The following is a 56,416-nucleotide window of genomic DNA, read 5'->3' as shown; positions in this document are numbered from 1 at the left end:
CCACATCGCCGATTACTTGCATTTCCGAAATTTCGTTCGCTTTCTTGCGCAGTTTGTAGCAAATAACCATCGGAATTCCAAAATATTTGGCATACGAACTGGCTCTTTTGGTACCGCCCACATCGGGGGTGGCTATCACCAGGTTTTCCCTGTCCAGCGATTTTATATAATTGGTAAAAATGGCCGAGGCATACAAGTGGTCCACCGGCACATCGAAAAATCCCTGAATTTGGTCGGCGTGTAAATCCATGGTGATTACACGGTTTATTCCGGCAGCAGTTAGCATATCGGCTATCAACTTGGCGCCGATGGAGACCCTCGGCTTATCTTTGCGGTCTTGCCTGGCCCAGCCAAAATACGGAATCACAGCCACTATGGAACGAGCCGAAGCCCTTTTGGCAGCATCAATCATCAATAAAAGCTCCAGCAGATTGTCGGAATTGGGGAAAGTGGATTGCACTAAAAAAACCTGGCATCCGCGTATCGACTCCTCATACGATACCGAAAATTCGCCATCGGCGAAACGGTCTATGTTCATATTGCCCAAGGGGCATCCCAAACTATTGCAAATTTTCTCAGCTAAATAACGCGATTTCGTTCCCGAAAAAACTTTAAAGGAGTCTTGTTCCATTTACTTTGTCTTTTTTTAATGATTTCGCCACAAAATTACAAACATTTAATTCAAATAAGCTAACTATACCGACAAAAATTTGAATATTTTTCCTGAATTTGCTTCAATCTTTGCCAAAAAGTTATCTCTCAGCCCAAGTTTCAGGTTTTGCTTCTTTCCCGAAAACAATTCTTTGCACGAATCGAATATTTTACCGTCGATTTTGAAATAGTCGAGCGCCGCTCCGGGTATTGAGACCTCCACATCCACATCCTTGTTATCGAAATTAACGACAATAAGTAGTAATTCTTTTTTGTAGGCTCTTAAATAAGTAAACTGCTTTGTCGGGTCGAACTGCGAGCTGTTGTAATTGGCATACATCAGGTCGTAAAATCCGCCTTTTGTTATCGCTTCTTCCTGATTGGATATGCTCAGCAGCTGAATATAAAACTTGCGTAAGGCTATTTGGCTCTCCGAGAGTTGTTCGTTCCCGAATTTCCCGTTGTTGTACCACTTGCTCAACGAATCCACCGACCAATAATCGAAGATGGATGTCCGTCCGTCTATGCCGCTGAAGCCTTCCTTGTCCATCCCTCTTTCGCCCAGTTCCTGACCGGCATAAACCAATGTCGGATTTGTATTCATAGTAACAGCCGCAATCATACCGGGAATAGCCTTGAAGGGATTTCCCGCAAAAAAATCGGACGCAATTCGTTGTTCATCGTGGTTTTCCAGAAAATTGAGCATCCGCGGTTGCAGGTTCTCGAGTTTCTGCCAGCAAAAAGTGATGTCCGAAGCCGGTCGATGTCCGCAGATAATTGATTTCAGCGCATCGTAAAGCCCCACCTTATCGTACAGGTAATCAAACTTTCCGGTATAGGTATAATTTCCATATTCTTCCGGGTTATATACCTCCGCAATAAACACCAGCTGTTTGTATTTCGATTTCACACGGGTTATTACCCAGTTCCAGAATTCAACAGGCACCATTTCGGCCATATCGCACCTGAATCCGTCAACCCCTTTTGCCGCCCAATAGAGCAGAATATCGCGCATCTTATACCATGTATCGGGTTTGGGTGTAAAATATTTCTTCCGTTCGTCGAGGTAATCAACGCCATAGTTCAGTTTTACGGTTTCGTACCAGTCGCCAATTCGTACTTTATTATCGAACAGGTCATTACCTGTAACCTTAGCCGGAGATTCCTGATAGCTGTCATCCTCCTGCGGCGTGGCAAACTCCAAATCCAAGGGCTTGTTGGGGATATAATAGAAATTGTTGTCGGGGCTGAAAGCAACCGAGGTATCGTCTTTCTCTCCCAGGTTTTGTACTTTCCGGGGTTTTAGATCCGAATGGTATTGGCGCGCCACGTGGTTCGGCACAAAATCAATAATAACCTTCAATCCGGCTTTATGCGTGCGCGAAACCAACTCCTCAAACTCAAGCAAACGGTCTTCGATGTTATCGGCCAAATCGGGAGAAACATCATAATAATCGCGTATGGCATAAGGCGATCCGGCATTTCCTTTCACCACAGCCGGATTATCGCCCGGAATGCCAAAGGCCGGATAAGCAGTTTGGGAGGCATGTTCTATTACTCCGGTAAACCAAATATGAGTAAATCCCATTTTTTTAATTTCGGATAGCGCTTTGCCCGAAACCGAAGAAAACTTCCCTACGCCGTTTTCCTCTATGGTACCATTTTCTTTATTTACGTTCTTTGCATTTCCAAATAAACGAGGGAGAAGCTGATAGATGAATAGTTTTTCTGCCATATTTTTAGTGGATAATAACAATTAAATTATTGCGTTTTTCTGACAACGCCTTCTAATATGTTTATATTCTGATTCAGTTTCCTTTTGGCCGTTTTATAACCTATTTCGTATATTTCTTCCATGTGTTCGATGCTAAACATCGCATACTTGGAGAGTTTGGTCGATTCAATCAAAACATCGCACAAGGTTCTTTCGGCCATGGTATTTGCACCCGTCATATAGTGAAACGACCTTTCGGCGACGAACCACAACGAGTTCCGGTATTTTTGCAAAGTTAAGGGACTGACATTCACGCCCACCACTTTGTCGCATTGCTTTCTGATAGCCGATACCGGAAAATTATTAAAAAGACCGCCGTCAACGTAATGCGTTCCATTTATCTCGGTTGGCGTAAATACAATCGGATAGGAGCAGGAGGCCACAATAACCGGAATAAGAGGTCCCTTATCAAACGTAACCGGAATGCCGTGTTCAATATCCGTGGCAACCACCCTCAAGGGTATTTTCAGTTCTTCAAAAGTTCTGGCTCTCAGATGCTCCTCCAGAAAAGAATGAAAGCGAGCCAACTTAAACAATCCGCCTTTTGGAATCGAAAATTCCGCAAAATTCTTGAAGTTTTTCCGTTGGAAGAACGACAAAATCTCCTGTGGCGAATGGCCATCGGCATACAAAACACCGGCAAACGCTCCGGCGCTTGTTCCCGAAATTATATCCGGTCTTAAGCCCTTCTCCTCCAGCGCCTGCATAACGCCCAGATGAGCAAATCCTTTCGCTCCGCCTCCGCTTAAAGCCAGGCCCAAGGGGTATTTTTGTTTTATCTCCATACGTTGTTTGTTCTATCCGGTTAAACGAGCATCCTAAAATATCGTTTGATTGTTAGGAGATACGGGTCAAGCACGGGATGACAGATTTTTGAGACAGCCCCGTCAATTGTTCAATGCCTTTTCTAAACTGAGGCTTAGCTCATTGAGAAAAAACAAGGTACTTTTCCGTGTATTTTGCCGTATTTCGTTATTTGCATCTGCAACCGACAAGGCCGAATCGCTTATCATATCCTCGGCCTTTACCTTGTCGGGCAAGGTATTTTTATTCACTTTCGGATTGTTCAGGTAGCTAATGTTCGATACTTCCACCACGCAAAGGCCATTCATAAGAAAGGCGTTAAACGTGTATTTCATTATCACCTTCCGGCTTATCCCCTCCGAATTTTCGGGAAGCAGCAGTTCGATACGCGATACGGCATGAGCGCTGTATTTTTTCCTGCTGAAATCTATACTGGAATTGAACGGATCGCCCGAATAGTTTTGTCTGAACCAGCGTTTCAAGTCCAAGTAACTCTTATCCCGTGGAATATCGCCCACCTGAATTTCCTTCAGAAAGGCCACCTTTCCATCAAATGTGTAAACATCGGTGAAAATCTCATCCGTTTTTACGATTTGCGCAAAAGCCATCACTGGAAAGAAAAACAAAAAAACAAAAGCACAGTGTTTCATAAATTTTGATTTTTTCATTCTATAGCTCCTTTTACTTCCTTAATTATTTCTCTCTTTCCATTCAGATAGACATCAACGGAAGTAAATATACTGTTGATTGAATCAATGGTATGCACCCTGTATTTGGCGTTACGGGTAAAACCGTCTCCTTTTTTATTCAGGGCATATTTATCTGTAATCATCTCTTCGGCAGGAACGTATTCATTATTCTTCGAGCCAAAAATTTTATACGTTATATTCTTGACGGTTACATCGCACTTGTTGTCGGCGACCTTAAAGAACAGCTGATACAGCATATTTGTTTCGTCTATAACGGCAAATGTTCTTTTAAAGATGAGCAGTTTATCGCCCAGGCAAACTATATCGTTCGTTACCGAATCGGATAAGGCCACTTTGTTTCTTCGCGTATTATCCTGGCCTGTGTAGTTTTCCTTAGCCCATTTTTCCATTATCCCGAACAACCTTTTTGCCGAAACAGGCTTGTTGGTGGTTATCGTTTTCGAGAACGCCACTCTCCCGTCCACTTCGTGAACAGCTCCTTTTAAATAGCTGGAAAGGTCCTGCGAATAACAGCCGAACGAGAGCGACAGCAACAGTGTAAAAACAAAAAATCGGTACATATATTTTCAATTATGCGTTTATAATTCGCCCTTTAAAGTCAGGTGATTTTTCAAGGTATTTGAATACATAATCAACATGCACTCCCTCAAATAATCAAAATCTTTATCAGGAATCGTTATTTTATCAATCTGTTTGCGCAGATACGCTTCAAAAGCCGCCTTTTCCTCATCCGAATATCTGGCTCTAAAGCGCTCTTCCCTAGATAGCAAATCGTATGCGATATAGTTGCACGGGTACATCTTATAATTCAAGTGTATTTCATCGTCGATGCATTTTGCTGCGGCGCTTATCTGCAATTTTCGTTCAACATCTCTCAACTTTTCCAACTCCCCATTGATTTGCCGGCCAAATCTGAAATGAACATTTCCCTTGAATCCGAGCAAGCCGGTCTCCATATTCACCAGGTCGTCCCGCTGTGTTTTCTTATACTCGGGATTGTCCCGTTTCAACTGAAACTCACGGGCTTTCAGGTAATCGCATGGGTCGTATTCGTAGGATATGGACAGGGGGACAATATCCAATTCTTGCAGTTTATCAATAAAGTTTCCGCTTTCGGGGAATAAAGTCAGCATCTTCAACAAGCTTTCCTGCGTTTTATCGTTCGAGTCTTTCGCCCGTCCTTCGCGCTGCGCCAGCCACACCGATTCTTTTTTCTGCAATATGGCATAATGAATGTATTCCGACAAATGCCTGGAGACTTCGAGCATTTGGCGAACCGAAACACCACGCTGCACAATAAAGCTTTTGTTGAGGCGAACGAGCTTTTTTATCCAGGGGAAAACCAGCAGATTATCGCCGATGGCTATTTCTGTGGTGTTCATTCTTTCCTCGCAAAGGGTAATATTCAGTATGCCTGCATCGAGGACTATATCCCTGTGATTGGAAATGTAAAGGTATTGTTTCGTCCTGTCGATATTTTCCCAGCCGGTAGTATTGACCGAGGTGGAGGTTTTGCGGGCTATTCCCCAGATGAAGGGGGATATAATTCCGACCTGAAAATCGTATTTTGTTTTATATTTGCGCATTTCCCGCGCAAAATCCTCTTGATTAATGTTCGGCAATACATATTTGATTGCATGCATAAAACCCGGTTCGGCCAGAAGTTCTTCTATGGTTTCAGTTACTTCGTAGTCGTACAAAGGAGCAATATCATCAAATTTAGAGTCCATATTTTAAAGCATTTTTACCAATTCGTTGTCAATAATTTCACTAAACACTTCCGTTATATCCAGTCCGGCAGACTTAATCTGCTGCGGGATAAAACTGGTGGGCGTCATCCCCGGCGTTGTGTTAACTTCCAGCAAAAACGGAACATCGTTTTGTATAATATAGTCGGCGCGAATAATTCCTTTGGCGCCAATCAAATCATATATCCTGCTGGTTTGCGCCTGTATCAGAGCCGTTTGCTCATCACCAATCCGTGCCGGAGTTATTTCTTCTACCTGCCCGTTGTATTTGGCATCGTAATCGAAAAAGTCGTTCGATGTAACCACCTCTGTCAAGGGGAGAGCGATTGTTCTTCCGCCAATTTTATAACATCCGCTGGTTACTTCCCTGCCTTGTATAAAGCTTTCCACAATTACTTCCCTCGCTTCCTCAAAAGCCGCATCAATGGCGGGCTGCAACTGTTCCAAGGCTTTTACTTTTGTTGTTGCAAAACTCGAACCGCCAAGATTTGGTTTTACGAACATCGGGAATTTCAACGCCTCAGCTATTTCTTCGGGTGTATATACATCCTCCTTTTTAAGAAGCCGCGATTCAGCCGTTTTTATGCCAAAGTTCCGCAGGTATTTGTTACAGATATATTTGTTCATTGTGAGCGCCGAGGCCATCAATCCACACGACGAATAGGGTATCCCCAGCATATCGAAGTAGCCTTGCAGGCGGCCATCCTCGCCGGGTGAGCCATGAATGGTGATGTATGCCAGATCGAGGTTTATTTTCTCCTTGTCCGCCACAAAACTAAAATCATTTTTATCGACATTGTAGGTTTCGCCGTCCATGTCCACCGTCCACGACTGCTTGTCGATTTTTACTTTATATACATTGTATTTCGTTTTGTCAAGGAACGAAAAAATCCCTTTCATGCTTTTCTCCGACACTACAATTTCGGAAGTGTAACCTCCCCAAACAATTGCAATATTCTTTTTCATAATCAGCTCTCTCTGGTTGATATATATTTTCGCCATTTTTCTATTAACTGCGCCATATCTTCCGGAACAGGCGCTTCAAACATCATTTCTTCTCCTGTTCGGGGATGTACAAATCCCAATGTTCGAGCATGTAAAGCCTGCCGTGGGCAAATAGTAAAACAATTTTGCACAAACTGCTTGTATTTGGCAAAGGTTGTCCCCTTCAGTATTTCGTTGCCTCCGTACCTTTCGTCGTTGAAAAGGATATGGCCGATATGCTTCATGTGCACCCTTATCTGGTGTGTTCGTCCTGTTTCGAGCCGGCATTCCACCAGTGTAACATAGCCCAAACGCTCTATCACTTTATAGTTTGTAACAGCAGGCTTACCAAATTCCCCGTCCTCGAAGACGGTCATGTGCAACCTGTTTTTCAGGCTCCTGCCTATATTGCCTTCAATGCGGCCTTCGTCGGCTTCCACCAGTCCCCAAACGAGCGCCAGATACTGCCGTTTTGTTGTTTTATGAAAAAACTGCGATGCCAGATGCGTTTTAGCATAGGCGTTTTTTGCCACAACAAGCAAGCCCGAGGTATTTTTATCAATCCGGTGAACCAATCCCAGCCGGGGGTCTTTGGCGTCATACTCAGGAGAGTCTTTCAGCCTGAAAGCAATGGCATTGACCATCGTTCCGGTATAATTACCGTGCCCCGGATGAACAACAAGCCCTGCCGGTTTATTGATTACCATCAAATCGTCGTCTTCATAAACTACATCCAGCGGAATATCTTCGGGTATTATTTCAAGTTCCCTCCGGGGGCGATCCATCACTATGGAAATAAGGTCCAGCGGCTTCACTCTGTAATTCGATTTCACCGCCACATCATTAACCAATATACACCCGGCCTCTGCCGCATCTTGTATTCTGTTTCGCGATATGCCTTCGATGCGGGTCGTAAGAAATTTGTCTATTCTCAGGAGCCCTTGTCCTTTGTCGGCAACAAAGCGATAATGTTCGTATTTTTCGGGTTGATCTGCCGGGAGGTCAACAACCTCCGCCAAATCGTCTATATCATCCAATGAATCAATCATTCAAAACAGTTTCATCCGGCAGTTCTACAATTATCGAATCGGATTCCGTAAAGCCATTGCTTCCATCCCCAACTTTCATGCGGAGAACCGACCCCTTGGGTATTTTTTGCCCGGCATACACCGATATGCCCCTATATTCAACCGACTGAACCAATCCTCTATATTCGGAGGGGACTTCTTCTATTTTGACATTGGCAAAACCAAGTGCATTCAACAGCGCTTCGGCTTGTCGTTGCGAATAATCGGTGAGATCGGGAATAGCGACCAATTGCTCGGCTTTTGCCTGAACAATCAAATAAATAGTCCTCCCCTCTTTCACCTTGGAATTTTCTTTCGGCACCTGCTCGAGTATGGAACCCGGAACACCTCTCTTTTCAAAAACCGAATCTACCACCTCGCACGAAAGGCCTGAGCTTTGCAAAATAATTTGCGCCTCTCCAATCTGCAAACCTTTGAGCGGCGGCACATTTATGCTCTGATTATGTCTTGTATAGATATTAAGCCAAAAAAGAATACCGATAATAATTACCACAGCAACAAGCGCCATCAGGAGCAAGTTCTTGACATAAATATTACCGATAATTGTCTTAAAATTAATTTTCATCTCTCTTTGTAAATAGTGTGGCCCACAAAAGTAGCAAAAAAAACAACGTGATTTTTGAAAATAGTACGTTTAACTTAGTAAAGTATCCATTGCCTGTTCGCCCTTTGTTATGGGTATCTGCCTTTTAACGCCCTGGCTCAGCGAAATCATTGTTTCGGTAGCCACAACACCCTGTATTTCCTGAATTTTGTTGTTGAGCAAATCCATCAGGTGTTCATTGTCGCGTGCATACAATTTCACCAGAATGGTATAAGGCCCTGTTGTAAAATGAGATTCTACTATTTCGGGTATTTTATCCAACTCGGGAATCACGGTTTTGTACATTGAGCCTTTTTCGAGCTTAACCCCGATGTAAGTACATGTATTATAGCCTAATACCTTTGGATTGATGATATAGCCCGAACCGATGATTATCTTCATCTCAATCATGCGCTGCACTCGCTGATGAATAGCAGCCCTCGATACGCCGCATTCCAAGGCAACATCTTTGAACGGAATCCGTGCATTCTGGGAAATTATCTCCAGAATTTTCTTATCCAATTTATCTATCTTTTCCATATATCTTACGTTTTTATTTTTTTATCATCAAAAATAAAACTTATTTTTCATTTTTGCCTTGCCTTTTTGAAAAAAAATCACCTTTTACTTACAAAAAGAAAGGAGAGGCTGCGGTTAACCTCTCCTTATCATAAAAATCTTAAACGATTTATTTTTCGATGCTCAACAACTCTACTTCAAAAATCAAGGTAGAGTAAGGCTTGATAGCGCCCTGTGATTGTGAACCGTAACCGAGTTCGGCAGGAACATAAACCAACCATTTCGAGCCTACGGGCATCAATTGCAAAGCTTCTGTCCAGCCCGGGATAACCTGATTTACGCCAAATACGGCAGGTTCGCCTCTTTCAACGCTACTGTCGAAAACAGTTCCGTCTATTAAAGTACCTGTGTAGTGTACTTTCACCTGGCTTCCGGCTGTTGGTTTTTCACCTGTTCCTTCTGTTATCACTTTGTATTGAAGTCCGTCGGGAAGTGTAACCACACCTTCTTTTGCTTTATTTTCTTCCATGAATTTTTTTCCGGCTTCGATGTCAGCGCCATATTGTTCTTTTACTTTTGCTTCTTCTATTGCGTGCATTTTTGATTCAAAAATAGCCGAATAGTTTTCAAACAAAGGTTTTTCATTCTTCAAGATAGTTACAATACCCGAAAGTAAGGCTTTCTTGTTGATTTTTTCCTTCGAGTCTTCGCCAAACACGTGAGTAGAAAGGCCATCTGCCATTTGTTGCAATTGAGTTCCAACCTGAATACCCTTCATGTATGCTGCATCTTTTTCACTTGCCGAAAGCGCTTTGTTCAGCCCTTTTATAAAGTCATCCAGATTTCTGGCATTCGCTTTTTTCAGGGAGTCGATTTTTGCAGGAAGCGCTTTTAGCAAGGTGGCTTTCGTCAAAGAATCGGTTTCTATTTCTATTTTGTATTCATACCCCATACGGAACGAAGCTGTATCGGTAACAACACCCAACTGAACGATGTATTGTCCTAGTCCTTTTTCGGCTACGTCCAAGCCGTATGCGTAAGCCAAAGTATCGGTATCCGTACTTAAAGACGGTTTAGTAGAAACACTACCACCATCGCAAGATACGACCAAAGCTGCTATTGCAGCAACTGCAAGAATCTGTCTTTTTTTCATTTTTTTGATTTTTTATTTTACTTGTTTATATAATTTCCAATAGTTCTACTTCAAATATAAGCGCCGAATTAGGCTCTATTTGCTGGCCTGCGCCCGATGAGCCATAAGCCAGATCGGAGGGAATAAAGAGTTTCCATTTCGATCCTACCGGCATCAGCTGCAAAGCTTCCACCCAGCCTTTTATCACTTGCGTAACGCCAAAGTTTGCAGGAGAGCCACGTTGCACACTGCTGTCGAATACCGTTCCGTCAATCAGCGTACCGGTGTAATGCACTGTTACCTGATCGGTGGCTGCGGGTACTTTTCCTTCGCCTTTCTTTATTATTTGATATTGCAGTCCGCTCGGCAAGCTTACCACACCGGCGTTGTTTTTGTTGGCCGCCAAAAATTCCTGTCCGGCTTTCAGGTTAATGATTAACCGTTCTTCCTGCAATTCGGTGAAATAATCGTTGATAACCGCTTTCGCCTCATCGTAGGTCATCGACAATCCGGCGCCTTTCAGCACATCCTCAACCCCTTTCGAGAAATCTTTCAAATCTACTTTTTTTATACCCGAAGTAATGAAATTGTTTCCAATACTTAAGCCTAAGGCATAACTTATTTTGTCCATCTTTTGCTGTTCTAATTATACTTTACAAAAATCTTGCGCAAAAGTAACATATTTAGCATTAAGATTGCGCTTTTTTTAAAATTAAAATGGATACATTTGTATTACAGTTTGTTAAATCTTACAAAAAACCGGTAAATATGAAAAAGCATATAGTTGTACTAACCGGCGCCGGCATGAGCGCCGAAAGCGGTATTGCCACATTTCGCGATTCGGGCGGACTATGGGACCGATACAAGGTGGAGGATGTGGCCACACCCGAAGGATTCGGGCGAAACCCGCAACTTGTTCTCGAATTTTACAACAAAAGACGAAAAGAAACGCTGAACGTTCGGCCCAACGAAGGCCACAAGGGATTGGCGGAATTGGAAGAGGCGTTCGAGGTCTCCATCATCACCCAAAACATCGACAACCTGCACGAAAGAGCAGGCAGCAGCCAGGTGCTGCATCTTCATGGCGAGCTGATGAAGGTTCAATCCACGGTGGACCCGCAGTTGGTATATACCCTAACGCCCGATAATATAGAAATCAAGCTCGGCGACACCTGCGCAAAAGGCTCACAGTTGCGCCCATTCATCGTGTGGTTTGGCGAAGCGGTACCCATGATGGACAAAGCCGTGAACATCACCCGGAAAGCCGATATTTTTGTAGTTATAGGCACATCGCTCAATGTGTATCCGGCAGCAGGGCTCGTCAATTATGTGCCGGAAGGCGTTCCGGTCTATCTGATTGACCCGAAGGAAGTAAAAACCTACAGGCAAGGGGTGCATTTCATCCAAAAAGGAGCATCGGAGGGCGTAAAAGAGTTACAGGAAATCCTTAAATTGCAGTTGGAATTTTAAATCCTGATAGCGTGCCGTTAGGTACGCCATTTTACATTTCGTACCTGCGGCACGAAAAAAAGATGACAACAACATTTCTACCAACATATTGTGCCTAACGGCACAAAAACCAGCAGTGTAGCGGTTTTCTACCAACATTATGTTCCTAACGGAACAGGAGAAACATGATTTAGGGATTGACGGTCAATTTTCCCTGCCAAGCCACGCAAGGGGCGATATCTATTTTTACGACAATTGTCCGCAGGACATCCATATCAATAGAAAAATAGCATTCCGATTCGCCATTTTCCCCGTAGGGGATACACGGAAACGGTGAATGTCCTACGGACAATATTAGGGAGGATTAGACTGTTTTCTATTGATATGTAAGCCCTACGGACTAGATTTCGAAGGTTAAACACAGGGTTTACTAGTGAGCCATAAAAATTGGGAATTGGCTATTATTTAACAAAAAAGGCACAGATTAAAAAAAAATCCATGCCAATTATATTTTTAGCTATAAAACCCTCAAGACTTCATCTTAGTAGATTTTGCAAATAACCAGGCATCTTGATAAGCGGGGTGTTTAGCGCGAAAACGGGTCAGAAACGTATCGGCTTCGGTTTTGTCTTTAAACATGGCAACATATACCCTGTATCTTTCGGGCGATTCAACGAGGGCGGCATTTTTAAATCCTTTGGCCTTAAAATTTGACAACAGATTTTTCGCCCTGTTTTTGTTCACATCTCCACCAACAATTACATAGTAATATTTTACGTTTGTGAAGACCGGTTTGGGTGATTCTTTCGCCGGTTTCAGTTCTTCGGCTGCAACTACAACCCGAACTTGCTCTTCCACAACCGGCGTGAGTCCGCGTTCCGCAATAGTTCCTGCGTATTCGTCCAGAATGGCATCCCGTTCGGTTGAAACGGGCGACTTGTATTCTATACTTTTCGCCACACGTTCCACATTGTTCATATTCACATAAAAACCCGAATGCTGTATGGCTTGAAACAGATTCTCGTTAATAGATGGAAACATCGCCCATAAAGCAACCGCTGCCGCAGTAGAAGCCACGCCCACAACCACGCGGCGTATTCTTAATGCAGCCCCCGACGAGCCATTAGCCGACGACAGTATATCGCTCAACGGCTTAAGCTCCACAGCAGAATAGCCCCAAACGCCCGGATGATTAAAGTCATTTTGAGACGAGGATTCGTATATAATGTGTCCATCGTCTAGTTTTAAAGCTCCCAGTCGACCAAAAGATACGGCTTGCCGGGTTGTCAGTTCCGATTTTATTTGCTTCACATCCGCATCAATCCGCGCCAAAGCGGTATCGTACGAAATAGCGTGCTTTTGCATATACGATTCGGCCAACAGTCCATCGTTGTACTTCAGTTCGGCATTAAAACCGACACTCAAAACCGGAGGCATAATAAATCCCGATTCATGCACATAAGCATGTTCTCTGTTCAGCACAAAACCACCTATATTGGGAATGATGACGTATTCGTGCTGTAACAGTAAAAATTCGATATGCGATATAAGCTCTTTCATGCAGCAAATATAGACAGAAAATTTACAACTCAAGTATAGTAATGGCAGAATTTTATTAACAAGACCCTGTTGAAAACTTAAAATAAAAATTACCTTTGTGGGATTTTTTTAATCAACACAATATTTCGGTTATAAAACCGTTTAATTTTGCAAATACAGGTACATTTTATTGTACCTACCCATTTTAATAAACAAGGCAAATGAGAAATATTTTACTTCTGACATTCTTTACATACTTATTTTCGGCTTGTGGTTCCTATAAAGAAATCTCCTATTTCCAAGACCTGAACGCGGTGCAAGGGCAACTAACCAACGAAGAGTCCAAGTATTCGCTAACGATTCGTCCCGATGACGAGCTATTGATAATTGTATCGGCCCTCGACCCTGTATCGGCAGCGCCGTTTAATCTGCCTCTCGTATCGTCGCCGACTTTGAGCAACAGGTCGCTTGATGGAGGCCAGTCGGCCACATCGGCCAAACAAGCTACATCTGCAACCACGGCTCAAAGCCTCCAAAGCTATTTGGTAGATTCGGATGGAGAAATCCATTTTCCGGGCATCGGCAAGATAAAAGTATCGGGGATGACGAAAGATGAACTGGTAACCGAACTGGAAAAACGATTAAGCGACTATATCGTCAGTCCGATTGTCAACATACAGATTGTCAATTTTAAGGTTTCTGTTTTAGGCGAAGTTACCGCTCCCGGCTCCTATACTTTCAGCAAACAACGGGTATCCATTCTCGAAGCCCTGGCTTCGGCAAAAGATATGACGCTGCAAGGGCGCCGCGATAATGTGATGATAATCCGCGATATTAACGGAAAGAAAGAATATATCAGGATGGATCTTAGCAAATCCGAAACATTGCAATCGCCCGATTATTACCTGCAACAAAACGACATTGTATATGTAGTTCCGAACAGGGAAAAACAGAATGACGCTTATTTCGGCGCTCAGAAGCAATATAACACCTCCATAATTATATCTGCCATCAGTACTGTTATCAGTATTATCGCAATAATCACCAGATAAGATTTACGTTATTTTTCGATCATGAGTAAAAAAACAACCAAAGAATCAACCGAATTTATAGACATTGCAGGAACGGCCTTATACTACCTGAAATATTGGAAATGGTTTGTAATTTCTGTTATTGTGTGTGCAGCCGTAACATTTATATACCTCAAATCGCAACCATCGGTATATTTAACCAGGTCCAATATACTTATAAAAACCGAAGATTCGCGCACGTCGGCATTGAGTTCAAATGCGGTTAAGAGTTTGGGATTCGGCGGATTAAGCGCCTCCGAAAGTATTGATGATGAAATAGAGATAATTTCGTCTCATACGCTAATCAAACAAATGGTGTATGAATTGGGGCTTTATAAGATGTATGAACTCCAAAAGTTTCCGTTCGACCGACCGCTATACAATAATTCGCCGGTTGTTCTCAATCTACCTAAATCGTACATCGACACACTTTCGGCAAGTTTGACTTTCAACTTGGACGTAAACAAAAATAAAATTGAAATAAAAGCGAAATACGGCAAGGAAAAATTAGGGAATTTTGAATCTACCGGTTTTCCGGCAACAATCAAAACCGATGCCGGAACGTTCACTTTCAAAGAGAATGCTCAGACAATAAGACATAAAGACTCCTACGAAATCGAAATAACAGTCTTTGGTTTAGACTACGCAACAGAGGTATATATGGAAAAAGTTTCGATTGGCGCAGTCAGCAAAAAGGCAAATGTGATTGCCCTCAGCGTAGGCGACTACGAAACGCAACGAGGTAAGGACATATTAAACAGACTCGTAAAGCTATACAACGAAGATGCGTTAGACGACAAAAACAAAATGGCGCTGAACACCGCAAACTTCATCAGAGACAGGGTTGATACCATATCGGTGGAATTAGGCTATATCGAAAGCAACATCGAAAATTATAAAAAGCAAAACAATGTAATAGACATTGCGGGCGAAACAAGCGCTTCTTTAAGCAAAATGGTAAGCCTTAAAGAAAGAGGCCTGGAATTTGAAATCCAGCTTAGTTTGCTGAAAATGATAGAAGAATATATAAACAACCCCGACAACAAATATTCGTTGATACCTTCGTCGGGCATGGCGGGAAATATGGCAAACGTTACATTGGCATACAATAATCTCATTATCGAAAGAGCGCGCTTGTTGAAGAATGCACACGAAACCAATCCTGCAATCGTATCGTTAGATAATCAGTTAGACCTGCTTCGCGGCAATGTCAAAACAAGTATAAACAATGTTCGCAAAGAAATTAGTTTGGCTAAACAAGATTGGGCGGTTGTTGAAGGCGCCCTGCAATCTAAATTGAATGAAGTTCCAAGACAAGAGCGTCAGTTCCTCGACATCAAACGCCAGCAGCAAATCAAATCCGAAATCTATTTATTCTTGTTGCAAAAGTTACAGGAAGCCGAATTAACCCTGGCATCCAATACGCCAAAAGCAAAAGTAGTAGATGCCGCCTACACGTTGACAGACCCGATTGCGCCACGAAGATTAATTACGCTATTTCTCGGCATCCTGCTCGGAGGAATAATTCCGGTTGTTGTAATCTGGTTGAAAGATATGTTTAAATCGAATCTGTCGGATATTGGCGAACTCGAAAAATATACCTCAATACCTGTACTCGGCGAAATTTGCAGCGATAAATCGGGCAACAAAGTGGTGGTTAACGAAACATCCAATACCTCAACTGCCGAATTGTTCCGGTTAATCAGAACCAATCTTCAGTTTGTACTGACGGGTAAGAATGAGAAAGTTATTCTTATCACCTCCAGTATCAGTGGCGAAGGGAAATCGTTCTTCTCGCTCAATTTGGCAGCTTCACTGTCTTTGATAAAGGGTAAAAAAGTAGTCATTGTCGGCTTGGACATCCGAAACCCCCGGCTGACGGAATACTTATCCGTTAAAGCCACTAAGGGTATCACCTCCTATCTGGCGTCGGACAGCTACAATCCCGAGGATATAATTATGAGTATCAACAATATTCAGCCTGATTTATACTTTGTTCCTTCGGGACCAATACCGCCTAATCCGTCTGAATTGTTATTAAATGATCGCCTGAACAGATTCTTCGAGTACCTGAGAAACAAGTTCGATTATATACTTGTCGATACGGCGCCTGTCGGCATGGTTTCGGACACATTCTCCCTGGCGCGAATTTCGGATGCGACCATCTATTTATTTAAAGCCGATTACACGAATAAGTCTTATTTAAAATTGGCCAACAACATAGTCAGCGACAGCAAACTTAAAAAGATGTATCTGGTTATGAATGGCACTAAAACCAAGACCGGATACGGATATGGATATGGAGGAAAATAATGTCAAAAAAAAACTTTTTGCGTTTAATTCATTTACCGGAATACTACAATTTGCCCTGACCGCTGTACTTATAGCCGTTTGTATCCCTGTATTTATCAGCAATTTGGGAGAGGAGTTGTATGGTATATTTTGTGTAGTGTCGGTTGTTGGGAATCTGGCCATATTCGCCAACTTATCTTTGGACGCCTCTTTGATAAAATTTTTGGCCGAACAGGGGAAATGCAAGGAATCGGACTATGATATTGTTACCATGCTCATACTTATGGTACTAATACTTGTTCCGGTCTCCGTTTTGCTATATATCTTGCGAAACGTTATCCTCATATACCTGGAAGTACCGGTACAGTATATGGAAGAATCATCATTACTACTGACGTATCTGATATTGGCAAATAGTTTGCTTCTTACCGGAAAAATCTTTTCATCCATTTTAGATTCCATCCAAAAAATATACCTTACCAACTTTGCCATGTTCATATACAGCGTCATCTATTGGGCAGGGATAATTGGGGTAACACTCAATGGAGGCGGGCTAAAAGAAATAGGCCTCATCATACTTTTTGCCGCTTTTGTGTGGTTTATTCTAGTAACAGTACTCGCATTTAAGAACTGGGGGAAAATAGAGACGACCGGCATTGGTAAACAATTTAAACAATTAGCCAAAAAGCAACTGACATATAGTTCTAAAATATATTCAGGCGCATTGCTGGGTTTTTTATACGAACCATTAACCAAGGTACTGATAACAAAGTTCTTCGGCTTCACGTACGTTGGAATATATGAGAATGCCTTAAAAATTAAAACTCAGTTATTCGGCGTATTTATAAAAATATTACAACCGCTATATCCCACCATTGCGAACCTATCCGACCTGAAACAAATTAAAGAGATAATTACAAAACTGGGTATCTATGTTTCGTATATAGCTATCCCGGTTGCAACGCTGATTTGCTTTTGTTCAAAAGATATAATCACATTATGGTTAAGCGGAAAACTAAGCGCCGATAATATTTCACTTACAGCTACATCCGTCATATTTATAGCAGGAGCCTGTGTTTTATTCAGTATTCCGATTATGCCAATCTATTTCTTTTTGCGAGCAAAAAATCATCCTGATAAAGAAATTTACATTCAACTGGTAAATGTTGTAGTAAACCTGGCTGTTGTATTTGCATTCTACGAAAAGCTGGGATTTTATTCCATTCTATTAGGCAATACCCTCTCCTATTTCTTTTCTTTTCTGTTGTGTCTCTATTATCAAAAAAAATATTTGAATATTATCCCTTTCGGGCAAAAGCAAGAACTGTTAAAATACCTGTTCTCCTTTGTTGTTATTGCGGGGGTAACAACATTGTTCTCACCCATTCTTCAGGATATAAGTTTCTTAAACGTTTTTATGAAAATCGCATTTGTTTGTGCCGTTACATTCCCTGTATTTTTCTTTTTGAAGATATTCAATAAAAAAGACTTTAGATTCAATTAAGATATGCTGTTTTATCCATTACTCATCATAGGAATTTTGTTTTATTTCACCGACAAGCGTGTTCTGTCGGCGTTAATTTTCTTTTTCTTTGTTTGTGATGGATTTCAGTTGGTACCTCTTTCGTTATTCGACACCCGCCACGTAATAAACAAAGCCCCTGACTTTGCCCTGCTGTATATAGTTGGTATATTCATAGTCGGATTATTCAAATACCGGGATTTCATTACAAAGAACAAACTGGCTACTGCCATCTGGATATTTCTGGCTTTTGTCTTTGTAAACATGTGTATCAATAAGTTTATCTATGGCGTTCCATGGAATGAGATATTAAAAACAAGCCGGTACTTCTTTTTTGTTTTGTCCTATTTTGTCTTCAGGCGGTTAACGAAAGAGGAAATTCTACTCATCCTTAAAATACTGGTCCTCATCACAGCAGCGCTCTGCTTTATATATGTTATACAGTCGTTTACAGGTCGGCCACTCCTGACCGGTGCGACCAAAAAAGGCGTATTTGGAAAAATAAACCGCTACTATAACATCCCCTATCTGTATTACTTTTTCTTGTACTTTGCCTTTTTCAGCAACCCCTTAAAAGGAGGATTGAAATACACTTCTATTGGAATATTTATACTTGTAGCCATTGTATCTTTACATCGTGGATTAATGGTCAGTATATTCCTAACCGTATTCTTAGGGATATTTCTTCAGGGAGGATTCAAAGGGGTTAGCAAATACATCCTTATTGCAGGTTTGGTTCTTGTGCCTTTTGCCGAAAACTTAACAGAAAGATTTGCCAATAAAACAGAATCCGACATTGATAACGTAATGGCCGGGGCTTTTCAGGAATATGGAGAAGAAATTTCGGTAGATGGCACATTTTTGTTCCGAATGGCTTTATTTTATGAGAGATACGAATATGTAACCGAAATGCCTATCCGAATGGTCTTTGGCGCAGGGCTTATGACCGAGGGATCATCGGCAGCAAATACATTTGATTTCAAAATCGGATTAAAAAACGAAGTAACTGATGAAACTATACAATTAGACACCGCTGATATTGCATGGGTCAATTTTATGCTCAGGCTGGGATTTGTGGGTACATTTATTTATTTATACCTGTATTTTACGCTGGTATGCTATTTCTACAAAAACCGGAAAAGCACATACCCTTTTATCGGCTTTTTGTATATGTTACTACTTTTACTTATATCCATAACGTCGTCATCATTATATGACACATATATGATTTTACTGCCAATGCTATTATTTATTCTTATCTTTGACAAAGAAAATGACTTATTGAAAATAGAGGACAAAAAAGATGATGATTAAACCTTTTCATTTTATTGGGTGAATAAAGAAAATGACAAACAACGATATAAAAGTTACAATCGTAACCCCTTCATACAACCAAGGCCAATTTATTGAGCGAACGATACAATCGGTACTGAATCAGACTTATACGAACATCGAATATATTGTCGTCGATGGTGGATCCACAGACGAAACGATGGAAATAGTGAATAAATACTCGGACAGGATTGACATCATCATCCACGAAAAAGATACCGGACAAGGTAATGCCATAAACAAAGGTTTTAAGCTGGCAACCGGTGAACTTGCCGGATGGATAAACTCCGACGACATGCTATATCCCACATGTGTTGAAGAAATTGTAAAACTATATGCTTCAAATAAAGACGGATGTGTTTTCTATTCTTCTCTGATAAACATAGTAGATTTAAACGATAAAATCACATCCAATTACACAGTAAATATACCCAACCGAGATTATTTATTGAAGTCGGATTATGATGTATGCCAACCCGGATCATTCTATCCATCAAACATGCTGAAGAAAATAAATTATTTGGATGAAGATTTGCATTATTGCATGGATCTTGATTTATGGTTGCGATTACTCAATCTTGGCAAAATATATTCGCACAAAAAAAATGCTCTCGCCGCATTTCGATATGGCGATTACACAAAAACATACAATGGCAGACGGAAGTTTGCGAAAGAAATAAGAGAAACACTGTTGAAGAATGGCGCGCACTTATATAATTTTTCAATAATACATACATTTTGGGTAGAATTTAAAGATAGAATCAAGAAAATAATAAGAAAAGATTGCTAACTTTAAATCGTAAAACGCATAATAAATGAAAATCCTCCACATTATATTCTCGTTAAATACCGGTGGCAGCGAAACGATGCTTATTGATATACTGAATGAACAGGTAAAAAGCAGCGACACCGTCAAGCTTTTTATAATCAACGCCGAATATAACAAGGAACTGATTGAGAAGATAGACAAACGTGTTACTGTAACCTGTTTTGGCCGCAAAAAAGGAGTTCACGAGCTTCTACCCTTAATCAAGTTAAACTATCAGGTATTCAGGTTTCATCCCCAAGTCATACATTTTCACGAACACTCCGGCATCAGATGCTTCCCGTTCAACATCTGGAAAACGATACTAACGGTTCATGCAATGGATTTAGGCACAAGGGAGCTGAAGAAATACGACTGCATCTGCGCCATTTCCAAAGCTGTACAGAACGACATCCTGACGCGGGCAGATCTGAATTCGGTTTTGGTATATAACGGCATCAACTTTTCCGGCATCAAAGCAAAGAAGGAAAAGCAGAATAAGGGTGTTTTCAGGATTGTACAAATAAGCCGGTTAGACCACAAAAACAAAGGACAGGACATTTTAATCAAAGCATTGCACCTGATTAAATTACAGCATAAAGATCTGAATATTAAGGTGGATTTTATTGGGGAGGGCGCTTCTCTATCCTATTTACACGAACTCGCTTCCCAATTAGAACTGGATGACAGCATCAATTTTATCGGATTAAAAAACCGGGATTATATATACACGCATCTTTGCGAGTATGATTTACTTGTGCAGCCATCCAATTACGAAGGCTTCGGGCTGACGGTAGTAGAGGGCATGGCCGCTAAAGTTCCGGTTTTGGTATCAAATATTGATGGGCCGATAGAAGTCATTAACAACGGAGAATACGGATTCTATTTTAAAAAAGCCCAGCCCAAAGACTGTGCAAAAAAAATACGCGAAATAATTGAATTGGACGAAAAGGAGATTCAAAATCTTACTGAAAAAGCGTACATTTATGCTCTGAAAAACTTTGATATAAAAACAACCGCTCAGGAATACTTAGAGCTTTATAAAAAATGAAAATCCTTATTATATCACCCAGTCTTGACTCCTCAAAAAACATTAGTGGAATCTCATCTGTCGTGGGAACAATTATAGCTCATGGGCACAACGAGTATCTCCATTATACATTCGGAAGCGCCGACAAGGACAAACAGCGGAAAAACACAAAATGGGCTTGGGGATTACTGAAATCTTTTTCCAACTATCGCCGTTTTCTAAAAAAACACAATCCCGACCTGGCGCACATGAATGTGCCTTGCGATGCAAAAGGGATACTCAGAGAGTACATTATTCTAAGTATAAACAACAAACAAAAGAAAAAGAGCCTTGTTCACCTGCACGGTGGCGAGTATTTGATGAGAAAGCCTAAAAATAGGGTTCTCCTATACCTGTTCAAGAAAATTTTGACCGACGGCAAGAAAGTGATTGTACTGAGCAGTATAGAAAAAGATAGTTTGAGCAAACTCTATGGCTACCCCAATGCCGAAATTTTACACAACAGCATAGACACAAACACGCCATACAAAATAGTTGATAAAAAAGACGGAGAGAAGCTACAAATCCTGTTTTTGGGAAGAATAGACAAACACAAAGGCATCTATGATATGGCTAAAGCCTTTGAAAAATTATACCCCGAACACTCTTTCAGGTTTGTTTTATGCGGAACCGGTCCGCTTGAGGATTACTCAATAGAAACCTTCGGTAAAATAATGGGGGATGACTTTTCTTTTGAAGGGGTTGTTTCGGGCAATAATAAGCTAAGGGTTATCTCCGAATCGGATATTTATTTACTACCATCCTTTTACGAAGGCTTACCAATATCGTTATTGGAAACAATGTCTGCCGGCATTATCCCTGTGGCTACCCCTGTTGGGTCCATCTCCGGAATAATAACAGACGGTGAAAACGGCGTCCTTATAGAAAAATGCAATCCGGAGGATATTTACCTTAAATTAAAAGCCTTATTCAACGACCCGGAGAGAATAAAAAAATTGTCGGTTAATGCCCGGGGAACAATGATTGAAAACTTTGATGTTAAGCCAATGATTGTGAAATTGGAGCAGATATATACCGAATGCACATTGCTCAAATAACCATTACAAAAGTCTCATCAAAAGTTCCATAAATAAAATATCCCTGTTTTCAAGCTTTTTTTCGCTCTACATCTCCATTTAGTAGGTTTTAGTATTAACTTTGTAGTATATTATATGGTTAATAACGATCGGTTCTTCTTTTTGTGGTTTTAACCAAATTCTAAATATAATGCCCTACTTATTGAACTTTTATTTATGAACAAATATTTTAGTGTCAAACTCGAATTTGATAAACAAAGGATCGATCGTACTATAGAAAATGCGATAAATAACAAGGATAAGGGTTACATTTGTGCTATCGAAAGCAATAATCTCACCGTAGCGAACAAAAACCGGGCATTCAATAAAGTAGTAAACGATTCTCTGATTAATATTTGCGACGGATCGGTATTGGCCTTACTACTTGGCAAAATCCATAAACAAAAATTTTATTCTTTTACGGGCAATGATTTGTTCATTCAGTATATCAACAAAAGAAAATACCGGCACTATTTTTTGGGTAACACAGCTCAGGTACTATTCGGTTTAAAAGCAAATTTAGAGGAAATTGATCCGGAGATAAAAAATATGACTTTTACCGAACTCCCCTTTAAAAAAATCGAAGATTTTGATTATCAAACAATAGCCGAAAATATAAACCAAGACAATCCCGATATAATATGGGTATCGTTAGGCGCTCCGAAACAGGAATTTTTCATGTCTAATCTTTTGCCATATCTGAACAGAGGAATCATGGTTGGATTGGGGGCGGCTTTCAACTTCAATGCAGGAGTGGGGCATGTGAGAAGGGCTCCGTCGTGGATGCGGGAATTCAAACTGGAATGGTTGTACAGGGCTGTTGAAGAGCCTAAGAAAAATATTCCCCGCTACTGGAATTTCATTAAGATACTACCTTCGCTTATCCTGAAAGAAAAGCAGCATATCAAACACCAAAAAGGCCATCTCCAGTAAGAAATGGCCTTTTTATATGCTCGTAACAAACGGTTTAGCTTATTCTGCTGCTTCGCTTTTGGTTTCTTCTGCTGCGGGAGCTTCCGGTTCAACCGTTGCTGCCTGAACTTCTTCAACAACAGCAGCAGGTTCTGCTTCTTTTTTCTTTGCAGCTGACGAACGGCGTGTTCTTGATTTTGCAGCCGATTTCTTTTCTTTCAACATGTTTTCGTTGTAGTCAACCAGCTCAATAAAGCACATCGAAGCATCATCACCCGAACGTTTTCCGGTTTTGATGATACGGGTATATCCTCCCGGGCGATCGCCAATTTTTTGCGATACATTCTGGAATAATTCCGTAACGGCAAGCTTGCTCTGAAGCGCTTGGAATACAACACGCCTCGAGTGGGTAGTATCTTCTTTCGATTTGGTGAGAATCGGTTCAACTATTTTTTTCAAAGCCTTAGCCTTGGCAACCGTAGTAAAAATACGCTTATGCATAATCAAGGACACAGACATATTCGATAACATAGCATCTCTGTGCGATTTTGTACGGCCTAAGTGATTGATTTTTTTATTATGTCTCATCGCTTATTTTAATCTTTATCTAATTTATATTTAGAAATATCCATGCCGAAAGACAGGTTAAGGCTATCCAGCAATTCGTCCAGCTCGGTAAGAGATTTTTTACCGAAGTTGCGGAACTTAAGAAGATCGTTCTTGTTGAACTGAACCAGTTCGCCCAATGTTTCCACCTCTGCAGATTTCAAACAATTTAAAGCGCGAACGGACAAGTTCATATCCGAAAGTTTTGTCTTCAATAGCTGGCGCATGTGCAGGATTTCTTCATCAAACTCATCGTTGCCTTCCACTTCGTTTTGCTCAAGCAAAATTTTCTCGTCGGAGAACAACATGAAGTGATGAATCAGAATCTTAGCAGCTTCTTTTAACGCGTCCTTAGGGTGTATCGACCCGTCGGTTGATATTTCAATAACTAATTTCTCGTAATCGGTTTTTTGCTCTACACGATAGTTTTCCACCGCGTATTTCACATTACGGATCGGGGTATAAATCGAGTCAATTGCTATAACATTCAGGTCTTCGAACGAAAAAGTTCCTCGATTTTCATCGGCAGAAACATATCCGCGACCTTTGTTAATAGTCAATTCAATCTGAAAACTGGCGCTTGAATCAAGATGGCATATAACTAAATCTGAGTTTAAAACTTCAAATCCAGATAAATGTTTACCAATATCTCCGGCTTTGAACACTTCGGAACCCGAAACAGTTATATTTACTTTTTCATTCTCTATTTCTTCAACAATTTGTTTGAACCTTACTTTTTTAAGATTAAGGATGATGTTAGTTACATCTTCCATTACTCCGGGCACCGAGGCAAATTCATGCTCAACGCCATCTATTTTAATAGAAGTAATTGCAAAACCTTCAAGTGAAGAAATGAGGATACGGCGAAGGGCGTTACCAACGGTAATGCCATAGCCAGGCTCCAACGGACGGAATTCAAACTTTCCGAAGAAGTCGTCCGCTTCTAACATTAATACTTTATCGGGCTTTTGAAATGCTAATATAGCCATGAAATTATTATTTAGAATATAATTCTACGATCAACTGTTCTTTTATGTTCTCAGGAATGTCTGCTCTTTCGGGCAAGTGCAATAATTTACCCGATTTTGAAGCATCTTCCCATTCAATCCAAGGGTATTTGCTGTGGTTAAAACCCGACAATGAGTTATCTACAACTTCAAGGGATTTGGATTTTTCGCGCACACCAATAACTTGCCCCGGTTTAACAGAATAAGATGGTATATTCACAACTTTTCCGTCAACAACAATATGACGGTGCGATACCAACTGACGTGCTGCAGCCCTTGTGGGAGCGATACCTAAACGGTAAACGGTATTATCTAACCTCGACTCCAACAATTGAAGCAATACTTCACCTGTGATACCTCGGGTACGTGCGGCTTTGTCAAACAAATTACGAAATTGTTTTTCCAATACGCCATAAGTGTATTTTGCCTTTTGTTTTTCACGTAATTGGATTCCGTATTCCGATAATTTTTTCTTTCTACCATTTCCGTGTTGTCCCGGAGGATAATTCTTTTTAGAAAGAACTTTATCAGGGCCAAATATTGGCTCACCGAATTTACGGGCAATTTTTGATTTTGGTCCAGTATATCTTGCCATTTTCTTTTAATTAATTACATTAAATTAAATGAATCCGAAATTGTGCAGCCGCGATTACAGAGAGGGATTTTTGCAATCAATCACAATTCAAGTTTCAATCTCGCTTACTTTCGTTAAATATTAAACTCTTCTATGTTTTGGAGGACGGCATCCGTTGTGTGGAAGCGGCGTAACATCAATTATTTCTGTTACTTCTATTCCGGCGCCATGCACGGTGCGAATCGCTGATTCACGTCCGTTACCCGGGCCTTTCACGTATGCTTTTACTTTTCTCAAACCCAGGTCAAAAGCAATTTTTGCACAATCCTGGGCAGCCATTTGTGCTGCATAAGGCGTGTTTTTCTTTGAGCTTCTGAATCCCATTTTCCCAGCTGACGACCAGCTGATTACTTGTCCTTCACTGTTTGTAAGAGAAATAATAATATTGTTGAATGAAGAATGAACATGTAGTTGTCCAATTGCATCAACCTTAACGTTTCTCTTTTTCGCTGCGACTGTCTTTTTTGCCATATCAAACTAATTATTTTGTAGCTTTTTTCTTATTTGCAACAGTTTTCTTTCTACCCTTACGTGTACGGGCATTGTTTTTGGTACTTTGCCCTCTCACCGGCAAACCATTACGATGACGAATACCGCGGTAGCAACCAATATCCATCAAGCGTTTGATGTTCAGCTGTACTTCAGATCGCAAATCTCCTTCTACTTTGTATTTAGTAGAAATAAGCTCACGGATTACACCGGCCTGTGCGTCAGTCCAATCCTTCACTTTTATATCCCTGTCAACTCCGGCTTCCGCCAAAATTTTATTAGATGCGCTACGCCCTATCCCGAAGATATACGTCAGGGCTATTTCGCCTCTTTTATTTTGTGGTAAATCAACACCAACTATTCTTATTGCCATTATAGTACTAAATTAATTTGCAAAATTAATAAATTATCCTTGACGTTGTTTGTACTTAGGATTTTTTTTGTTAATAACATACAAGCGTCCTTTACGTCTCACGATTTTACAATCGGCTGTGCGTTTCTTCAATGATGCTCTGACTTTCATATCTTTAATTTTTTATTTGTATCTGAATGATATACGACCTTTTGACAAGTCGTACGGGGACATTTCAACACGTACTCTATCTCCGGGAAGTATTTTTATGTAATGCATACGCATTTTCCCTGAGATGTGGGCGGTGATTTCGTGCCCGTTTTCTAATTCTACCCGAAACATTGCATTCGACAATGCTTCAACTATAACTCCATCTTGCTCTATTGCTGCTTGTTTAGCCATAAAATAATAAACAATTAAATTGCTTGATCTCCTAAAACGGATTCAATAAACTCAAAGGTGGATAAAATATCGGCCTTGCCTTCCCGTATTGCAATGGTATGCTCGAAATGTGCCGATGGTTTCCGGTCTTTTGTGCTGACTGTCCAGCCATCTCTTTCAAACACTACATTTTTGCTACCCATGTTAATCATCGGTTCGATAGCTATGCACATTCCTTTTTTCAAAAGTGCGCCGGTTCCTCTTTTCCCGTAATTCGGAACTTCAGGCGCTTCGTGCATCCTGCGTCCTATTCCGTGGCCAACAAGTTCCCTGACTACCGAGTAACCTCTTTTCTCACAATAGCTTTGTACAGCTTCTCCAATACTTCCTACCCTACTTCCGTCAACAGCGCTTTCGATACCTTTGTACAGAGATTCTTTGGTTGTTCTCAGCAAAGTTTTCACTTCTGCCGAAACCTCTCCAACACAAAATGTATAAGCCGAATCGCCGCAAAAGCCATTTTTTTCAGTTCCACAATCCACTGATATAATATCGCCTTCCTGAAGAATATACCCTCCCGGTATGCCATGCACAACAACATTGTTGACAGATGCACATATACTCCCTGGAAAATCAACAACTCCCGGGCCGCCTTTGTATCCTAAAAAGGACGGGATAGCCCCATGACTTCTGATAAATTCTTCGGCGATTTTATCCAATTGTAAGGTCGAAACTCCGGGGCGAATGTGTTTTGCCAACTCGCCCAAAGTTTTGCCCACCAATTGATTGCTTTCGCGCATCAATTCAATTTCTTCATCTGTTTTCAGAAATATCATTAATTATGAACTCTTTACCTGTTAATATGCGGCTACCGAACCCGAACGGCCTTTAATCCTTCCCGATTTCAATAAGCCGTCATAGTGTCTCATCAGCAAATGGCTTTCTATTTGTTGAAGCGTATCGAGTACTACCCCGACAAGAATCAACAGTGATGTTCCACCAAAGAACTGGGCAAACTCGCGACTGATGCCGAATATGCTTGCAAAAGCAGGCAAAATGGCGACAATAGCCAAGAACAAAGACCCTGGAAGCGTTATCCGCGACATTATCTCATCTATGTAATCGGCTGTTTTCTTCCCTGGTTTAACCCCCGGTATGAATCCATTATTTCGCTTCAATTCTTCGGCAATTTGCTGTGGATTTACAGTAACCGCCGTATAGAAATAAGTGAAAGCTACTATCAGCAAGGCTTGCAAGGTGCAATACAAAAAGCTGGTATGGTCGGTCAGCGAAGACCAGAAACCACCCGCACTTTGTGTATATTGTGCAATTGTAATGGGTATAAACATAATTGCTTGCGCAAAGATGATAGGCATTACATTTGCCGCATTAACCTTCAAAGGCAGATAATTGCGCGCACCTCCGTATTGTTTGTTTCCAACAACCCGCTTGGCATATTGCAATGGCACCTTGCGTGTTCCTTGAACAAGCATGATAGCGCCGGCTATTACAAACAGCAGGAATACTATTTCGAGCAGGAACATAATCAAACCTCCCAGCGTATCGCTCAGGCGGAAAGTAAATTCCCCTACTAGAGCATGTGGAAGACGAGCTATAATTCCGACAAGAATGATAAACGAAATACCGTTTCCTACTCCCTTATCTGTAATGCGTTCGCCTAACCAAAGTACAAACATACTACCGCCGGCCAGGATGATGGTCGATGGCAATAAGAAATCCCAGAATCCGCCCGGAGCTGCTCCTTGCAAGGCGCCCAACAAATAGGCCGGGCCTTGGAAAAGCAATATAGCCACAGTCAGGTAACGGGTATATTGGTTAAGTTTCGAGCGTCCGCTTTCGCCTTCTCTCTGCAATTTCTGGAAATAAGGCAGCGCAATACCAAGTAGCTGGATAACAATAGACGCAGAGATATATGGCATGATACCCAGGGCAAAAATCGAAGCATTAGCAAACGCTCCCCCCGAGAACATATCCAATAAACCCAACAAGCCGCCACTGGCATTTTGTTGCAAAGCCGCCAAAGCAGCCGGATCAACACCTGGAAGTACAACAAACGAGCCGAAGCGATAAATCACTACGAAAAAGAAAGTAGTGAGGAGTCTCTTTCTGAGTTCCTCAATCTTCCAGATATTTTCTATTGTTTTTACAAATCCCATCTTACTTTAGTTTTGTTACTGTTCCACCTACAGCCTGAATGGCTGCTTCTGCCGATTTAGAAAATGCATGAGCTTCAACTTCCAATTTTGCAGTTAAAGTTCCGCTTCCTAATATTTTAACCAAATGTTTTGATGAAATGAAACCTGCATTAATCAGTATTTGTACATCAATTTTAGTCAAGTTTCCGGCTTCAGCTACCCGTTGCAAAACATCCAGATTAATTGGTTTGTATTCAACACGGCTGATATTCTTAAACCCGAATTTGGGAAGACGACGCTGTATTGGCATCTGACCTCCTTCAAAACCGATTTTCCGTGAATAACCCGATCTCGATTTGGCTCCTTTATGACCTCTGGTAGAGGTGCCACCCATTCCGGAACCTGTTCCACGACCGATTCTTTTTCTGGTTTTAGTTGACCCTTCAGCAGGTTTTAAATTTGATAAATTCATATTGTGTGTATTTTTATCGTCTAAATTACTCGATTATTTCTCTACAGAAACAAGGTGCTTTACCTTGTTAACCATCCCTAAAATCGCCGGATTATCTTCATGTTCAACCACTCTGTTCAACTTTCTGAGACCAAGCGCATCCAAAGTTCTCTTCTGATCTTTAGGACAATTGATTCTGCTTTTTACTTGTTTAATCTTTATTATTGCCATGATTGTTTCTCCTCAAATTATCCTTTAAATACTTTTTCTATAGATATTCCCCTGTTTTGAGCGACAGTGTAAGCATCTCTCAATTCCGACAAAGCTTCTATTGTGGCTTTCACAAGGTTATGAGGATTAGACGAACCTTTTGATTTTGCAAGTACGTCTGTTACACCAACGCTTTCGAGTACGGCGCGCATCGCACCACCTGCCTTCACCCCTGTACCGGGAGCTGCTGGTTTGATGAACACTTCCGAACCGCCAAAGGTTGCCACCTGTTCGTGAGGGATTGTGCCTTTAAGCACGGGCACCTTCACCAGGTTTTTCTTTGCAGCTTCAACTCCTTTTGCTATGGCTGTTGTTACTTCACCGGCTTTACCTAAGCCCCAACCAACGATTCCGTCTTCGTTTCCGACAACTACGATAGCTGCAAAACTGAATGTACGACCTCCCTTTGTAACTTTAGTTACACGGTTAATCGCAACTAACCTGTCTTTCAATTCTATATCGTTGGTCGATTTTACTCTATTGTTAACTCCTGCCATTTGTATTAAAATTTAAGTCCACCTTTACGGGCAGCATCTGCCAATTCTTTAACTCTTCCGTGATACAAATAACCATTACGATCGAAAACCACAGTTGTTATACCTGCTTCCTGAGCGCTTTTAGCTACCAATTCACCTACTTTAGCTGCTATTTCTTTTTTAGGAGCGTTATCTGCTACTTTCAAAGACGATGCCGATGCTAAAGTTTTGCCTGTCAAATCATCTATTACCTGAGCGTAGATTTGTTTGTTGCTTCTGAAAACAGTCAAACGCGGGCGCTCAGTTGTACCACGGATTTTTCCGCGTACACGTAATTTAATTTTATATCTTCTATCTGTTTTTGTTGCCATGATACATTATTTGTTATTTAGTTGCAGACTTACCCGACTTACGACGAATGTATTCACCAACAAAACGTATTCCTTTTCCTTTGTAAGGTTCGGGTTTACGGAATGAGCGGATTTTCGCGCATACTTGTCCGATTAATTGTTTGTCGCAAGATTCCAAGATAATCAGTGGGCTCTTGTTCTTTTCTGCTTTGGTTTCGAGTTTGATTTCGTCAGGCAATTGCATAACTATCGGGTGAGTATATCCCAGCAACAGTTCAAGTATCTGACCATTGTTGGAAGCCCTGTAACCAACGCCTACCAATTCAAGTTCTTTGCGGTAACCCGCCGAAACTCCAACAACCATGTTATTCAATAACGACCGGTAAAGACCGTGTAGCGAGCGATGCTCTTTTCCGTCCGTAGGGCGGGTTACGGTCAATACACCGTCTTCAACAGATAGTTTAATATCTTTGTTAACGCTTTGCGATAATTCGCCTTTGGGACCTTTTACTGTTATTAGGTTTTCTTTGTCAACCGTAACAGTAACACCTGCAGGGATATTTATGGGTAATTTTCCTATTCTTGACATCCTTATACCTCCTTAATTAATAAATGTAACATAAAACTTCGCCACCCACTTTCAAATCGCGGGCTTCTTTGTTTGTCATCACTCCTTTGGAGGTAGATAGAATAGCTATACCCAATCCGTTGAGGACTCTTGGCATTTCCTTATACCCTACATACTTACGAAGACCTGGGGTAGAAATACGAATCAATTTCTTGATGGCATTTACTTTGTTCACAGGATCGTATTTCAAGGCTATTTTAATAGAACCTTGAGGCCCTTCCTCTACAAACTTATAGTTAAGAATGTAGCCTTTTTCCATGAGAATCTTAGTGATCTCTTTTTTCAAATTCGACGCCGGTATTTCTACTACTCTGTGATTTGCATGGATTGCATTTCTCACTCGCGTCAAATAGTCCGCTATTGGATCTGTTGTCATAATTAATGATTTAAATTAACCCCGCTGTTCGGGACAATATTTAAATTAATACTAAAAAATTTACCAGCTTGCTTTTTTTATCCCTGGTATCAGCCCTTTGGAAGCCATTTCCCTGAATTGGATACGGGAAATTCCAAAGAGGCGGATAAAGCCTTTTGGACGTCCTGTAATGCTGCATCTGTTGTGTAAACGTACCGGAGAAGCATTTTTAGGGATAGCTTGCAAAGCGTCGTAATTACCTTCGGCCTTTAGTTGAGTTCTTTTAGCTGCATATTTTGCAACCATTTTCGCTCTCTTCACCTCACGGGCTTTCATTGATTCTTTTGCCATATTATATACTTAAGCTTTTTTTTCGTTTTTAAACGGTAATCCGAACTCTTTCAACAGAGCGTATCCTTCTTCATCTGTTTTTGCAGAGGTTACAAAGGTAATATTCATTCCCAAGATTTTAGCAATATTGTCGATATTAATTTCGGGAAAAATAATTTGCTCTTCAATACCTAATGTATAATTTCCTCTTCCGTCGAGCTTTCCTTCAATACCTTTGAAGTCGCGAATACGGGGAAGCGCTACTCGGACGAGTCTTTCCAAGAATTCATACATTTTGTCGTGGCGCAATGTAACCATCACACCGATAGGCATTTTCTTACGCAGCTTGAAGTTTGAAATATCTTTCTTAGATACTGTTGCAACTGCTTTCTGACCTGTGATTGCGGCGATTTCGTTAAGAGCTGTTTCGATAATTTTTTTATCGGCAACTGCAATTCCCAAACCCTGATTTACCACAATTTTTTTAAGAACCGGTACTTGCATCGAAGATTTGTATCCGAATTCTTTCATTAAAATGGCTACAATACGGTCTTTATATTCTGTTCTGAGATTTGTTGTACTGCTCATTATTTAATCTCCTCCCCTGATTTTTTAGAATAACGCACTAATTTTCCGCCCACTTCTTTACGACCTATACGGGTTGGTTTGCCGGTTTTCGGGTCAACAACGTTCAGGTTCGAGATATGGATGGAAGATTCTATTTTCTCTATTCCTCCTTGAGGACTTTTAGCATTGGGCTTAGTATGTTTTGTTACCATGTTAAGGCCTTCAACGATAGCGCGTTGTTTTTCGACGTAAACTTTCAGGATACGTCCTGTTTTGCCTTTACTTTTTCCGGTATTTACATAAACTATATCGCCTTTTTTGATATGTAATTTGCTCATCACCTACTTGGTTTTATTTGATTATAGTACCTCTGGCGCCAATGATACGATCTTCATGTTTGTCGCACGAAGTTCTCTTGCTACCGGCCCGAAAATACGGGTGCCTCTGATATCGCCGGCTGCATTTAGCAACACGCAGGCGTTATCGTCGAAACGGATATAAGATCCGTCCTGGCGGCGAACTTCTTTTTTTGTGCGAACGATAATGGCTTTCGTTACCGCGCCTTTTTTTACATCACTCGAAGGGATTACACTTTTGATAGCTACTACGATAATATCCCCTACCGATGCATAGCGTCTTTTGGTTCCGCCTAATACGCGAATACAAAGCGCTTCTTTTGCACCACTGTTATCTGCTACCACTAATCTTGATTCTTGCTGTATCATAACTCTTACTTAGCCCTTTCAATTATTTCTACTAATCTCCATCTTTTTGTCTTACTCAAAGGACGAGTTTCCATTATTCTGACAGTGTCGCCAATGTTGCAGTCGTTCTTATCGTCATGAGCATGATATTTCTTCGTTTTGTTAACGAACTTTCCATAGATAGGGTGTTTTTCTTTCCATTTTACAGCTACCGTAATGGTTTTATCCATTTTGTTACTGAAAACGACCCCGATTCTTTCTTTCCTTAAATTTCTCGTTTCCATCAAACTCTTAATTATTTGTTTACTTTACTTTGGCTCAAGACCGTTAACATACGCGCAATTGTTCTGCGTTTTTTCTTGATTTCGGCAGGGCTATCCAATGGAGATACACTATGATTGATAATCATTTGATCCAAAGCTGCTCTTTCGGCATCAATTCTTTCCAATAGTTCCTTTCCGGACAATTCTCTTACTTCCGCGATCTTCATAGTTTACACATTTTGATTTGTTAAGTCATAATCTCTGCGCACTACAAATTTTGTAGTAACAGGAAGCTTTTGTGCTGCCAGGCGCAATGCTTCTTTGGCCACATCAAAAGAAACTCCTTCGATTTCGAAAAGAATTCTTCCCGGAGTAACTGGTGCAACGAATCCTTCGGGCGAACCTTTACCTTTACCCATACGCACTTCGGCTGGTTTTTTGGTTATAGGTTTGTCGGGGAATATTCTCACCCAAACTTGCCCTTGACGTTGCATGTAACGAGTAACAGCAACACGAGCCGCCTCTATCTGGCGTCCGGTGATCCATTTAGAATCTAATGTTTTGATTCCGAATGAACCGAAGGCCAATTGGTTGCCTCGTTGGGCATTTCCTTTCATGCGGCCTTTCTGCTGTCTTCTGAATTTTGTTTTTTTCGGTTGTAACATTTTACTTCTGCTTCAAACGTTTAATACTTACTTTCTCTTTCCTTTCTTGAAACCTTTTCCAGCGCCGCCACCTTCTTGTTGTCTGTGAGCGCCGCCTTGCGGGTGCCCGCTTTCTTTGGATGATGTGAACGATGGTGCGAGGTCTTTCTTACCGTAAATTTCTCCACGGCAAATCCACACTTTTACACCTATTATACCCACTTTTGTCAATGCTTCGGCATGAGCGTAATCTATATCGGCACGGAATGTGTGAAGAGGGGTTCTTCCTTCTTTGTACATTTCCGAACGGGCCATTTCTGCGCCGTTCAAACGTCCCGATACCATCACTTTTATACCTTCGGCTCCCATTCTTATGGTGGAAGCTATTGCCATTTTCACGGCGCGGCGGTAAGCGATTTTACCTTCTATCTGGCGGGCTATGTTATTGGCCACGATTACGGCATCAAGCTCGGGCTTTTTGATTTCAAATATGTTGATTTGAATATCTTTGTCGGTAATCTTTTTCAACTCTTCTTTCAACTTGTCAACTTCCTGTCCGCCTTTACCAATAATGATACCCGGACGGGCTGTACAAACTGTGATTGTAACGAGTTTCAAAGTTCTTTCAATTACAATACGCGATACACTTGCTTTAGCCAGACGAGCATTCAGGTATTTACGGATTTTGGTGTCTTCCAATATAGTCTCTGCATATTTTTTTCCACCATACCAGTTTGAATCCCATCCTCTGATGATTCCTAAACGATTTGCTATCGGATTAATCTTTTGTCCCATCTTAGCGAATTAATTTGGTTTATTATTAAGTGTATCAACATGAAGCGTTACATGATTCGAACGTTTGCGTATTCTGTAACCTCTTCCTTGCGGAGCGGGGCGAAGTCTTTTTAACATCGCTCCTCCATCTACTTTTATCAAAGATATGTATAGTTCGCCGCTTTCTGCTTTCCGCTCATTTTTGGCTTCCCAATTCGCTATAGCCGAACGTAACAACTTTTCTACTCTTGCTGCGGCATCTTTGTTCGAGAATTTCAAAACTCCAAGAGCTTTGAATGCTTCCATACCGCGAACTAAATCTGCGACTAAGCGCATTTTACGAGGAGAAGTTGGCACATCGTTCAACTTGGCAAAAGACACGGATTTTTTGGCTTCCTTTCTTTGTTCAGCTGTTATTCTTTTTCTTGCACCCATTTTTACTAATGTTTTCTTTTTTATTTTTTATAAAGCTTCCGCCCGCTTATTTTTTCTTGTTACCTCCGTGTCCACGGAATGTGCGGGTCAGAGAGAACTCCCCTAATTTATGTCCTACCATATTTTCTGTAATATATACGGGAATAAATTTATTTCCGTTGTGTACAGCAATAGTGTGTCCTACGAAATCAGGAGAAATCATCGAAGCTCTTGCCCATGTTTTAACTACAACTTTCTTTCCCGACTCATTCATGGTCAGAACTTTCTTTTCTAGTTTCACATTGATATACGGGCCTTTTTTTAATGAACGACTCATAGTTTTCTTTTAAATTAAATCAGATTATTTCTTTCTTCTTTCGATGATATACTTAGAAGAGTGCTTTTTAGGCGCTCTGGTCTTTAAGCCCTTAGCGTATAAACCTTTGCGTGAGCGTGGATGGCCTCCCGAAGCGCGTCCTTCACCCCCGCCCATCGGGTGATCTACGGGGTTCATCACTACTCCCCGGTTATGAGGACGACGGCCAAGCCATCTGGAGCGTCCTGCCTTACCTGATTTTTCAAGCGCATGATCTGAGTTACCTACACTACCTATTGTCGCTTTACAACTTAAAAGAATTTTACGAGTTTCACCCGATGGCATTCTGATAATCGCATAATCGCCTTCGCGTGAAGTCAACTGCGCAAATGTTCCAGCCGAACGAACCATCTTAGCTCCTTGTCCCGGACGCAGCTCGATGTTGTGAACAACCGTACCGATTGGGATATTAAGCAATGGTAATGCATTTCCTACTTCAGGTGCAGCTACTGCCCCCGACATTACTGTCTGACCTACTTCCAAGCCGTTGGGAGCCAGCATGTATGCTTTTGCTCCGTCAGCGTAAAACAACAGGGCGATACGGGCCGAGCGATTCGGATCGTATTCTATTGTTTTTACTGTGGCTGGAATTCCGTCTTTAGTTCTCTTGAAATCAATAATCCTGTATTTTCTTTTGTGTCCGCCACCCAGATAACGCATTGTCATCTTGCCGGTGTTGTTACGACCACCCGAAAAGTTTTTACCGACTACAAGAGATTTTTCTGGTACACTCGCAGTAATGTTCTCAAACGTACCAATAACTTTGTGTCTTTGCCCCGGTGTTGTGGGCTTTAATTTACGTACTGCCATTTTTCTATTTAGATATTACTAAAAAAGTCTATTATTTCGCCTTCTTTCAAGGTTACTATTGCTTTTTTGTACGCTGATGTTTTTCCGTTTATCATACCTGCTTTTGTGTAGCGGCTTTTACGCTTTCCGGCGTAATTCATGGTATTTACACGTACAACATTTACACTATACATTTGCTCGATTGCGTTCTTTATTTCGGCCTTGTTTGCACTTGGAACAACGCGAAAAGCATAACGGTTCGGAAATTTTTCCGTAATGTCGGTTTGCTTTTCTGTAAGTACTGGTTTTATTAATATTCCCATAGTTTCTTTCTCCTTATGCTTTAAAAAGGTTATCAATTACAGCAACCGAAGATTCGGAAAGCACCAGACATGTGCTATTCAGAATCGAGTAAGTGTTTAAGTCAGAAGCTGTTATAACTTTAACTCTCTGCAAATTACGAGCCGACAAATATACATTTTTATTTTGATCCGGCAAAACTAAAAGTAGCTTTTTATCAGCAACTTGCAAATTTTTGGCCAATGCTACAAAATCTTTTGTTTTGGGGGCGTCAAACAATAAGTCTTCAACTACCAAAATCTGATTTTCTTTTGCTTTGTACGAAAGCGCCGACTTGCGAGCCAGGGCTTTCACTTTTTTATTCAGTTTGAAGCCGTAATCTCTTGGCCTGGGGCCAAATACACGGCCACCACCTACTAGCAGGGGCGAATTGATGTCGCCTCTACGAGCGCCACCGCCACCTTTCTGGCGGATAAGTTTACGTGTACTACCCGATACTTCGCTTCTTTCTTTCGACTTGTGAGTACCTTGGCGCTGGTTAGCCAAATATTGTTTCACATCAAGCCAAAGTACGTGGTCGTTAGGTTCAATCCCATAGATAGCCTCATTCAGGGCTACTTTTTTTCCGGTTTCTTTACCGCTGATATTATATACGCTAAGTTCCATTATTTCTCAATTAATACGATTGAACCTTTACATCCCGGTACAGAACCTCTTATCAACAAAAGATTGTGTTCGGCAATGACTTTAACTATCTGAAGGTTTTGAACCGTAACACGAGCATTGCCCATTTGGCCGCCCATTCTGGTACCTTTGAAAACCTTAGCTGGATACGAACAGGCTCCGATTGACCCTGGTGCGCGCAGACGATTGTGCTGTCCAAGTGTTGCTTGTCCAACCCCGCCAAATCCATGGCGTTTTACAACCCCTTGGAATCCTTTACCTTTCGATGTTCCTATAACGTCAACAAATCCAACGCTGTCGTCGAATACGGTGTCAACGGTTAGCACATCTCCTAATTTGCAGTTTGCAAATCCTTTGAACTCGGCCAAGTGCCTTTTTGGTGTTACTCCTGCTTTTTTGAAGTGTCCCTGAAGCGGTTTGGTGGTATGCTTTTCCTTTTTATCGGTAAAGCCCAACTGAACGGCTTCGTAACCATCTGTTTCAGCAGTTTTTACTTGAGTAACAACACAAGGACCTACTTCGATAACAGTGCATGGAACATTTTTTCCCTCGGCGCTGAATACGGATGTCATTCCGATTTTTCTTCCTAATAATCCTGGCATTTCTTTTAATTATTAAATGATCAAACTTTGATTTCTACTTCTACGCCGCTTGGCAATTCGAGCTTCATCAGCGCATCCACAGTTTTTGCTGTCGAGCTGTAGATGTCGATAAGCCTTTTGTAAGAACACAATTCAAATTGTTCGCGCGATTTTTTGTTTACGAATGTCGAACGGTTCACGGTAAAAATACGTTTGTGGGTGGGTAACGGAATTGGTCCGCTTACCACTGCGCCCGTAGATTTTACTGTTTTCACAATCTTTTCGGCCGATTTATCAACGAGGTTGTAATCGTAAGATTTCAGTTTGATTCTGATTTTTTGACTCATACAAAAATTGGGTTAATTGGGTTTATATTAGAAATAAGCAAGCCGTAATTAAGAGTCATTTACTAACTACTGCCCGCTTATTCATTTCCTTTTTATTTAATTAATTCAACACGTCCTTTAAATTCTGTCAGTACCTGTCGTGCGATTGAGGCCGAAAGTTCTTCGTAATGAGAGAACGTCATTGATGATGTTGCTCTACCCGAAGTTATCGTTCTCAACGAGGTAACATAGCCAAACATCTCGGCAAGAGGTGTTTTTGCTTTCACCACACGGGCGCCCGAACGGTTCGATTCCATGCCTTCTACCTGACCGCGCCGTTTATTCAAGTCGGAAATCACATCCCCCATGTTTTCTTCAGGAGTTACAACTTCTACTTTCATAATTGGTTCCAGCAATACAGGACCGGCTTTTTCCACCGCGCTCCTGAATGCCTGAATGGCACAAATTTCAAACGACAACTGGTCGGAGTCAACCGGATGGTAAGAACCATCGAGCAAGCTCACTTTCAGTTTTTCGATAGGGAAACCGGCCAAAACACCATTCTTCATAGCGCGAGCGAACCCTTTCTGAACCGAAGGAATAAATTCTTTTGGAATGTTACCGCCTTTCACTTCATCCACAAATTGCAAGTCGCCTTCAAAGTCGGCATCAACAGGGCCTACTTTCACGATTATATCAGCAAATTTACCACGACCACCGGTTTGTTTCTTATACACTTCGCGAAGCTCCACTTCTTTTGTAATTGCTTCCTTATAAGATACCTGAGGACGTCCTTGGTTACACTCTACCTTAAACTCGCGTTTCAGACGGTCGATAATGATTTCCAAGTGCAACTCACCCATACCTTCGATAACGGTCTGACCCGAATCTTCGTCGGTATGAACGCGGAATGTTGGGTCTTCCTCTGCCAGTTTAGCCAAACCATTCGACAATTTATCTATGTCTTTCTGGGTTTTGGGCTCAACGGCAATACCGATAACCGGTTCGGGGAAGTCCATCGATTCGAGCACGATAGGATGGTCTTCATCGCACAAAGTATCACCGGTGCGAATATCTTTAAATCCTACTCCGGCGCCTATATCACCGCATCCGATAACGTCTTTCGGATTTTGTTTGTTTGAGTGCATCTGGAACAGACGCGAAATACGTTCTTTTTTGTCCGAACGGCTGTTGTAAACATACGAGCCTGAGGGCAGCTCTCCCGAATAAACGCGGAAGAAACACAAGCGTCCCACAAACGGGTCGGTTGCTATCTTGAACGCGAGCGCACAAAGCGGTTCATCGGGACTGGGATGACGAATAATTACTTTATCGGTACGGGGATCTGTTCCTTCAATAGCAAGTGTATCGATAGGACTGGGCAAGTACATACAAACCGCATTCAAAAGGCATTGTACACCTTTGTTTTTGAACGATGATCCAAGAATCATGGGGTTAATTTGCATCGACAAGGTTCCGATACGAAGAGCTGTATTGATTTCATCCTCGGTAATAGTGGACGGATCGTCGAAGAATTTCTCCATCAGGGTTTCGTCGCATTCCGCTACTTTTTCGAGCATTTTTTCGCGCCATTCCTGGGCTTCTGCCACATATTCGGCAGGGATTTCTTCGATGGAGTAATCTGCGCCCATCGTTTCGTCGTGCCAGTAAAGCGCTTTCATCGTTACAAGGTCAACGATGCCTCTGAATTTTTCTTCCGAACCAATGGGTATTTGGATAGGACAAGGATTTGCCCCCAATACTTCTTTCACCTGGCGAACTACTTCAAAGAAGTTAGCTCCCGAGCGGTCCATTTTGTTCACGTAGCAAATACGCGGAACATTGTATTTATCGGCCTGACGCCAAACGGTTTCCGATTGCGGTTCAACGCCGCCTACTGCACAAAATGTAGCAACAGCGCCATCCAGAATACGCAATGAGCGTTCTACCTCAACGGTGAAGTCAACGTGTCCCGGAGTGTCGATAAGATTAATCTTGAAGAGTTCGTTATCGTACTTCCATTGTGTTGTTGTAGCAGCCGAAGTGATAGTGATACCACGTTCTTGTTCCTGCTCCATCCAGTCCATGGTGGCGGCGCCATCATGCACCTCACCTATTTTATGCGTCAAACCGGTGTAGAAAAGAATACGCTCTGAGGTCGTTGTCTTTCCCGCATCGATATGCGCCATGATACCTATGTTTCTTGTATTTCTTAAACCCTCTAATACTTTTGCCATTATTTGTTTTCTCCTTAATTAAAACCTGAAGTGAGCGAATGCGCGGTTAGCTTCAGCCATTCGGTGCATATCCTCTTTTCTTTTAAATGAACCTCCCTGGTTATTAAATGCGTCAACAATTTCGGCAGCCAATTTATCTGCCATTGTTTTTCCACCTCTTTTACGTGAATAAAGAATCAGGTTTTTCATACAGATTGATTCTTTACGGTCGGGACGAATTTCTGTTGGAACTTGGAATGTTGCCCCACCTACCCGGCGCGACTTCACTTCCACTTGCGGAGTAATGTTATCCAGCGCAGCCTTCCATATTTCCAACGGAGATTTTTCTTCATTGGGGAGTTTTGTTTTCACAACATTCAGTGCGCCGTAGAAAATATCGTATGCGGTACTTTTTTTACCGTCATACATTAAATGGTTAACAAATTTTGTAACCTTTACATCACCGAAAACAGGATCCGGCAGGATCTGTCTTTTCTTTGGTTTTGCTTTTCTCATTTTAACTTGTAAGTTTTGTTCTTGTCTTTGGTTGCTTTTTTCAAACGTCTTCAACGATTCCTCCGAACCATTTACTCAACCCGTTGTTAGCCTATCCAATAAACTCAAACCGTTTTAATAATAATTTTAAAATCTCGGTTAAGCTTCAAAGGTATTTATTTTTTCTTACCCTTGGCTGCTGCAGCGGCTGCTCCAGCTTTCGGACGTTTTGCTCCGTATTTGGAGCGGCGTTGCGTACGACCGTTCACGCCGGCTGTATCCAATGTTCCGCGAACAATGTGATAACGAACCCCTGGAAGGTCTTTCACACGGCCGCCTCTAACAAGTACAATCGAGTGTTCTTGCAAGTTATGCCCTTCGCCGGGTATGTATGCATTCACTTCTTTTGAATTTGTTAAACGTACACGCGCTACTTTACGCATTGCCGAGTTTGGTTTTTTGGGAGTTGTTGTGTAAACTCTCACACAAACGCCCCTTCTTTGAGGACATGAATCCAAAGCAGGAGATTTACTCTTATCAACCAAAACAGCCCGTCCTTTTCTTACTAATTGTTGAATTGTAGGCATTTTTTTAATCTTTAGAACTTAAATCTAATATTATATTTTTAATTACACAACTTAAGTAAAAACCATAACAACCCCATGAATATCAAAAAGATACACCACAAAATCGTCTGATTTTTACGAAATTCGAGTTGCAAAGGTACATATATTCAACAGGATAACCAAACAATTGAGAAGAAAAAAATCAGCAAATTTGAGAATTAGTAAATTAGCAAATTCATTGTGGTAATTGGCATAATATGCGATGGATTGATTTGGCAATAAATTGCCTGTCATTTGCGGGGTTGAAGCGCATCTCCTTCGCAACAAATAACAGCAAAAAAAAACCTCCCACCTAATTTTTATTACAAAACAACCTCAGTAGCAAATAAATAGCAACACAAGAAACCTCATTACATCATTATCCCCAATTTATAAACACAAAACTAGCAATGAGGCAATTAGGTTGGTATTTTTATATAACACTATGCTGCTACTGAGGTTGTTTTGTAATAAAAATTAGGTGGGAATGAGGTTTTAAATCTACGCTCCCATTCGTTTATAACAGGTGCCCCCCTTCACTCTTTCGCATCCTTATATTTCCTGCGATACTCCCGCGCCGAAATTTCCATTTCTTTTTGAAATGCTTTTGAGAAGTGGTAGGGGTCGTAGAAGCCTAGCCGGAATGCTATTTCTTTGATTTTCAGGTCGGAAAATTGCAGGTAACTACAGGCGCGTTGTATTCTTAACTGGTTGTAATACACGATGGGCGAATAGGATGTTTTTTGTGTGAACAGCGTTATCAGGTGCGATTTGGAATATCCCACAGCTTGGGCAATATCATCCAGGGTTATTCTGTTTTCGAGGTTTTCTTTCATATATACAATGCTTTTTCTTATCACATCGTCCAGTTTCACGGTTTTCAGTTCCCTGTATTGAGGCAGGTATTTCAGGGAGGCCAGCAGGTGCATAAGGCAGAAACTGATGTACTCGAGGTTTTCGGGACTGTAGCCCATCTCGAGGTTGCGGTAAATGCTTTCAAACAAATCGAAGCGGTCTTTATAGCGGCTGTTATCCGATTCGTCAATGCTTAGCAGTTGCCCAAAAATAGCGCCGAACATGTTCGTATTTTCCCCCTTGAAATGCAACCAGTATATGCTCCACGGTTCCCGGTTATCGGCTCCGTAGGCATGAGGTTCGTTTGCCGGAATAATATAGGCCTTGTTAGCCGTCAGCGTTAGCTTCTCGCCGTTGTGCTCAATCCATCCTTTGCCTTTTTCGCAATAAATAAGAATATTTTCGGGAGCGCCGTTTTCCCGTTGGCGAAAATGGTATTTGGCATCGGGATAATAGCCGATATGGCTTACAAATAACTGGCGCGTAATCGCGTTGCTTTCCTGATAATCGCGTATGTTGTAAGGAGTAACGATTGCCTTCTCGCCCTTAAAGCCATCGGCTATTGTTGTGTAATCTTTCATGCTGCTTTTCCGTTTGCTATTTCATTTATCCGTAACATCGCACAATTGTAGTGATATTTTACATGTTTTCAAAAGAAAAATCCATTTTTTAGCGGTATAATAAGCGTAATTTTGTATTTTCAAAATAGTAAACAAAAAATATCACCATGAAAAAGCAGACCAGTCTTTATTTGTTGTTAATCTCATTTGTTTCGGCTATGGGTGGTTTATTGTTCGGTTACGACTTTGTAGTAATTGGAGGAGCCAAGCCATTTTACGAAATCTATTTTAATATCGCCGATTCGCCATCCGTACAAGGATTTGTGATGGCCAGCGCCGTACTTGGGTGCTTGCTGGGCGTGATGGTTTCGGGCAGTTTATCCGACAAATATGGCCGGAAATTATTGCTGATAACGGCATCGGTAACTTTTACGGTATCGGCCATAGGCACAGGTATTTGCGACAGTCTTTCGTGGTTTGTTTTCTACCGCGTTTTGGGCGGAATCGGTATTGGAATGGCCTCCAATCTTTCACCCATGTACATTGCGGAAGTTTCTCCGGCCAGCGTCAGAGGTAAATTTGTATCTATCAATCAGTTGACCATCGTCTTGGGTATTCTGGGCGCGCAACTTGTCAATTGGCTGATAGCCGATTCGGTTGTCGAAGGAGAAGACATCCTCAGCTCGTGGAACGGCCAAATGGGCTGGCGATGGATGTTTTGGGCCGAAGCCGCACCCGCTCTGCTATTTTTTATATTGGCCTTTGTCATCCCCGAAAGTCCCCGTTGGCTCAGTTCAAAATACCGGTTCGAACAAGCGAAGAAGATTCTTGTTCGTATCGGTGGCGAAAAATATGCCTCGATCGAAATGTTATCGCTGGAGACAGCCGCCAATCAGGCAAAAGAAAAAGTAAACTACAAACTGCTATTCAAAGGGAGGATGCCCAAGATACTGCTTATCGGCATTGTTATCGCTGCATTCCAGCAATGGTGCGGTATAAATGTGATTTTCAACTATGCGCAGGAGATATTTGCAAGCGCCGGTTATGGCGTTTCGGATATACTGTTCAATATTGTTATTACGGGCGTAACGAATGTGATTTTTACTTTTGTCGGCATGTACACGGTCGATAAACTGGGTCGGCGTTCGCTGTTGTTGTTTGGCGCGGCAGGCCTGGCGTGCATCTATGCGGCGATGGGCGCCTGTTACTATTTCGACGTGTCGGGCATTGCCGTACTGATATTGGGGGCGCTGGCCATCGCCTGTTATGCCATGACGCTCGCCCCGGTTACCTGGGTTATTATTTCCGAAATATTTCCGACCCGTATCCGCGGGATGGCGATGGCTGTTGCTACTTTTTCGTTGTGGGCAGCTTGCTTTGGCCTCACCTATACCTTCCCGCTGCTGAATAGTTCGCTTGGCGCCTACGGCACATTCTGGCTGTACGGCATTATCTGTGTATCGGGATTTATATTTATAAAGAAGACTTTGCCCGAAACAAAAGGGAAATCGCTGGAAGAAATTGAAAATGAATTAACTAAATCCAACTAATGGAAAAAATAACCGCATACCTGATTCAATCAACGGTGAATCAGAAAGGAGTTGTCAGGGCATGGGCCGAGGACATCTTGTTGCCGACCTACGAAATAGGCGAAGAAGAAAAAAATCCGATATTCTCCGAAAAGCGCATCTATCAAGGCAGTTCGGGGGTTGTATATCCTTACCCCGTTGTCGAAAAAATTTCGGATGAAAAAAAAGACAAAAGCTATCACGCCCTGTTCCTCGAGAACGAATACCTCAAGATAATGATTCTGCCCGAATTGGGCGGACGTGTTCAGATGGCGTACGACAAAGTAAAGCAACGGCATTTTGTCTATTACAATCAGGTAGTGAAACCCGCCCTGGTGGGGCTTACAGGGCCCTGGATTTCGGGAGGAATTGAGTTTAACTGGCCTCAACATCACCGTCCCAGCACATTTCTACCTACCGATTACTGCATCGAGAAAAATGCAGATGGAAGCGTAACGGTTTGGTGCAACGAAGTGGAGCGGATGTTTCGCACGAAAGGGATGCAAGGCTTCACGCTATATCCGGGCAAGGCCTACCTCGAAATCAAGGTGAAAATATACAACCGCACAGCCTTTCCCCAAACATTTCTGTGGTGGGCAAATCCGGCTGTTGTGGTAAATGATGCCTACCATTCGGTATTTCCGCCGGATGTACATGCCGTATTCGACCACGGTAAGCGCGATGTTTCCAACTTCCCGATAGCAACCGGACTGTATTACAAGCAAGATTATTCGGCGGGAGTTGATATATCGAAATATAAAAATATTCCCGTACCTACTTCGTATATGGCTGTGCAATCGAAGTTTAACTTCGTTGGCGGCTACGAGGAAGACGTGAAAGGCGGTTTACTGCACGTGGCCAATCACCACGTATCGCCCGGTAAAAAGCAGTGGACATGGGGATACGGCGATTTCGGACGGGCTTGGGACAGGAACCTGACCGATGAAGACGGCCCGTATATCGAATTAATGACGGGTGTTTATACCGATAATCAACCCGATTTTTCGTGGTTACAGCCGAACGAAGAGAAATCGTGGCTGCAATATTTTATGCCCTACGCCGAGGTTGGCTATGTAAAAAACGCCAACAAAGATGCCATCGTTAATCTGGATAGAGAAGGCGAAAAAGCCCGTATCACCCTTTACACAACTTCCGAGTACAAAAATTTACGCGTTGTGTTGAAAGATGTGGCCGGAAAGGTTTATGTCAACGAACAAGCCAATACTTCTCCTGCTGAGTACTATTTCAGGGAGCTGGCCGTGGGGAATGTTCCATCCGAAGAGCTGATACTCGCCGTGATAACTGCCGATGGGAAAAAATTGCTCCGCTATCAGGCCGATAAGCCCGAAATAAAACCCGCGCCCAACCCGGCAAAGGCGGCAAAAACGCCTCAGGAGATAGCCTCCATCGAGCAGCTGTACCTCACAGGCCTGCATCTGGAACAATACCGCCACGCCACTTACAACCCAACAGATTATTATCGGGAAGGATTGAAACGCGAACCGGGCGATGTGCGTTGCAACAATGCCATGGGATTGCTGTTGATGCGCCGCGGACAATTTGCACAAGCCGAACCCTACTTTCGCAAAGCCATAGAAACGCTGACCGGGCGCAATCCCAATCCCTACGATGGCGAACCTTATTACAATTTGGGCTGGAGCCTTAAAATGCAAGGGAATGCAGAAAGCGCCTATGCTGCTTTTTTCAAATCGACATGGAATGCGGCCTGGCAAGATTCGGGCTATTTTTCGCTCGCCCAACTAGATGCCGGCAAAGGTCTTTGGGAGGAGGCGCTGGACAGAATCGATCGCTGCCTTGTCCGCAACTGGCACAATCACAAGGCGCGGCAACTGAAAACATCCATTCTGAGAAAACTGGGCAGAAAAGAAGAGGCGCTTGCACTGATTGAAGCATCGCTCAAGATTGATAACTTCAACATGGGCTGCCGTTTCGAGAAATACCTGTTAACCAGCAAGCCCGAAGATTTGCAAGAATTGCTCGACCTGATGCACGGGGCTGTCCATTCTTATATAGAATATGCTTTGGATTTTGCATCCGCCGGATTTTATGATGAAGCATCGCAACTGCTTTCGTATATTGTTAGGAATGAGTACAATGTATATCCGATGGTGTATTATGCATTGGGCTATTTTGCTTCGATGAAAGGCGACAGGAACAAAGCTTTAGCATATTACAAAACGGCCTCAAAAATGTGTCCCGACAAGTGTTTTCCCAATCGCATCGAAGAGGTAAACATTTTGCAGGATGCCATGGTTGTGAATCCGAGTGATGCTTTGGCGCCCTATTATCTGGGAAATTTCTGGTATGCCGCCCGTCAATACGAGGATGCGGTGAAATGCTGGGAAAAATCGGTGGAATTGAACGATAAATTTCCGGCTGTTCTGCGGAATCTGGCATTGGCCTGTTACAATAAATCGAACAAGAAACAGCAAGCCAAAAACTTACTGGAAAAGGCTTTCCATCTTGATACGGCCAATTCCCGCTTGTTTATGGAACTTGATCAACTTTACAAGAAATTGGGAATGCCCCACAAAGAACGGCTGGCATTATTTGAAAAACAGGCAGCATTGGTCGAACAGCGTGATGATTTATGCATTGAGCACATCACACTGCTCAATCAAACCGGAAAATACAGTGAAGCAAAGAACCAGATAGCCTCGCATACATTCCATCCATGGGAAGGCGGCGAGGGCAAAGTTACCAAACAATATACCCTGTGCCGCATAGAACTGGCTAAACAGGCAATAGAAGCCGGAGAGTATGAGAATGCCTTAAGCTTATTGCACGAAACAGATGCTTACCCGCATAATCTGGGCGAAGGAAAGTTGATTAATGCCGAAGAAAACGATGTGGATTACTACAAAGGCATCGCTTATCGTGGAATAGGAAATGAGGAGCTGGCTGTTCGCTATTTCCAAAAAGCAACGGTAGGTTCGCCCGAACCCCAGCAGGCTTTTTTCTACAACGACCAGCAACCCGATAAAATATATTACCAGGGATTGGCTTGGAAAGCGCTCGGAAATAAGGATAAGTCAAAAAGTTGCTTCAACAAATTGATTGATCACGGAGAAAAACACCTCTTCGACAATTGCAAGATCGACTATTTTGCCGTATCATTACCCGACTTGGCCATTTGGGAAGATGACCTGAATGTGCGCAATCAAATACATTGCTATTATGTGATGGGCTTGGGAAATCTGGGACTGGGAAAATCCGGTGAAGCAAAAAAACACTTTCAGAAAGTGGCCGAATTGGACGTAAACCACCTCGAAAGTCAATTGTTATTGAATAAACTTTTGTAGGAGGCTGTCTCAAAAGTCTGTCATCCCATGCTTGACACGGGATCTCCTAACAAACATCATTTAGTTGTCAGGAGATTGCGGGTCGGAGCCCGCAATGACAATCTAAGAAAAAGACTTTTGACACAGCCTCCTTACGGGTTGAAATCTCTAAATTACAAATATATTCCGTATTTTTCTGTATTCTCCGTGTAATCCGTGTGCTAATTCAACTTATAAGACAACCCAGTAAAAAAAGCTGCCTCCAAAAATGAAGACAGCTTTCCCCTGTATAATACCTCCTAAAAAAGAACCTATCTTTTGATAAGCTTGTGTGTTTCGATACTGTTTCCCAACTGGATAGTGTAATAATACACGCCTGATGGTAGTTGCGAACCATCACATTCTACTGCGTAAGCGCCTTCGCCTTGTGTGCTGTCGGCCAGCTTTTTCAACAATACACCATTTATATTGTACAAATTAATTACCACGTTCGAGTTAGCGGCAAGCGCATAATGAACGGTAAAGCTATCGGTAAAAGGGTTTGGCGTGCTGTAAGACTTGGATGCGCTTATTGCATTTTTGCCTATGGATGTAATTAAATCGGCATCCGGAGCAGCCTTGGGCATCCAATCGGCGGCAAAACTCGGATCGGTATCTTTTTTGAATACATTTTCTACGGTATAAATTGCCGCTTCTCCGGCGGTCAATACTTTCCCTTCGTTGCCCCGTTTGCTTAAACGATCGGCTGTTGCGCCGTCGCCGATGCAGGCATATTCCACAAATACGGGATTTAATCCACCGCTCATAGTCGTCCATCCTTTTTCGTTCAAGGTTGCGGGAACTTCGCAACGGATAAATGCCGACCGGGGTTGTTGCTGCCAGGGACGGCCATAATAAAATTCTTTAAACTTATCGCCGTTAAAATCGGAATAAGAAGTAGATGGAGCGGTGATATTGCAATCCAAGAATACCATTCCGAACTTCGTTGTTTTCTCGGTAGAAGGAGCTGTCAACACGCTTCCCGTGCGGTTTACATAGGTGGTGCACTGGTCAAAGACCACCGTCTGACGACCAAATATAAAATCAACATTTCCTTCCACATAACAATCCTTGAAGTAGGCGCGTCCTATGCTGTTTCCCAAATAAGTATCCTGGTATCCGGTAATGCGGCAATTGTAGAAGCTTTGCCGGTCGCCCTGTGTTTTAAGAGCAACGCCTTGCGTATCCGAATTGGTGGCCGCATTTGCTTTTGAATTGGCAAAAGTGTTGGCAATCGTAATATTAACCGCCATAAAATCGTCGGCCAAAACTTCCATTGTCTGGCAGCCGCTGGTTCCCCATGTGCCGCCACCCGGTTTAGCCATTCCGGCAAAGGTATTGTGTGTGATAATGGTGGTGGCAGCATCTTCGCCCACAAGATATACATTCACTTTGCCTTTCGCCAAGCTGGGGCGTTCGGTGTAAGTGCCCGGTTTGATGCGGATAATCCATCTGCCGGTATAATCGGCGGGCACGGCATCGAAGGCCGCCTGCACAGTGGTGTAATCGCCGGCGCCATCCGGTGCGATTATTTTTGTAACATCCGGGTCGGTAGCTTTGGTAGTAACCGACAGTTCGTTGCCATAAGCCGTACCGGTTTGATTGGTGGCATAAGCGCGAACATAGTATTTTGTTTCGGGCGTCAATCCGTCTATATATCCCTGGAATGTTCCTATATCGCTTCCGGCAACAATTTTATTGGCAGTCGGATTCGTTTCGGTTCCCCACACAATACCGCGTTCGGTTACAGATGTTCCGCCCCAGGCCGTTACCCTACCCGACACCACCACCGATGTGTTGCGCAGGTTTGAAGTCGCCAAAGTTTGAACGGCAGGAACCACCAATTCGGCCAATGTGGTAAAGTTGATTTCAGCTCCGTAAGAAGTTCCGGCTTTGTTTGTGGCATAAGCGCGGGCGTAATATTTTGTTCCGGCAGCAAGCCCTGTCAAGGTCGATTCAAAAATGCCGGCGCCATCGCCGTCTATCGTTTTGAAGTGGTCGATAGTGGGATTGGCAGAAGTATTCCAAACCATACCGCGGGCAGTTACCGGAGCGCCGCCATCGTTTGTTACGCTACCACCGGCCAAGGCCGTAAGGGTAGAAATATAAGTGGCAGCCGCAACGGTGCTCACTTCGGCAGGGTCGGCAGTGGCGCCAATCATCGTTCCCGAGATAGTTACATTGCGCACGCCTATTAATTTATACGTTATATCGGCAGCCGATTTGTTGAACGGATATACGCGGACATAAAAAGTTTCGCCCGAGTTCACTACTTCCGGTGTAGTTAGCGGAATATCCCAGGCTTCCAGTTCGGTGTTTGCCAATTGGGTAATGTCTTTCAATTTTGTTTTGGTAGCAAAATCAGCATCCTTTGAGACGTATATGGCTGCATACAAGCTGTTTGTTGCTGTGGCTGCAATCATCAGGGATAGATTTTTCACGGTAAGCGTTGCTCCAACTTTGGGCGCGACTGCATACTGAATATAGACATCCTCCTGTATATCGGTAGCCGGAGTCCAAAGGCAATTGCTTGTGTTGGTGCAGAATGTGCCGTTATCAACCGCCGAGCCACTTAAATTTACACGCGCATCCCAGGCATATTGTTTGGCATTGCTGCTATACGCCATATCCTGTGCCAATAAAGCGCCGCTAACGATGGGCTTCAAATCGCTGATAAACGGCCAGTTGACCGAAACAGCGACTTCGGTAGCTTCTGTTTCGCCGGAGATTACCGCATCTTTCAGGCAAATATATTTTCCGGTAGAGGCCGTTTTGTAATAGGGATAAACGCGGAAATAAATCTTTTCACCTGCTTCAATTGTTTTGTCAACAGCCACTTGCAACTGCTCGAGGGCATCGCGCGAGATACTGGCGTCTTTCTTGAAATTGATCTGCGTTTTCTCAGCAAAACCGGCATCTGTTGAATAATAGAAATTGGCGCGGACATCTCCGCCACCCACACCGCATACATAAGCCGATATTTCGCTTGCATAAAATTTGTTTCCGGCTTTCGGGCTAACAGAAAATTCGATGTAGCAATTGGCATCTTCAGCCGTATGCCAGGTAGCGCTTCCGCCTCCGGCTAACGAGAGCCTCAGTGATGCATCAGGTCCGCTGTAAGCATTAACAGCCAATCCTTGCAGAGTTATTTCTGCTGCTTCGAGTTGTCCGCTGAGCGAGGCCGCTTGACCAACACTTTCAATTAGAAGCCAACTGGCAGAGGCCGATTGATTTTCCGATTTTGCATAGCAACTGCAAATCAGTAAAAACGAAAAGAATAGAAATAGTTTTTTCATGTGTATATGTATTAAAGGTTAGACCCACAAATATAGTAAATTGCAGGAGTCAGATAGGGTATAAATTGACTTTTTATAGTAGTGAAATTGCTCCTTTCAAAGTTCAAGGTTCAAACTTCAAACTTTGAGCCTTAAACTTTGAACTTGAATCGTATTGGTATCTATGGCTATGCTGCCGGGGTTATAGGGACAGTATTTTTTGATATTGCTGCCTGAGAATAATCCGACTGTTGGCGTTTGGGCGGCGCTGGCCAGGTGCATCACGCCACAATCGGCGCTTATAAAAATTTTCATGTTTGCTATTACGGCAGCCATTCCCCTTATATCCAAGCTGTACCACGATGGAGCCCTGAAATCTATTTGCGAAACATTTTCTTTGGGCAGGATTTCCACAATGTTGTACGTCTCGCCATAATCTGCCGTCAAGTTTTCATACACCACTTTCCACCAGTCTTTGGAGTAGCATTTGCCGCCGGTCGCGTAGGTGTATATGCCGATTGTTTCCTTATTGGGTTCGGGGGTAATTTGCGCCAGTGTTTCTTTGCCTTTAGCCAATTCGTCCGGGCTTAATTGAATGTTCATAGTCGGCGCCGGTTTCTGCTTGTCTTCGATACCAAAGCGCGACAAGTTTTTTCGGATGCTGTAAATAGGGTATTTGGCAATATGCTGCAAATCTTCGTTTTCCGGCGGAATTTCATCGTTCAGGTCGCCGGGGAACTTGAAGCGGGAACGGCTAAAACAAGTCGAAAGCCGCCCGGACGAAGAATTGGGGACTACATTAATAGCGATGTCGTATTTATACTTCCGCAATCTGCCCCATACGCCCAGGTAGTTGAGCAATTCCTTGAAAGGTTTAGGCGGTAATTTAATAATCCGATCTACGTTTCTGTAATTCTCGAACAGGATAGGCGCCAGATTACCTCGCACAAACAAATCTATCGCAGCATTGGGGAAAGTATCCGACAATTCCTGAATAAGCGACGTTATTAACAGCAGGTTCCCCAACCGGTTATTGGGGCGACAAACCAATATCCGCTTGACCTCGTCGTTTGTCAACACGCCTTTCTGATTCTTGTAAAGACGGTCGATGTAATAGGTCAGCCCCAACATGGTACGCCGTCTTAAGTGGTTTATTTTTGCTTTGAAACTCATTCAATATTAATTTTTAGCTCCCTAAATCCCCCGTGGGGGAGTTAAAAAGCCTCCCCCACGAGGAGGTTGGAGGGGCTGGTTACTTCTCTGCTACCATCCTCCAATTCCTTTATCCATACATTTACGGCATCGTGGGGCAGTAGCGATTCTATTTTTTCGGGCCATTCGATAAAGCAGAGGCTTCCGCTGTAAAAATAATCTTCGTACCCGAAGTCGAAGACCTCTTCTATTTTGTTAATCCGGTAAAAATCGAAGTGATAAATCAGTTCTCCGCTGTTGGAACGGTATTCGTTTACGATGGCGAATGTGGGGCTGGTGATGGCGTCTTCAACGCCCAGTTTTTCGCAAATGGCTTTTATGAATGTTGTTTTTCCGGCGCCCATCTCGCCCCGAAAGGCAAATACGGTATTATCGCCCATGGCTTCAACAAATGCGCCAGCCGCCTGGTCAATAGTGTCTAAGGATTGTATTTCGATTTTCATCTGCTTATTTTCTGGGGGTCAATGTTATGAACGGAATAATCATTTCTTCCATGGATATGCCTCCGTGCTGGAAGGTATCGGCATAATAAGATACATAATAATTATAGTTGTTGGGGTAGGCGAAAAAATCGTCATTCTGGGCAAAGATATACTTTGTCGTCAGGTTTGGCGAGGGTAGCGCCACATCATCGGGACGCTTTATTTCATACACCTTTTTCGATTCGTAATTCAGATTTTTTCCCAGTTTGTAACGCAGGTTGGTATTGGTGTTTTTGTCGCCGATAATTTTCACCGCATTCTTCACCCGGATGGTGCCATGGTCGGTCGTCAACATGATTTTATAGCCTTTTTCGGCAATTTTATTGAACAAATCGGCGGTACTCGAATGTTTGAACCACGATCTGGTCAGCGAGCGGTATGCGGCCTCGTCGGAAGCAAGTTCGCGTATCATTTTCGACTCGGTGCGTGCGTGCGAAAGCATATCGACAAAATTAATGACAATCACGTTCAACTGATTATTATTGAGGTTGCCGATGTTCTGTATCAGTTTGTCTCCGCTGGCTGATGTCAACAGCTTATTGTACGAAAACGAATAATTTTTCCGAAAACGCTCAATCTGCGTTCTAATCAAGGGCTCTTCGTTGATATTTTTTCCTTCTTCCTCGTCTTCGTCTATCCACAGTTCGGGGAATAACTGGCTGATTTGCTTGGGCATAAGTCCCGAAAAAATAGCATTGCGCGCATACTGGGTCGCCGTTGGAAGAATGCTGTAATACAAATCTTCGTTGAATGTGAAATTGGGCGCGAGTATATCTTTTATCTCTTCCCACTGGTCGAGGCGGAAATTGTCGATCAGGATAAAGAATATCTTCTCGCCGTTTTCTATTGCCGGAAACACTTTTTTCCTGAACAAATCGGGGCTGAGTAAAGGCCTGTCGTCCGGGTTTTGTATCCATCCCTCATAGTTTCGTTTTACGAATTTCACAAACGAGCTGTTGGCCTCCGATTTTTGCGACATCAGCAGGTCGAGCAGCGGATTTTGCGAGGAGGTAAGCTCCATCTCCCAAAACACAAGCTTTTTATACACCTCCATCCAGTCCTCGTAATTGGCAGCCAGACTTATTTGCGTGCTGATATTGTTAAACTCCTCGCGATAGCTTTCGATGGTTGCTTCGGTAACAATGTCGTCTTTGTGCAGGTTCTTCTTTATAGAGTGAAGTATCTGGTTCGGATTCACTGGTTTAATGAGGTAATCGGCTATTTTTTTGCCGATGGCGTTATTCATGATACCTTCGTCCTCGCTTTTGGTTATCATGATTACCGGCAAATTCGGATTCAATTCCTTTATCAACGAAAGAGTTTCCAGTCCGGTGAGTCCGGGCATATTTTCATCCAGGAAAACGAGGTCAAATTCGTTTTCTTTGCAGCAATCCAGGGCATCCTGTCCGCTGTTCACAGTAGTTATTGCGTATCCTTTCTCCTCGAGAAACAAGACATGAGGGCGCAACATGTCAATTTCGTCATCCGCCCAAAGTATGCTTTTTTTCTTCATCTACATTCTTTCATTATTCAAAAGTACGGAATCTCTTTGAATAAACAATAAAAAAGCCCCCTAAATCCCCCGTAGGGAGAGTTTTAGATGGATTGAATGTAGGAGCGTATCGAATACGCCCGCATTTGCGTAGCTGTAATACAACTCATTCGCGGCAGCGGGCGTATTCGATACGCCCCTACGCGTTGGCACATTATTCACATTGGCATTTTATTTTCCGTCATACATAACAATGTATTTTTTCGTAACTTTGGCAACTCATATTCAAGCTACGGGAAAAGAAGGCGAAGCAAAAGCGCCCTCTGGTTGAAAGAGGCAGAAACTTCGTAGAGACGTGGCGCGCCACGTCTCCATACTGAAACGTTGAACATCGTACTGTCTTAAAAGCTGATAGCTCCACAAAATTTTGAAATTTGAACTAATAAAAAATAAAATGAGTTTTAATATTCCGCAAACAAAACAAAAACGAGTAATTATAGTAGGTGGTGGATTTGGCGGCTTGAAGCTGGCCATGGAACTGAAGAAATCCAATTTTCAGGTTGTGTTGGTCGATAAAAATAATTATCACCAGTTCCTGCCCTTGATTTATCAGGTGGCATCTGCCGGTATGGAACCTTCGTCCATATCGTTTCCCTTCCGAAAAATTGTTCAAAAGAAAAAGAATCTACTCTTCCGGTTGGCCGAAGTCAGGGCGATTATTCCCGAAAAGAACCTGATACAGACCTCCATCGGCAAAGCATCGTACGATTACATTGTGTTCGCCGCCGGAGCAACCTCCAACTTTTTCGGCAACAAGCACATCGAAGAAGTCGCCATTCCCATGAAAAACATATCGGAAGCCATGGGGTTGCGAAATGCCTTGCTGTCGAACTTCGAGCGTGCCGTAACCTGCGCCACCGAAACCGAGAAGCGCGAGTTGTTGAACATCGTCATTGTGGGAGGGGGCGCCACAGGCGTTGAAATTGCCGGCGCCCTGTCCGAAATGAAAAAATTTGTGCTACCCAAGGACTATCCCGAAATGGACATAAACGAGGTGCAAATATACCTGATTGAGGCTGTCGATCGCCTGTTGTCGGGGATGTCGACAAAATCATCCGCCAGCATCGAGGAGTTTTTGAAAAGCATGGGAGTGAACGTGCTGTTAAACAAGAAAGTTGTTGATTATAAAGACCATAAAGTAGTATTGGGTGACGGCGCAGAAATTCCAACCCGCTCCTTTATATGGGTCAGCGGTATCACAGCCGTCCCCATTGGCAACATGCCCGATTCGGCGCTGGGACGAGGAAAGCGAATAAAAGTGGATGCTTTCAATCGTGTGGAAGGATTCGACAATATTTTTGCCATCGGCGACCAGTGCATTCAGACGGCAGACCCCAATTTTCCCAACGGCCATCCCCAATTGGCACAAGTAGCCATACAGCAAGGAGCCCTGGTTGCCAAAAACCTGAAACAGCTGGAAGCAGGCAAAGAACCCCAGCCTTTCCACTACAACGACTTAGGTTCGATGGCCACCGTAGGCCGGAACAAAGCCGTAGCCGAACTATTCGGATTAAAATTGAGAGGATTGTTCGCCTGGCTCATTTGGTTGGTCGTCCACCTGCGTTCCATACTGGGCGTAAGGAACAAAACCATCGTCCTGCTCAACTGGATATGGAACTATTTCACCTACGACTACAGCCTGCGCCTGATTATCTACGCCAAAAAAGCCAAAGAAATCATCGACCGCGACATCCGCGAAAGCAACACCCATTGGGGTGAAGATGTGCTGGGTGAGCAGGAGATTCGGAAGGCGGGGAAGTAGAATCACACCCTAAAAAACAATCCTCCCGTTCGACATAGACCGGAATTTACGTCAAATGGGAGGATTTTTGGGCTCACCAGCAAAACCCTGTGTTTAAACCCTCGAAATCATAGCCCATCGGGCTTACATATCAATAGAAAACAACTCTAATTCCCCTCATAAATTGTCCGTAGGACATTCTCTTCTGTATCCCCTACGGGGAAAAATGGCAGATTGTAGTTCTATTTTTCTATTGATATGGATGTCCTACGGACAATTGTCAGTAACCTTCGTTCGGACTACAAGGCAAACGAACATACTAAGATTGAAAGCCTTAGCTTGGCGTAACAGAGATTTTCATGCGTTTGCCCTAGCCTAAATCCCCCGCAGGGGGGATTTCAAAAGCCTCCCCTGCGGGGAGGTTGGTGGGGCTGGTGGTAACCAAAAAACAGCCCCGCAATTCCCTGCGAGGCTGTTCTCCTTTTAAAATGGCGGCTACCTACTCTCCCACACATGTGCAGTACCATCGGCGCTATCGGGCTTAACTT

Annotated in this window: 63 protein-coding genes (1 of these 63 cut by a window edge); 12 read left to right on the top strand and 51 right to left on the bottom strand. The window is 42.6% G+C overall.

Features of this window, described 5'->3' with window-relative positions:
* From ACYPWY_RS07165 to ACYPWY_RS07110, 12 genes are all read right to left on the bottom strand, one after another.
* Positions 1-631: the 5' portion of a ribose-phosphate pyrophosphokinase gene (locus ACYPWY_RS07165; protein ID WP_459684755.1), read on the bottom strand. The gene continues 305 nt to the left of window position 1, outside the view; the window shows 631 of its 936 coding nt (coding positions 1-631); it begins with the start codon at positions 629-631; its stop codon lies off the left edge, out of view.
* 63 nt (positions 632-694) lie between these two features.
* Complete coding sequence (locus ACYPWY_RS07160; protein ID WP_459684754.1) at positions 695-2,386, bottom strand: alpha-amylase family glycosyl hydrolase; 1,692 nt, start codon at positions 2,384-2,386, stop codon at positions 695-697.
* Between the two features lie 26 nt (positions 2,387-2,412).
* The gene (locus ACYPWY_RS07155) at positions 2,413-3,210 is read right to left on the bottom strand and encodes a patatin-like phospholipase family protein (protein WP_459684753.1); all 798 of its coding nucleotides are present in this window, start codon (positions 3,208-3,210) and stop codon (positions 2,413-2,415) included.
* Positions 3,211-3,312: 102 nt separating this feature from the next.
* Complete coding sequence (locus ACYPWY_RS07150; RefSeq protein WP_459684752.1) at positions 3,313-3,897, bottom strand: DUF4468 domain-containing protein; 585 nt, start codon at positions 3,895-3,897, stop codon at positions 3,313-3,315.
* A complete protein-coding gene (locus tag ACYPWY_RS07145) occupies positions 3,894-4,499 on the bottom strand; it encodes a DUF4468 domain-containing protein (protein WP_459684751.1) in 606 nt (201 codons plus the stop codon). Before ACYPWY_RS07145 ends, ACYPWY_RS07150 begins: the two co-directional genes overlap by 4 nt.
* An 18-nt stretch (positions 4,500-4,517) precedes the next feature.
* Positions 4,518-5,669 carry a 1-acyl-sn-glycerol-3-phosphate acyltransferase gene (locus tag ACYPWY_RS07140; RefSeq protein ID WP_459684750.1) on the bottom strand — a complete coding sequence of 384 codons (1,152 nt, stop codon included), beginning with the start codon at positions 5,667-5,669 and terminating at the stop codon, positions 4,518-4,520.
* Positions 5,670-5,672: 3 nt separating this feature from the next.
* Positions 5,673-6,653, bottom strand: a complete 981-nt coding sequence (locus ACYPWY_RS07135; RefSeq protein ID WP_459684749.1) for a D-alanine--D-alanine ligase — start codon at positions 6,651-6,653, stop codon at positions 5,673-5,675.
* A gap of 2 nt (positions 6,654-6,655) precedes the next feature.
* The gene (locus ACYPWY_RS07130) at positions 6,656-7,720 is read right to left on the bottom strand and encodes an RluA family pseudouridine synthase (RefSeq protein ID WP_459684748.1); all 1,065 of its coding nucleotides are present in this window, start codon (positions 7,718-7,720) and stop codon (positions 6,656-6,658) included.
* Complete coding sequence (locus tag ACYPWY_RS07125) at positions 7,713-8,324, bottom strand: PASTA domain-containing protein (protein WP_459684747.1); 612 nt, start codon at positions 8,322-8,324, stop codon at positions 7,713-7,715. The genes ACYPWY_RS07130 and ACYPWY_RS07125 overlap by 8 nt, the downstream gene beginning before the upstream one ends.
* Before the next feature lie 69 nt (positions 8,325-8,393).
* Entirely contained in the window at positions 8,394-8,882 is a 489-nt protein-coding gene (locus tag ACYPWY_RS07120) for an Lrp/AsnC family transcriptional regulator (protein WP_459684746.1), read from the bottom strand.
* A gap of 148 nt (positions 8,883-9,030) precedes the next feature.
* A complete protein-coding gene (locus tag ACYPWY_RS07115) occupies positions 9,031-10,014 on the bottom strand; it encodes an FKBP-type peptidyl-prolyl cis-trans isomerase (protein WP_459684745.1) in 984 nt (327 codons plus the stop codon).
* 25 nt (positions 10,015-10,039) lie between these two features.
* Complete coding sequence (locus ACYPWY_RS07110) at positions 10,040-10,624, bottom strand: FKBP-type peptidyl-prolyl cis-trans isomerase (RefSeq protein ID WP_459684744.1); 585 nt, start codon at positions 10,622-10,624, stop codon at positions 10,040-10,042.
* A gap of 137 nt (positions 10,625-10,761) precedes the next feature.
* On the opposite strand from ACYPWY_RS07110, the gene ACYPWY_RS07105 reads away from it, so the two are divergent.
* Complete coding sequence (locus ACYPWY_RS07105) at positions 10,762-11,463, top strand: SIR2 family NAD-dependent protein deacylase (RefSeq protein WP_459684743.1); 702 nt, start codon at positions 10,762-10,764, stop codon at positions 11,461-11,463.
* A gap of 507 nt (positions 11,464-11,970) precedes the next feature.
* Here ACYPWY_RS07105 and ACYPWY_RS07100 read toward each other — a convergent pair.
* Positions 11,971-13,002 carry an HU domain-containing protein gene (locus tag ACYPWY_RS07100; RefSeq protein ID WP_459684742.1) on the bottom strand — a complete coding sequence of 344 codons (1,032 nt, stop codon included), beginning with the start codon at positions 13,000-13,002 and terminating at the stop codon, positions 11,971-11,973.
* A gap of 200 nt (positions 13,003-13,202) precedes the next feature.
* Here ACYPWY_RS07100 and ACYPWY_RS07095 point away from each other — a divergent pair, with 200 nt between their 5' ends.
* From ACYPWY_RS07095 to ACYPWY_RS07060, 8 genes are all read left to right on the top strand, one after another.
* The gene (locus tag ACYPWY_RS07095) at positions 13,203-14,033 is read left to right on the top strand and encodes a polysaccharide biosynthesis/export family protein (protein ID WP_459684741.1); all 831 of its coding nucleotides are present in this window, start codon (positions 13,203-13,205) and stop codon (positions 14,031-14,033) included.
* A gap of 21 nt (positions 14,034-14,054) precedes the next feature.
* A complete protein-coding gene (locus ACYPWY_RS07090) occupies positions 14,055-16,364 on the top strand; it encodes a GumC family protein (protein WP_459684740.1) in 2,310 nt (769 codons plus the stop codon).
* A complete protein-coding gene (locus ACYPWY_RS07085) occupies positions 16,315-17,847 on the top strand; it encodes an oligosaccharide flippase family protein (protein ID WP_459684739.1) in 1,533 nt (510 codons plus the stop codon). The genes ACYPWY_RS07090 and ACYPWY_RS07085 overlap by 50 nt, the downstream gene beginning before the upstream one ends.
* Before the next feature lie 3 nt (positions 17,848-17,850).
* A complete protein-coding gene (locus ACYPWY_RS07080; RefSeq protein WP_459684738.1) occupies positions 17,851-19,179 on the top strand; it encodes a hypothetical protein in 1,329 nt (442 codons plus the stop codon).
* Between the two features lie 31 nt (positions 19,180-19,210).
* On the top strand, positions 19,211-19,987 hold the full coding sequence (locus ACYPWY_RS07075; RefSeq protein ID WP_459684737.1) for a glycosyltransferase family 2 protein: 777 nt from the start codon (positions 19,211-19,213) through the stop codon (positions 19,985-19,987).
* A 25-nt stretch (positions 19,988-20,012) separates the two neighbouring features.
* Positions 20,013-21,053, top strand: coding sequence for a glycosyltransferase family 4 protein (locus tag ACYPWY_RS07070; protein WP_459684736.1), 1,041 nt, complete (start codon positions 20,013-20,015; stop codon positions 21,051-21,053).
* The gene (locus ACYPWY_RS07065) at positions 21,050-22,129 is read left to right on the top strand and encodes a glycosyltransferase family 4 protein (protein WP_459684735.1); all 1,080 of its coding nucleotides are present in this window, start codon (positions 21,050-21,052) and stop codon (positions 22,127-22,129) included. The genes ACYPWY_RS07070 and ACYPWY_RS07065 overlap by 4 nt, the downstream gene beginning before the upstream one ends.
* A 195-nt stretch (positions 22,130-22,324) precedes the next feature.
* On the top strand, positions 22,325-23,080 hold the full coding sequence (locus tag ACYPWY_RS07060; RefSeq protein ID WP_459684734.1) for a WecB/TagA/CpsF family glycosyltransferase: 756 nt from the start codon (positions 22,325-22,327) through the stop codon (positions 23,078-23,080).
* A 39-nt stretch (positions 23,081-23,119) separates the two neighbouring features.
* Here ACYPWY_RS07060 and rplQ read toward each other — a convergent pair whose 3' ends face one another.
* The 34 genes from rplQ to ACYPWY_RS06890 all read right to left on the bottom strand — a co-directional run bounded on the left by rplQ (position 23,120) and on the right by ACYPWY_RS06890 (position 42,718).
* Entirely contained in the window at positions 23,120-23,647 is a 528-nt protein-coding gene (rplQ, locus tag ACYPWY_RS07055; RefSeq protein WP_459684733.1) for a 50S ribosomal protein L17, read from the bottom strand.
* Positions 23,648-23,655: 8 nt separating this feature from the next.
* Positions 23,656-24,654 carry a DNA-directed RNA polymerase subunit alpha gene (locus ACYPWY_RS07050; protein ID WP_459684732.1) on the bottom strand — a complete coding sequence of 333 codons (999 nt, stop codon included), beginning with the start codon at positions 24,652-24,654 and terminating at the stop codon, positions 23,656-23,658.
* A 7-nt stretch (positions 24,655-24,661) separates the two neighbouring features.
* On the bottom strand, positions 24,662-25,267 hold the full coding sequence (gene rpsD / locus ACYPWY_RS07045) for a 30S ribosomal protein S4 (protein ID WP_459684731.1): 606 nt from the start codon (positions 25,265-25,267) through the stop codon (positions 24,662-24,664).
* A 120-nt stretch (positions 25,268-25,387) separates the two neighbouring features.
* A complete protein-coding gene (rpsK, locus tag ACYPWY_RS07040; protein ID WP_459684730.1) occupies positions 25,388-25,777 on the bottom strand; it encodes a 30S ribosomal protein S11 in 390 nt (129 codons plus the stop codon).
* Between the two features lie 10 nt (positions 25,778-25,787).
* Positions 25,788-26,168, bottom strand: coding sequence for a 30S ribosomal protein S13 (gene rpsM, locus ACYPWY_RS07035; RefSeq protein ID WP_459684729.1), 381 nt, complete (start codon positions 26,166-26,168; stop codon positions 25,788-25,790).
* Positions 26,169-26,201: 33 nt separating this feature from the next.
* Entirely contained in the window at positions 26,202-26,318 is a 117-nt protein-coding gene (gene ykgO, locus ACYPWY_RS07030) for a type B 50S ribosomal protein L36 (RefSeq protein ID WP_006800238.1), read from the bottom strand.
* Positions 26,319-26,330: 12 nt separating this feature from the next.
* Positions 26,331-26,549 (bottom strand): translation initiation factor IF-1, encoded by a 219-nt coding sequence (infA, locus tag ACYPWY_RS07025; RefSeq protein WP_006800239.1) that lies wholly within the window; start codon positions 26,547-26,549, stop codon positions 26,331-26,333.
* A 14-nt stretch (positions 26,550-26,563) separates the two neighbouring features.
* On the bottom strand, positions 26,564-27,364 hold the full coding sequence (gene map / locus ACYPWY_RS07020) for a type I methionyl aminopeptidase (RefSeq protein ID WP_459684728.1): 801 nt from the start codon (positions 27,362-27,364) through the stop codon (positions 26,564-26,566).
* 21 nt (positions 27,365-27,385) lie between these two features.
* Positions 27,386-28,705, bottom strand: a complete 1,320-nt coding sequence (secY, locus tag ACYPWY_RS07015) for a preprotein translocase subunit SecY (RefSeq protein WP_459684727.1) — start codon at positions 28,703-28,705, stop codon at positions 27,386-27,388.
* Between the two features lies 1 nt (position 28,706).
* Complete coding sequence (rplO, locus tag ACYPWY_RS07010; protein ID WP_459684726.1) at positions 28,707-29,156, bottom strand: 50S ribosomal protein L15; 450 nt, start codon at positions 29,154-29,156, stop codon at positions 28,707-28,709.
* Positions 29,157-29,189: 33 nt separating this feature from the next.
* A complete protein-coding gene (rpmD, locus tag ACYPWY_RS07005; protein WP_459684725.1) occupies positions 29,190-29,366 on the bottom strand; it encodes a 50S ribosomal protein L30 in 177 nt (58 codons plus the stop codon).
* Between the two features lie 17 nt (positions 29,367-29,383).
* Entirely contained in the window at positions 29,384-29,902 is a 519-nt protein-coding gene (rpsE, locus tag ACYPWY_RS07000; RefSeq protein ID WP_459684724.1) for a 30S ribosomal protein S5, read from the bottom strand.
* Between the two features lie 5 nt (positions 29,903-29,907).
* A complete protein-coding gene (gene rplR / locus ACYPWY_RS06995; protein ID WP_459684723.1) occupies positions 29,908-30,252 on the bottom strand; it encodes a 50S ribosomal protein L18 in 345 nt (114 codons plus the stop codon).
* A gap of 13 nt (positions 30,253-30,265) precedes the next feature.
* Positions 30,266-30,820 carry a 50S ribosomal protein L6 gene (gene rplF / locus ACYPWY_RS06990; RefSeq protein WP_459684722.1) on the bottom strand — a complete coding sequence of 185 codons (555 nt, stop codon included), beginning with the start codon at positions 30,818-30,820 and terminating at the stop codon, positions 30,266-30,268.
* Between the two features lie 16 nt (positions 30,821-30,836).
* Positions 30,837-31,235, bottom strand: coding sequence for a 30S ribosomal protein S8 (gene rpsH / locus ACYPWY_RS06985; RefSeq protein WP_459684721.1), 399 nt, complete (start codon positions 31,233-31,235; stop codon positions 30,837-30,839).
* Between the two features lie 60 nt (positions 31,236-31,295).
* Entirely contained in the window at positions 31,296-31,565 is a 270-nt protein-coding gene (gene rpsN / locus ACYPWY_RS06980) for a 30S ribosomal protein S14 (protein WP_459684720.1), read from the bottom strand.
* Between the two features lie 9 nt (positions 31,566-31,574).
* Positions 31,575-32,132, bottom strand: coding sequence for a 50S ribosomal protein L5 (gene rplE / locus ACYPWY_RS06975; protein ID WP_459684719.1), 558 nt, complete (start codon positions 32,130-32,132; stop codon positions 31,575-31,577).
* Positions 32,132-32,449 (bottom strand): 50S ribosomal protein L24, encoded by a 318-nt coding sequence (rplX, locus tag ACYPWY_RS06970; RefSeq protein ID WP_459684718.1) that lies wholly within the window; start codon positions 32,447-32,449, stop codon positions 32,132-32,134. Before rplX ends, rplE begins: the two co-directional genes overlap by 1 nt.
* Before the next feature lie 21 nt (positions 32,450-32,470).
* Positions 32,471-32,836, bottom strand: a complete 366-nt coding sequence (rplN, locus tag ACYPWY_RS06965) for a 50S ribosomal protein L14 (RefSeq protein ID WP_459684717.1) — start codon at positions 32,834-32,836, stop codon at positions 32,471-32,473.
* Positions 32,837-32,841: 5 nt separating this feature from the next.
* Positions 32,842-33,111 (bottom strand): 30S ribosomal protein S17, encoded by a 270-nt coding sequence (rpsQ, locus tag ACYPWY_RS06960; protein ID WP_459684796.1) that lies wholly within the window; start codon positions 33,109-33,111, stop codon positions 32,842-32,844.
* Entirely contained in the window at positions 33,111-33,305 is a 195-nt protein-coding gene (gene rpmC / locus ACYPWY_RS06955; protein ID WP_459684716.1) for a 50S ribosomal protein L29, read from the bottom strand. The genes rpsQ and rpmC overlap by 1 nt, the downstream gene beginning before the upstream one ends.
* Positions 33,306-33,308: 3 nt before the next feature.
* Entirely contained in the window at positions 33,309-33,743 is a 435-nt protein-coding gene (rplP, locus tag ACYPWY_RS06950) for a 50S ribosomal protein L16 (RefSeq protein ID WP_459684715.1), read from the bottom strand.
* 27 nt (positions 33,744-33,770) lie between these two features.
* On the bottom strand, positions 33,771-34,517 hold the full coding sequence (rpsC, locus tag ACYPWY_RS06945; RefSeq protein ID WP_459684714.1) for a 30S ribosomal protein S3: 747 nt from the start codon (positions 34,515-34,517) through the stop codon (positions 33,771-33,773).
* A gap of 9 nt (positions 34,518-34,526) precedes the next feature.
* Positions 34,527-34,931, bottom strand: a complete 405-nt coding sequence (gene rplV / locus ACYPWY_RS06940; RefSeq protein ID WP_459684713.1) for a 50S ribosomal protein L22 — start codon at positions 34,929-34,931, stop codon at positions 34,527-34,529.
* Positions 34,932-34,977: 46 nt separating this feature from the next.
* Positions 34,978-35,247 carry a 30S ribosomal protein S19 gene (rpsS, locus tag ACYPWY_RS06935; protein ID WP_459684712.1) on the bottom strand — a complete coding sequence of 90 codons (270 nt, stop codon included), beginning with the start codon at positions 35,245-35,247 and terminating at the stop codon, positions 34,978-34,980.
* Between the two features lie 24 nt (positions 35,248-35,271).
* Positions 35,272-36,096 carry a 50S ribosomal protein L2 gene (gene rplB / locus ACYPWY_RS06930; RefSeq protein WP_459684711.1) on the bottom strand — a complete coding sequence of 275 codons (825 nt, stop codon included), beginning with the start codon at positions 36,094-36,096 and terminating at the stop codon, positions 35,272-35,274.
* An 8-nt stretch (positions 36,097-36,104) separates the two neighbouring features.
* Positions 36,105-36,398: a 50S ribosomal protein L23 gene (rplW, locus tag ACYPWY_RS06925; protein ID WP_459684710.1), complete on the bottom strand. Its 294-nt coding sequence runs from the start codon at positions 36,396-36,398 to the stop codon at positions 36,105-36,107.
* Positions 36,399-36,411: 13 nt separating this feature from the next.
* Positions 36,412-37,041, bottom strand: a complete 630-nt coding sequence (gene rplD, locus ACYPWY_RS06920; protein ID WP_459684709.1) for a 50S ribosomal protein L4 — start codon at positions 37,039-37,041, stop codon at positions 36,412-36,414.
* On the bottom strand, positions 37,041-37,661 hold the full coding sequence (rplC, locus tag ACYPWY_RS06915; protein WP_459684708.1) for a 50S ribosomal protein L3: 621 nt from the start codon (positions 37,659-37,661) through the stop codon (positions 37,041-37,043). The genes rplD and rplC overlap by 1 nt, the downstream gene beginning before the upstream one ends.
* A 20-nt stretch (positions 37,662-37,681) precedes the next feature.
* Positions 37,682-37,987, bottom strand: coding sequence for a 30S ribosomal protein S10 (gene rpsJ, locus ACYPWY_RS06910; RefSeq protein WP_459684707.1), 306 nt, complete (start codon positions 37,985-37,987; stop codon positions 37,682-37,684).
* Between the two features lie 92 nt (positions 37,988-38,079).
* Complete coding sequence (gene fusA / locus ACYPWY_RS06905; RefSeq protein WP_459684706.1) at positions 38,080-40,203, bottom strand: elongation factor G; 2,124 nt, start codon at positions 40,201-40,203, stop codon at positions 38,080-38,082.
* Positions 40,204-40,221: 18 nt separating this feature from the next.
* The gene (gene rpsG / locus ACYPWY_RS06900; protein WP_459684705.1) at positions 40,222-40,698 is read right to left on the bottom strand and encodes a 30S ribosomal protein S7; all 477 of its coding nucleotides are present in this window, start codon (positions 40,696-40,698) and stop codon (positions 40,222-40,224) included.
* 155 nt (positions 40,699-40,853) lie between these two features.
* A complete protein-coding gene (gene rpsL, locus ACYPWY_RS06895) occupies positions 40,854-41,264 on the bottom strand; it encodes a 30S ribosomal protein S12 (protein ID WP_459684704.1) in 411 nt (136 codons plus the stop codon).
* Positions 41,265-41,818: 554 nt separating this feature from the next.
* Positions 41,819-42,718, bottom strand: coding sequence for an AraC family transcriptional regulator (locus tag ACYPWY_RS06890; RefSeq protein ID WP_459684703.1), 900 nt, complete (start codon positions 42,716-42,718; stop codon positions 41,819-41,821).
* 146 nt (positions 42,719-42,864) lie between these two features.
* Here ACYPWY_RS06890 and ACYPWY_RS06885 point away from each other — a divergent pair, with 146 nt between their 5' ends.
* The gene (locus ACYPWY_RS06885; RefSeq protein WP_459684702.1) at positions 42,865-44,247 is read left to right on the top strand and encodes a sugar porter family MFS transporter; all 1,383 of its coding nucleotides are present in this window, start codon (positions 42,865-42,867) and stop codon (positions 44,245-44,247) included.
* On the top strand, positions 44,247-47,588 hold the full coding sequence (locus ACYPWY_RS06880) for a DUF5107 domain-containing protein (protein WP_459684701.1): 3,342 nt from the start codon (positions 44,247-44,249) through the stop codon (positions 47,586-47,588). The genes ACYPWY_RS06885 and ACYPWY_RS06880 overlap by 1 nt, the downstream gene beginning before the upstream one ends.
* Positions 47,589-47,878: 290 nt before the next feature.
* Here the strand turns inward: ACYPWY_RS06880 and ACYPWY_RS06875 are convergent, their stop codons facing one another.
* From ACYPWY_RS06875 to porX, 4 genes are all read right to left on the bottom strand, one after another.
* Entirely contained in the window at positions 47,879-50,902 is a 3,024-nt protein-coding gene (locus ACYPWY_RS06875; RefSeq protein ID WP_459684700.1) for a pectinesterase family protein, read from the bottom strand.
* Positions 50,903-51,019: 117 nt separating this feature from the next.
* On the bottom strand, positions 51,020-52,054 hold the full coding sequence (locus tag ACYPWY_RS06870; RefSeq protein WP_459684699.1) for a glycosyltransferase family 9 protein: 1,035 nt from the start codon (positions 52,052-52,054) through the stop codon (positions 51,020-51,022).
* Between the two features lie 41 nt (positions 52,055-52,095).
* On the bottom strand, positions 52,096-52,536 hold the full coding sequence (tsaE, locus tag ACYPWY_RS06865) for a tRNA (adenosine(37)-N6)-threonylcarbamoyltransferase complex ATPase subunit type 1 TsaE (RefSeq protein ID WP_459684698.1): 441 nt from the start codon (positions 52,534-52,536) through the stop codon (positions 52,096-52,098).
* Between the two features lie 4 nt (positions 52,537-52,540).
* Positions 52,541-54,088, bottom strand: coding sequence for a T9SS response regulator signal transducer PorX (gene porX, locus ACYPWY_RS06860; RefSeq protein ID WP_459684697.1), 1,548 nt, complete (start codon positions 54,086-54,088; stop codon positions 52,541-52,543).
* A 433-nt stretch (positions 54,089-54,521) separates the two neighbouring features.
* On the opposite strand from porX, the gene ACYPWY_RS06855 reads away from it, so the two are divergent.
* Positions 54,522-55,889 carry an NAD(P)/FAD-dependent oxidoreductase gene (locus ACYPWY_RS06855; protein WP_459684696.1) on the top strand — a complete coding sequence of 456 codons (1,368 nt, stop codon included), beginning with the start codon at positions 54,522-54,524 and terminating at the stop codon, positions 55,887-55,889.
* Positions 55,890-56,416 lie beyond the last annotated feature (527 nt).

Source organism: Viscerimonas tarda (assembly GCF_054601255.1).
This window is presented reverse-complemented; position numbering and strand designations above follow the sequence as displayed.

Bases quoted from the DNA above. Each gene is read 5' to 3' on its own strand.
- ACYPWY_RS07150 (WP_459684752.1), bottom strand. From the start codon at position 3,897: ATGAAAAAATCAAAATTTATGAAACACTGTGCTTTTGTTTTTTTGTTT.
- rpsH (WP_459684721.1), bottom strand. From the start codon at position 31,235: ATGACAACAGATCCAATAGCGGACTATTTGACGCGAGTGAGAAATGCA.
- ACYPWY_RS07070 (WP_459684736.1), top strand. From the start codon at position 20,013: ATGAAAATCCTCCACATTATATTCTCGTTAAATACCGGTGGCAGCGAA.
- ACYPWY_RS06875 (WP_459684700.1), bottom strand. From the start codon at position 50,902: ATGAAAAAACTATTTCTATTCTTTTCGTTTTTACTGATTTGCAGTTGC.
- rpsE (WP_459684724.1), bottom strand. From the start codon at position 29,902: ATGGCAGGAGTTAACAATAGAGTAAAATCGACCAACGATATAGAATTG.
- rplC (WP_459684708.1), bottom strand. From the start codon at position 37,661: ATGCCAGGATTATTAGGAAGAAAAATCGGAATGACATCCGTATTCAGC.
- infA (WP_006800239.1), bottom strand. From the start codon at position 26,549: ATGGCTAAACAAGCAGCAATAGAGCAAGATGGAGTTATAGTTGAAGCA.
- ACYPWY_RS07115 (WP_459684745.1), bottom strand. From the start codon at position 10,014: ATGAAAAAAAGACAGATTCTTGCAGTTGCTGCAATAGCAGCTTTGGTC.
- rpmC (WP_459684716.1), bottom strand. From the start codon at position 33,305: ATGAAGATCGCGGAAGTAAGAGAATTGTCCGGAAAGGAACTATTGGAA.
- ACYPWY_RS07125 (WP_459684747.1), bottom strand. From the start codon at position 8,324: ATGAAAATTAATTTTAAGACAATTATCGGTAATATTTATGTCAAGAAC.
- rplR (WP_459684723.1), bottom strand. From the start codon at position 30,252: ATGGCAACAAAAACAGATAGAAGATATAAAATTAAATTACGTGTACGC.
- rplV (WP_459684713.1), bottom strand. From the start codon at position 34,931: ATGGGTGCAAGAAAAAGAATAACAGCTGAACAAAGAAAGGAAGCCAAA.
- rpsC (WP_459684714.1), bottom strand. From the start codon at position 34,517: ATGGGACAAAAGATTAATCCGATAGCAAATCGTTTAGGAATCATCAGA.
- rpsK (WP_459684730.1), bottom strand. From the start codon at position 25,777: ATGGCAAAAAAGACAGTCGCAGCGAAAAAGAGAAACGTTAAGGTTGAT.
- fusA (WP_459684706.1), bottom strand. From the start codon at position 40,203: ATGGCAAAAGTATTAGAGGGTTTAAGAAATACAAGAAACATAGGTATC.
- ACYPWY_RS07130 (WP_459684748.1), bottom strand. From the start codon at position 7,720: ATGATTGATTCATTGGATGATATAGACGATTTGGCGGAGGTTGTTGAC.
- ACYPWY_RS07075 (WP_459684737.1), top strand. From the start codon at position 19,211: ATGACAAACAACGATATAAAAGTTACAATCGTAACCCCTTCATACAAC.
- ykgO (WP_006800238.1), bottom strand. From the start codon at position 26,318: ATGAAAGTCAGAGCATCATTGAAGAAACGCACAGCCGATTGTAAAATC.
- rpsD (WP_459684731.1), bottom strand. From the start codon at position 25,267: ATGGCAAGATATACTGGACCAAAATCAAAAATTGCCCGTAAATTCGGT.
- rpsM (WP_459684729.1), bottom strand. From the start codon at position 26,168: ATGGCAATAAGAATAGTTGGTGTTGATTTACCACAAAATAAAAGAGGC.
- secY (WP_459684727.1), bottom strand. From the start codon at position 28,705: ATGGGATTTGTAAAAACAATAGAAAATATCTGGAAGATTGAGGAACTC.
- rplD (WP_459684709.1), bottom strand. From the start codon at position 37,041: ATGGAACTTAGCGTATATAATATCAGCGGTAAAGAAACCGGAAAAAAA.
- ACYPWY_RS07110 (WP_459684744.1), bottom strand. From the start codon at position 10,624: ATGGACAAAATAAGTTATGCCTTAGGCTTAAGTATTGGAAACAATTTC.
- rplF (WP_459684722.1), bottom strand. From the start codon at position 30,820: ATGTCAAGAATAGGAAAATTACCCATAAATATCCCTGCAGGTGTTACT.
- rpsN (WP_459684720.1), bottom strand. From the start codon at position 31,565: ATGGCAAAAGAATCAATGAAAGCCCGTGAGGTGAAGAGAGCGAAAATG.
- ACYPWY_RS06890 (WP_459684703.1), bottom strand. From the start codon at position 42,718: ATGAAAGATTACACAACAATAGCCGATGGCTTTAAGGGCGAGAAGGCA.
- ACYPWY_RS07095 (WP_459684741.1), top strand. From the start codon at position 13,203: ATGAGAAATATTTTACTTCTGACATTCTTTACATACTTATTTTCGGCT.
- ACYPWY_RS07155 (WP_459684753.1), bottom strand. From the start codon at position 3,210: ATGGAGATAAAACAAAAATACCCCTTGGGCCTGGCTTTAAGCGGAGGC.
- ACYPWY_RS07135 (WP_459684749.1), bottom strand. From the start codon at position 6,653: ATGAAAAAGAATATTGCAATTGTTTGGGGAGGTTACACTTCCGAAATT.
- ACYPWY_RS07120 (WP_459684746.1), bottom strand. From the start codon at position 8,882: ATGGAAAAGATAGATAAATTGGATAAGAAAATTCTGGAGATAATTTCC.
- ACYPWY_RS07140 (WP_459684750.1), bottom strand. From the start codon at position 5,669: ATGGACTCTAAATTTGATGATATTGCTCCTTTGTACGACTACGAAGTA.
- ACYPWY_RS07065 (WP_459684735.1), top strand. From the start codon at position 21,050: ATGAAAATCCTTATTATATCACCCAGTCTTGACTCCTCAAAAAACATT.
- rplN (WP_459684717.1), bottom strand. From the start codon at position 32,836: ATGATACAGCAAGAATCAAGATTAGTGGTAGCAGATAACAGTGGTGCA.
- rplB (WP_459684711.1), bottom strand. From the start codon at position 36,096: ATGGCAGTACGTAAATTAAAGCCCACAACACCGGGGCAAAGACACAAA.
- rpsL (WP_459684704.1), bottom strand. From the start codon at position 41,264: ATGCCTACAATTCAACAATTAGTAAGAAAAGGACGGGCTGTTTTGGTT.
- ACYPWY_RS07100 (WP_459684742.1), bottom strand. From the start codon at position 13,002: ATGAAAGAGCTTATATCGCATATCGAATTTTTACTGTTACAGCACGAA.
- ACYPWY_RS07160 (WP_459684754.1), bottom strand. From the start codon at position 2,386: ATGGCAGAAAAACTATTCATCTATCAGCTTCTCCCTCGTTTATTTGGA.
- rplO (WP_459684726.1), bottom strand. From the start codon at position 29,156: ATGAATTTATCAAATTTAAAACCTGCTGAAGGGTCAACTAAAACCAGA.
- rpsG (WP_459684705.1), bottom strand. From the start codon at position 40,698: ATGAGAAAAGCAAAACCAAAGAAAAGACAGATCCTGCCGGATCCTGTT.
- ACYPWY_RS07085 (WP_459684739.1), top strand. From the start codon at position 16,315: ATGGCACTAAAACCAAGACCGGATACGGATATGGATATGGAGGAAAAT.
- ACYPWY_RS06885 (WP_459684702.1), top strand. From the start codon at position 42,865: ATGAAAAAGCAGACCAGTCTTTATTTGTTGTTAATCTCATTTGTTTCG.
- ACYPWY_RS07080 (WP_459684738.1), top strand. From the start codon at position 17,851: ATGCTGTTTTATCCATTACTCATCATAGGAATTTTGTTTTATTTCACC.
- porX (WP_459684697.1), bottom strand. From the start codon at position 54,088: ATGAAGAAAAAAAGCATACTTTGGGCGGATGACGAAATTGACATGTTG.
- ACYPWY_RS07145 (WP_459684751.1), bottom strand. From the start codon at position 4,499: ATGTACCGATTTTTTGTTTTTACACTGTTGCTGTCGCTCTCGTTCGGC.
- ACYPWY_RS07050 (WP_459684732.1), bottom strand. From the start codon at position 24,654: ATGGCTATATTAGCATTTCAAAAGCCCGATAAAGTATTAATGTTAGAA.
- rplX (WP_459684718.1), bottom strand. From the start codon at position 32,449: ATGAGCAAATTACATATCAAAAAAGGCGATATAGTTTATGTAAATACC.
- rpsS (WP_459684712.1), bottom strand. From the start codon at position 35,247: ATGAGTCGTTCATTAAAAAAAGGCCCGTATATCAATGTGAAACTAGAA.
- ACYPWY_RS07060 (WP_459684734.1), top strand. From the start codon at position 22,325: ATGAACAAATATTTTAGTGTCAAACTCGAATTTGATAAACAAAGGATC.
- rplW (WP_459684710.1), bottom strand. From the start codon at position 36,398: ATGGGAATATTAATAAAACCAGTACTTACAGAAAAGCAAACCGACATT.
- ACYPWY_RS06870 (WP_459684699.1), bottom strand. From the start codon at position 52,054: ATGAGTTTCAAAGCAAAAATAAACCACTTAAGACGGCGTACCATGTTG.
- ACYPWY_RS07105 (WP_459684743.1), top strand. From the start codon at position 10,762: ATGAAAAAGCATATAGTTGTACTAACCGGCGCCGGCATGAGCGCCGAA.
- rplP (WP_459684715.1), bottom strand. From the start codon at position 33,743: ATGTTACAACCGAAAAAAACAAAATTCAGAAGACAGCAGAAAGGCCGC.
- rpmD (WP_459684725.1), bottom strand. From the start codon at position 29,366: ATGGCAATAATAAAGATTAAACAAGTAAAAAGCAGAATCAATTGTCCT.
- rplE (WP_459684719.1), bottom strand. From the start codon at position 32,132: ATGAGCAGTACAACAAATCTCAGAACAGAATATAAAGACCGTATTGTA.
- ACYPWY_RS06855 (WP_459684696.1), top strand. From the start codon at position 54,522: ATGAGTTTTAATATTCCGCAAACAAAACAAAAACGAGTAATTATAGTA.
- rpsJ (WP_459684707.1), bottom strand. From the start codon at position 37,987: ATGAGTCAAAAAATCAGAATCAAACTGAAATCTTACGATTACAACCTC.
- rplQ (WP_459684733.1), bottom strand. From the start codon at position 23,647: ATGAGACATAATAAAAAAATCAATCACTTAGGCCGTACAAAATCGCAC.
- map (WP_459684728.1), bottom strand. From the start codon at position 27,364: ATGATATTTCTGAAAACAGATGAAGAAATTGAATTGATGCGCGAAAGC.
- ACYPWY_RS07090 (WP_459684740.1), top strand. From the start codon at position 14,055: ATGAGTAAAAAAACAACCAAAGAATCAACCGAATTTATAGACATTGCA.
- ACYPWY_RS06880 (WP_459684701.1), top strand. From the start codon at position 44,247: ATGGAAAAAATAACCGCATACCTGATTCAATCAACGGTGAATCAGAAA.
- tsaE (WP_459684698.1), bottom strand. From the start codon at position 52,536: ATGAAAATCGAAATACAATCCTTAGACACTATTGACCAGGCGGCTGGC.